This is a genomic window from Stutzerimonas zhaodongensis (genome assembly GCF_003696365.1).
GTDB lineage: Bacteria > Pseudomonadota > Gammaproteobacteria > Pseudomonadales > Pseudomonadaceae > Stutzerimonas > Stutzerimonas zhaodongensis.
On sequence record NZ_RFFM01000002.1, the window covers coordinates 510,942 to 568,130 of the forward strand.

Sequence of the window (57,189 nt, forward strand, 5' to 3'; positions counted from 1 at the left end):
CGCCAGCCTTCGCCAGCCTCACGACGGGTGAAATGGGACTCTTCCGTCGGCAGCATCTCACCGCCGCCGCTTTCGACCACACACTTGCACTGAGCGCAGGTGCCACCGCCGCCGCAAGCTGACGACAGGAAGATGTTATTTGCAGCCAGCGTTTGCAGAAGCTTGCCGCCGGCGGGGACAGTAATAGTGCGTTCGCCGTTGATCTCGATGTTCACGTCACCGCTGGAAACCAGCTTGGCGCGCGCCGCGAGGATGATCACCACCAGTGCAAGCACGATGGCAGTGAACATGCCGATGGCGAGGAATATTTCGTAACTCATCAGTTCATCCCGTCCTTACAGCTGTACGCCAGAGAAAGACATGAAGCCCAGCGACATCAGTCCGATGGTGATGAAGGTGATCCCCAGGCCCTGGAGGCCATCCGGCACGTCGCTGTACTTGAGCTTTTCGCGAATACCGGCCAGCAGAGCAATGGCAAGCGCCCAGGACAGACCCGAGCCAACGCCATACACCGTGCTTTCCGCCAAGTTGTAATCACGCTCGACCATGAACAGCGTACCGCCCATGATGGCGCAGTTAACCGTGATCAACGGCAGAAAAACACCCAGCGCGTTGTAGAGGCTTGGCACGTACTTATCGAGCGTCATCTCGAGGATCTGCACGATTGCCGCGATTACGCCGATGTAGCTGAGCAGACCCAGAAAGCTCAGGTCCACTTCTGGCAAACCGGCCCAGGACAGAGCTCCCGCCTTCAGCAGATAGGTGTAGATCAGGTTGTTGGCCGGGACGGTAATGGTCTGCACCACGATAACCGCGATACCCAGGCCTATCGCCGTTTCCACCTTCTTTGAAATGGCAATGAAGGTACACATGCCGAGGAAGAACGCCAGCGCCATGTTCTCGATGAACACGGCCCGGACGAACAGGCTGATGTAATGCTCCATTAGTAAGCCTCCTTGTTAGAGACTTGCGGCGCCATCTTGAACGAAGGCTTCTCGACCTGCTCCTTCTTCCAGGCGCGGATGCCCCAGATGAACAAGCCGATCAAAAAGAATGCGGAAGGCGGAAGCAGCATCATGCCGTTCGGCAGATACCAGCCACCATCATTGACCACCGGGAAGATGGTGTAGCCCATCAGCTTCCCTGCACCAAACAGCTCGCGAATGATGCCGAGCGCGATCAGCATGGCGCTGTAGCCGAGCCCGTTACCCAGTCCGTCGAAGAACGACAGCATTGGTGGGTTCTGCATGGCGAAGGCTTCGGCGCGCCCCATCACGATACAGTTGGTGATAATCAAACCGACGAATACCGAGAGTTGCTTGGACAGCGAAAACGCGTACGCCTTGAGCACCTGATCGACCAGGATTACCAATGAGGCAATGATCACCATCTGCACAATCATGCGGATCGAGCCAGGGATCTGACTGCGGATCATCGAAATGAACAGGTTGGAGAATGCAACCACCAGCGTCAGCGCGACGGACATCACCAGCGCTGTCTTGAGGTTGGAGGTTACCGCCAACGCCGAACAGATCCCGAGAATCTGCAAACCGATGGGGTTGTTGTTGAAGACCGGATTTAACAGGACTTCCTTGATAGTAGGTTGCGACATGATCAAGCCTCCCCAGCGCGCAGGTTAGCGATAAATGGACCGAAGCCGTTTCCGCCCAGCCAGAAGTGCAACAGGTTGTTGACACCGTTACTGGTAAGGGTTGCACCGGCGAGAGCGTCGACCTGATGGTCGGCGCGCGGACTTTGCGGATCGACGCCGCCCTTGACCACCTGAATGGACAGCTTGCCGTCGTTGAATAGCTCCTTGCCCTGCCACTGGCTGCGCCATTTCGGATTATCGACTTCCCCGCCCAGACCTGGGGTTTCGCCGTGCTGATAAAAGCCCAGGCCCGCAACAGTATTAAGGTCACCTTGAACGGCCATGAAGCCATACAGAGTGGACCACAAGCCGTAGCCACGGACCGGCATGATCAGCTTATCGAGCTCGCCATTCTCTTCGACGATGTAAACGACGCTATAGCGCTCGCGGCGTTTGATCGAAGCAATATCTTCACTTCCGGGCAGCGCCTTGGACAGTTCTGGGTCCTTGGCAGCGACCAGCGGATCGAAGGTATTGGCATCGAACTCATCGCTGTAAGCGCCGGTTTCCAGGTTGACCAATTTGGCCACGATGCGCTCTTTGTAAAGCGCCTTGACCTGGTTGGCCGACATTCCGGCCTCACCCAGCCCTGCGATTGCCAGAATGCTGCGCTGCTTGTCGAGCTGACGGTTTTCCAATTGCGTGGGACGCAACGCAACTGCCGCCCCCGCAACGAACACCGAACACACCAGGCAGACCAGCAAGGCCACGACTAGCGTGCGGGCGGTGGATTCTTTTTGACTAGACATTACGTGCCAGCCTCCGCTTGATATTGGCCTGAATGACGAAGTGGTCAATCAACGGTGCACAAAGGTTGGCAAACAGAATCGCCAGCATCATGCCTTCAGGGAACGCCGGATTGACTACACGGATCAACACCACCATCACACCGATGAAGATGCCGAAGATCCACTTGCCGGTATTGGTCATGGATGCAGATACAGGGTCGGTCGCCATGTAGATCATGCCGAAGGCGAAGCCGCCAACCACCATGTGCCAGTACCAGGGCATGGCAAACATGGGATTGCTATCCGAGCCGATCAGATTGAACAAGAAGCTCAGGCCGATCATGCCGATCATCACGCCCGAAACGATGCGTATCGAGGCAATCTTGGTCATCAGCAACACCGCACCGCCGATGAAGATGGCCAGCGTACTGGTCTCACCCAGCGAGCCGTGAATCGTCCCGACGAACGCGTCCATCCAGGTGATGCCGCTGGCGATCACGTTTTCCATCCCGCCAGCGAAGCTGAGGCTGAGTGCGGTTGCGCCGGCAAACCCATCCACTGCGGTCCAGACTTCATCACCCGACATCTGTGCCGGATAGGCAAAGAACAGGAACGCGCGGCCTGTAAGGGCAGGGTTGAGGAAGTTCTTGCCGGTGCCACCGAAGATCTCTTTGCCGATCACGATACCGAAGCTGATACCCAGCGCGACCTGCCATAGCGGAATGCTAGGCGGCAGCGTTAGAGCGAACAGAACGGACGTAACGAAGAAACCCTCGTTGACTTCGTGCTTGCGAATCGAGGCGAAGAGGACTTCCCAGAAACCGCCAACAATGAAGGTCACCGCATACACAGGGATGAAATAGGCTGCCCCCTGAATGAAGTTATCCCACAGACTGTTGGGATCGAAGCCAGCCAACGCACTGATCAGCATCATTCGCCAGCCTTCCTGGTCCGCCAGCAGATCAGGGCTCTGTGCGTAAATCAGGTTGGCCTGGTAGCCAGTGTTCCACATGCCGAAGAACATCGCCGGGAAGGTGCAGAGCCAAACCGTGATCATCATGCGCTTGAGGTCAATGCCGTCACGCACGTGAGCAGTGGTCTTGGTTACGCTGCCTGGGCGATAGAGAAAGGTGTCCGCGGCTTCGTAGAGTGCATACCACTTCTCATACTTACCGCCTTTCTCGAAGTTGTGCTCGATCTTGTCGAGGAATTCGCGAATGCCCATTCCTTACCCCTCCTTCTCGATGCGAGTCAGATTGTCCCGGAGGATCGGGCCGTATTCGTACTTGCCGGCACAGACATAGGTGCACAGCGCCAAGTCTTCTTCATCCAGCTCAAGGCAGCCGAGCTTCTGTGCAACCTCGGTGTCCCCGACGATCAAGGACCGCAGCAACTGGGTCGGCAACATATCCAACGGCATGATTTCCTCGTAGTTCCCAATCGGGACCATTGCGCGAGGACTGCCATTGGTAGAGGTGGAAAAGGCAAATTTCTTGCCGCTCATCAACTTGGAGATATAAATATTGAGGATCGAGTGCTTGTCGGCACCGGCACGCAGGTAGTGCAGCATCTCGCGTTCCTTGCCCTCACGCAGACAGGAAACCTGCTGGTGATAGCGACCGAGGTAGGCAAATGCACCGTGTGCAGTACGGCCGCCCAGCACCGAGCCGGAGACCACGCGATTCGCACCGGGCTGAAGCTCGCCAGCTGTCAGCTCGTCGAGGTTTGCACCCAGGCGAGCACGCACCAGGCGTGGCTTTTCGACGACAGGCCCAGCCAGGGAAACCACGCGTTCAACGGACAACTTGCCTGAGGTGAACAGCGCGCCGATGGCTATGACTTCCTGGTAACCGATGGTCCAAACGCTTTTGCTTGCACTGACCGGATCCAGGAAATGGATATGGGTACCAGCAAGACCGGCGGGATGTGGGCCTGAGAAACTTTCCGTTCGAACCTGGGCGAGCTGCTCGCCCGGTAGGGATGCGCCCTCGGCCTTGCAAAGGAAAAGCTTGCCCAGATTCCCGAGCACCTTCAGGCCCGCTTCAAAATCAGCGGCGCGCTCGGTAATGATGATCGTAGGATCGGCGGCTAATGGATGCGTGTCGATCGCAGTCACGAAGATCGAGTTCGGCACAGCATCGACAGCAGGCACCTTGCTGTACGGGCGAGTGCGCAATGCAGTCCAGAGACCGGATTGCTGCAGATTCTCGCGGACCTTCTCGTCACCGAGCCCTTCCAGCAGCTCAGTACCGTACTGGGCGAACGTGACCTCTTCAGCGCCTTCCAGATCGATGACAACTGATTGCAACACACGCTTTTCGCCACGATGAACCGCGCTGACCACACCTGCTCCAGGTGCCGTGAACTGAACGCCGGGCGACTTCTTGTCGGAAAAGAGCACCTGTCCCAGTTTGACGCGATCACCGACCTGAACTTCCATCGTCGGCTTCATGCCAGGGTAGTCAAACCCTATTACGGCGACGCTTCGTACAGGCCTTCCGGCCTCGATACGCTGCGCCGGCGCACCTGCAATGGGCAAATCTAGCCCACGTTTTATATTGATCATCGGTTCGCCTAACCACTGATTTTGAATGCTTTTTTTAAGAGCCCAGCGATTTAGCTAAAAGTCGAATTGCACGACGCGCGCTGAACATATATCAGCGCGACGCTATGCCGCGGGCCCAGGTAGAAATCCGCCCGATTATAGAGGCCGCGACCCGTGACTGACCACCCAAGGTCTTCCAATTTTTTGACTGAAGACAAGCGGTCATCAACAACCGACTATTGACGCTCTGGCGCTTGAGGCGGTTGAGTCAGTCAATTCGCGACATTCTTGCTAACAAAAAACGGGAGCCTAAGCTCCCGTTTTCATCTACCCGTGTTGATCAGCGGGGGAATGCAGGCGGGTTGACCCCGGCCATGTCTTCCATCACGCGAACCACCTGACAGCTGTAACCGAACTCGTTGTCATACCAGACGTACAATACGACCCGATTATCGCTGCAGATAGTGGCCTCAGCGTCGACAACACCCGCATGGCGGGAACCAACGAAATCGGTGGAAACCACTTCCTGCGAGTTGACGAAATCGATCTGCTTCTGCAAATCCGAGTGCATGGCCATCTGGCGCAGGTACTCGTTGATCTCTTCGCGCGTCGTGGCCTTTTCGAGGTTCAGGTTGAGGATCGCCATGGAGACGTTCGGCGTCGGAACGCGGATGGCATTACCGGTCAGCTTGCCCTTGAGTACCGGCAGCGCCTTGGCTGCGGCGGTGGCAGCGCCTGTCTCGGTGATAACCATGTTCAGTGCGGCACTGCGACCACGACGACTGCCTTTATGGAAGTTGTCGATCAAGTTCTGGTCGTTGGTGTAGGAGTGCACTGTCTCGACGTGACCATTGACGATGCCGTATTGGTCGTTCACTGCCTTGAGCACCGGCACGATGGCGTTAGTGGTGCAGGATGCAGCCGAAACGATCTTGTCGTCGTCAGTGATCTCGCCATGGTTGATACCGTGAACGATGTTCTTCAGCTCACCCTTGCCCGGGGCGGTCAGCACCACGCGAGCAACGCCCGGACACTTGAGGTGCTGGCTAAGGCCTTCGGCGTCACGCCATTTGCCGGTGTTGTCGACCAGCAGCGCATTCTCGATGCCGTACTGGGTGTAATCCACCGAGGCCGGGTCGTTCGAGTAGATCACCTGAATCAGGTTGCCGTTGGCAGTGATGGTGTTGTTTTCAGCATCGATGTGAATGGTGCCGTCGAACGGACCATGAACCGAGTCGCGGCGCAGCAGGCTGGCGCGCTTGACCAGGTCGTTGTCGGCGCCCCTGCGTACTACGATTGCGCGCAAGCGCAGGCCATCGCCACCACCGGTTTTTTCAATGAGGATACGCGCCAGCAGACGACCGATACGTCCAAAGCCGTAGAGCACGACGTCGGTGCCTTTGTGTACGCCAGTGGTGTTGCGCTTACCTGCTACTTCAGCCAGCTCGTCACGTACGAACTGGTCAAGCGTACGACCGTTGCCTTCAGCCTTGAATTTGGCAACGACCTTACCCAAATCAACAGACGCAGCACCCAGATCCATATCGCTCATCGTCGTGAGGATCTGATGTGTTTCGTGTACGGCGAGTTCGGCTTCATCAGCCTGGCGATGGCGTGCAAAACGATGGGCCTTGAGTAGCGCGATCACCGAGCGGTTGATCAGGCCACGGCCGTAGATGGAAGTCACCACGTTGTTGTTACGATACAGCTGACCAATCAGCGGAATCATCGCTTCGGCGAGGGCTTCTCGATCAATCCATTCACCAAGACACTGGTCGGGCTTCTGAGTCACGGGCAGTTCCTTCCAACATGTAGGGGCTGAGAAAAAGGGCTACATTATGACGGCGCACCCTAGCGCCGGCAATCTGTGCAGCGGAAACACTGACAGCGTCCCGCGCGGATAGTTACAATCCGGGCGGTCCATTTTTTCGACCGGAGTCACGCCCACTCGTGTCCGTATTGCGCCTTCCGCCCATGCCTGCCGCCAGCGGCAAGCAAACCTGGGGCAACCTTCCTGGAGCCGCGCTGAGCCTGGCCATTGCCGAAGCAGCCAGCAACGCAAAACAATTCACCCTCCTTCTGACAGCCGATAGCCAAAGCGCCGAACGCCTACAAGAGGAACTCGCCTTCTTCGCGCCAGGACTTCCCGTCCTGCATTTCCCAGATTGGGAAACGCTGCCTTATGACGTTTTTTCCCCACATCAAGACATCATTTCGCAGCGTATCGCCGCGCTCTACGAGCTTCCGGCCCTGACTCATGGCGTGTTGGTAGTTCCTATTACTACTGCGCTACACAGACTCGCGCCAAAGCGTTTCCTGCTCGGATCAAGCCTGGTGCTTGATGTCGGCCAGAAGCTCGATGTCGACCAAATGCGCACGCGACTTGAAGCGGCCGGCTACCGCTGCGTCGACACCGTATACGAACATGGCGAATTCGCCGTGCGCGGAGCGCTGATCGATCTGTTTCCCATGGGCAGCGCCCTGCCCTATCGCATCGACCTGTTCGACGATGAGATCGAGACGTTGCGCACCTTCGATCCGGAAAACCAGCGCTCGATCGACAAGGTCGAATCGATTCGCCTGTTGCCGGCGCGCGAGTTTCCGCTGAAGAAGGAATCGGTCACCGGTTTCCGTGCGCGATTCCGTGAACGCTTCGATGTCGACTTCCGCCGTTGCCCGGTCTACCAGGACCTGTCCACCGGGATAACCCCTGCGGGGATCGAGTACTACCTGCCGTTATTCTTCGACGAGACGTCCACGCTTTTCGACTATCTCCCTGAGGACACCCAGGTGTTTTCGCTCCCGGGTATCGAACAGGCGGCCGAACATTTCTGGAAGGACGTCCGTAACCGTTACGAAGAGCGTCGCGTCGATCCCGAGCGTCCGTTGTTGCCGCCTGCAGAGCTGTTCATGCCGGTGGAAGACTGCTTTGCCCACCTGAAGTCATGGCCGCGTGTGGTGGTCAGCCACGATGATGTGGAGACGGGAATCGGCCGCGAGCGCTTCCCTGCCAGCAGTTTTCCGGAGCTGGCGATCGATGCCAAAGCCAGCGAGCCGCTGGGCGCGTTGCGCCGCTTCCTCGAAGAGTTTTCCGGACGAGTGCTGTTCACAGCGGAATCCGCCGGTCGCCGTGAAGTGCTGCTTGAGTTGCTGGCACGCCTGAAACTGCGTCCACAGGAAGTCGCCGGCTGGCCGCAGTTCGTGGAAAGCAAAGATCGACTCGCGATCACCATCGCACCGCTGGACGACGGGCTTCTGCTGCAAGACCCCGCATTGGCGCTGATTGCTGAAAGCCCGCTGTTCGGCCAGCGAATCATGCAGCGCCGGCGTCGCGAGAAGGGACGCGACGCCGGCGAGAATGTCATCAAGAATCTCACGGAGTTGCGCGAAGGCGCACCGGTGGTACACATCGATCATGGTGTGGGCCGTTATCACGGTTTGGTCACCCTGGAGATCGAGGGTCAGGCCGCCGAATTCCTGATGTTGCAATACGCAGAAGAGGCAAAGCTGTACGTGCCGGTGTCCAGCCTGCACCTGATAGCTCGCTACACCGGCAGCGACGATGCACTGGCTCCGTTGCACCGGCTAGGCTCGGAGACCTGGCAGAAGGCCAAGCGCAAAGCAGCCGAGCAGGTCCGAGATGTCGCTGCTGAATTGCTCGACATCTATGCACGCCGCGCAGCACGTGAAGGCTACGCCTTCGAAGATCCGCAGCTCGACTACGAAACCTTCAGCGCCGGCTTCCCGTTCGAGGAAACGCCGGACCAGCAGGCCGCCATCGAGGCAGTGCGCAACGACATGCTCGCGCCCAAACCTATGGATCGCCTTATTTGCGGCGACGTGGGTTTCGGCAAGACCGAGGTGGCCATGCGCGCGGCATTCATCGCCGTGCACAGCGGCCGGCAGGTTGCAGTGCTGGTGCCGACTACTCTACTTGCCCAGCAGCACTACAACAGCTTCCGCGACCGTTTTGCCGATTGGCCGGTACGCGTTGAGGTCATGAGCCGCTTCAAATCGGCCAAGGAAATCCAGGGAGCGGTGCAGCAGCTGGCCGAAGGCAAAGTGGACATCCTCATCGGGACCCACAAACTGCTACAGGATGATGTGAAGTTCACCAACCTGGGCCTGGTCATCATCGACGAGGAGCATCGCTTCGGTGTGCGTCAGAAGGAGCAGCTCAAGGCACTGCGCAGCGAAGTGGACATCCTGACCCTGACCGCGACGCCAATCCCGCGCACGCTGAACATGGCGGTGGCAGGCATGCGCGACCTGTCCATCATTGCCACGCCGCCGGCACGACGGCTTTCGGTACGCACCTTCGTCATGGAGCAGCAAAACTCCGTCATCAAAGAGGCGCTGCTCCGAGAGCTGCTGCGTGGCGGCCAGGTCTATTACCTGCACAACGATGTAAAGACCATCGAGAAATGCGCGGCCGACCTCGCGGCATTGGTGCCGGAAGCGCGCATCGGTGTCGGCCATGGCCAGATGCGTGAGCGAGAGCTCGAACAGGTGATGGGGGACTTCTACCACAAGCGCTTCAACGTCCTGATCGCCTCGACCATCATCGAGACAGGCATCGACGTGCCAAGCGCCAACACCATCATCATCGAACGCGCCGATAAATTCGGCCTTGCCCAGTTGCACCAGCTGCGCGGTCGCGTCGGGCGCAGCCACCACCAGGCTTACGCCTATCTGCTGACGCCTCCGCGCAAAGCAATGACGCCTGATGCGGAAAAGCGCTTGGAAGCCATCGCCAATGCGCAGGACCTGGGTGCAGGCTTCGTTCTCGCCACCCACGACCTGGAAATACGTGGCGCCGGCGAATTGCTCGGCGATGGCCAGAGCGGACAGATCCAGGCAGTAGGCTTCACGCTCTACATGGAAATGCTCGAGCGGGCTGTCAAATCCATTCAGAAGGGCGAACAGCCCAATCTTGACCAACCATTGGGCGGTGGCCCCGAAATCAATCTGCGTGTGCCGGCGCTCATACCGGAGGATTACCTGCCGGATGTTCACGCTCGACTCATCCTTTACAAGCGCATTGCCAACGCCGCTGATGAAAACGGGCTGCGAGACTTGCAGGTGGAGATGATCGACCGCTTCGGCCTGCTACCCGAGCCGGCCAAGCACCTGGTCAGATTGACCTTGCTCAAGCTGCAGGCCGCCAGCCTCGGCATCACCAAGATAGACGCCGGGCCGCAAGGGGGGCGTATCGAGTTCGCTGCCGACACCAGCGTCGATCCGATGGTGCTGATCAAGTTGATCCAGAGCCAGCCGAATCGTTACAAGTTCGAAGGCGCGACGATGTTCAAATTCCAGGTTCCCATGGAGCGAGCGGAAGAGCGCTTCAATACCCTGGAAGCGCTCCTCGAACGTCTGTCAGCGGGCAAACCTTGACGATGACATCGGCGTTTTTGCGTAGGACGCGGCTCCAAGATGCAGGGTGACTTCCTGCCTCATCTCCCGCCTGCTTGGCGTTTGCCGTTTTCGGAAAACGCACTCGCCAGAGGGCGGCAGTACGCCCTGGAGAATCGGGTCACGATCGTGCGTGAGGACGCACGGTTCTTGGAAGCGACCTGCCGAGGCTCGGGAGGTAATCTGTATCGGCAGTCGCTCCAGCTGTCGCGCGAAGGCAGGCTCAGTTGTATTTGCAATTGCCCGGTCGGGCTCAACTGCAAGCACAGCGTTGCCCTCATCCTCACCCTTGAAAAGCAGAACGATCAGCTGCCGGCAAACCGTAGCGAGCACACCAGCGAGCGCTTCCCGGACAGGCTTGAGCAGTGGCTGTCCCAGCTTCCCCAAGCGCTGAATGATGACCTGCAGATCAGCCAGCAAGGATGCATCCAGTATCTGATAAGACCGGACATTAGGATCGAGGTCTATCGGGTGCGTCAGCACAAGGACGGCACCTGGGGGGAGCGGCAAACCTATTACGGATTCCGCGAGGCCAGCTTCCGCCAGCCGGGATTCATGCAGCCGATGGATCTGCGGATTTCCGCGCTGGTTGCGCTCAGCCGAACCGACGGTCTGGGCTTTGTGCTGCGCGGTGAAAATGGCGCAGAGACGCTTCGCCTGGTACTCGAAACAGGCCGCGCTTTTCTCAGCTGGGATAAGGCACCGTTAAAGCCGGGGTGCTCTCGGCAGGCGCGCTTCAACTGGAGCCAGCAGCCCGACGGCAGCTTTCAGCCGGAACTGAGCATGGCAGAGGACCATGGCGAGCTGCTCACCGCTGTAGACCCGCTGTACTACATCGACACCGCGAATAACGAGCTTGGTCTGGTCGATCACGGCCTGCCTGCACCACTGGCTCGACACCTGCTTGACGCACCTTCGGTGCCATCAGCTCAAGCGGCACTGTTCAGCCTGACATTACATGAGATAGCGCCACAGCTGCCGGCCCCGGCCAGACCCGAGGAGCACGAGGTCGACGACATACTTCCCGTGCCGCACCTGGCCCTGGGGAGTCATCACTCGGTCAACTACCAACCAGGCAGTGGGCGCATGGTGGGTGAATACCAGCACCGTGCCGGGTTGAGCTTCGTCTACGGCAAGACTCGGGTTCACGGCAAGGCCAAGCCTAATCAGCGGGTGCGACACACCGACGATGCTCGCGTCTTGAGCATCGGTCGTCGTCCGGACGCCGAGCAAGCGCTGCGCCAGCAGATGAAGCTGCTGGGCTTTCGCCCGGCGCTACGACAGAGCCTGGCGCTGCCCAACGATTCGGCTGAAATGTTCGAGCTATCCAATGAAGCCGCTTGGCAGCACTTCACACAGACTCATCTGCCAGGCCTGCTTGAACAAGGTTGGCGGATCGATATGCAGCCAGGCTTCGCCTATGACCTGACGCCGGTAGAAGCCTGGTATGCGGAGGTCGACGAACCGCCTGAGCACAGCTGGTTCGATCTGGAGCTAGGCATCATTGTCGATGGCGAGCGCATCAGCCTGCTCCCGGTTCTGCTGGGTTTGATCCGGCGTAACCCGGCGCTCCTCTCGGCCCAGGCGCTGGCTCAGCGCGACGACAGCGAAACCCTCCGTGTACAGCTCGAAAAACGCCGTGACGGCAGCAATCAACCGTTGCAAGTGCTGCTGCCCTTCGGCCGACTCAAACCTATCCTCGCGACGCTTTCCGAGCTCTACATGCGTGAACAGCCGGTTGGCGAAAACTTGCGGCTTGGCCGCGCCGACGCGGCACGCCTGGCGCAGCTCGACTCGCTGGATCTGCAATGGCATGGCGGCGAGGATTTGCGTGGTTTTGCTCAGCGATTACGCGACTACCCTCAACAAGCGGTAAGTGCACCGGTTGGCCTGAATGCTGAACTGCGGCCCTATCAGCTAGACGGGCTTCGCTGGATGCAGACGTTGCGAACCCTGGGCATCGGCGGCGTACTTGGTGACGACATGGGCCTGGGCAAGACGCTGCAAACCCTTGCGCACCTGCTACTGGAGAAAGAGCTGGGACGCCTGGACCGCCCCTCGCTGGTGGTAATGCCGACCAGCCTGATACCCAACTGGCAGGATGAAACCGCTCGCTTCGCGCCGGGATTGAGAGTCGCGACGCTGCACGGCACAGCGCGTCAGCAGTACTACGAACATCTGAACGAGTACGACTTGCTGTTCACCACTTACGCGCTGCTGCCCAGAGATATCGACCGCCTCGCTGATCTACCTCTGCACATATTGGTGCTCGATGAAGCGCAGAACATCAAGAACGCCAGCAGCAAAGCTGCCCAAGCCGCAGGCCGGTTGAGTGCGCGTCAGCGCTTGTGCCTCACCGGCACACCGCTTGAAAACCACCTGGGCGAGCTATGGTCGCTGTTTCACTTCCTCATGCCAGGCTGGCTCGGCGATTCCAAGCGGTTCAACCGCGACTACCGCAGCCCCATCGAAAAAAATGGTGAGGCGGAGCGTCTGCAGCACCTGACCTCCCGCATCAAGCCGTTCCTGCTCCGGCGGCGCAAGGAGCAAGTCGCCCATGAGCTACCGGCCAAGACCGAGATCTTGCATTGGGTAGAGCTGAGTCCGGCGCAACGGGACCTTTACGAGACCGTACGCCTGGCAATGGACAGCAAGGTCCGCGCAGAGATCGACAGCAAAGGGCTGGCGCGAAGCCAGATCGTGATTCTCGACGCGTTGCTGAAGCTTCGTCAGGTGTGTTGCGATCTGCGGCTGGTCAAGGGTGACTTGGCGAAGCCCGCTCGCGGTGGTACTTCAGCCAAGCTCGATAGCCTGATGGAGATGCTTGTCGAGCAGCTGGCTGAGGGGCGCCGCATTCTGCTGTTCTCGCAATTCACCTCGATGCTGGCTCTCATCGAAGATGAACTACGTAGCCGAGCCATCGACTATGTACAGATCACCGGCGAAACCAAGGATAGGCGCACACCGGTCAGGCGGTTTCAGGACGGAGAAGTGCCGCTTTTTCTGATCAGCCTCAAAGCCGGTGGAACCGGCCTGAACCTGACAGCCGCGGATACCGTGATTCATTACGACCCCTGGTGGAACCCGGCCGCGGAAAATCAGGCCACCGATCGGGCGCATCGCATCGGCCAGGTCAAGCCCGTTTTCGTCTACAAGTTGATCGCCCGGGCAACAGTGGAGGAAAAGATTCAGCAACTGCAGCGACGCAAGGCCGATCTGGCGGCAGGCGTACTGGACATCAGCAATCCAGGCGACTGGCAACTTGAGCCTGACGACATCGAGGCGCTGTTCGCGCCGTTACCCTAGGAGGATTGCGTGCGCAGACTGGTTACCCCCGCCGATTTCGATCGCATCTTCGAAATCTATATGCACGAAACCGTCGTGCCTTTTCTTGGGTTCGACCCAATGCCACGTGACGCCTTTGGCAAGGTCTTCCAGCCGTTATTCGAGAGCGGCTGCTTCTACGTCTACGAGATCGACGCCAAGGTGATGGGCTTCTATAAGGCGCAACGGCATGTGGGACGCGCTGCCCATGTCGCCTACCTCGGCACGTTCGCCGTCGCGCCGGAGGCTCATGGCCAAGGTATTGCCGTTGCGATGATGCAGGATGCCATCGCTCGATTACGCAATGCCGGTATCACACGCGTCGAGCTGACTGTCGAAGCGGACAATCCTCGCGCTATCGCATTTTATGAGCGCCTGGGCTTCGTCCATGAAGGGACGCAGCGAGCCGCATATAAACGCGCCACGGACGAGGGCTATGTGGATGAGTTGATGTATGGGTTGCTGCTAAGCCGGTGAGCGGCCTGAAATCTACGCGACGCCGGACAAGCTCAGCGGCCCGGCGTCGCGTTACCGGCGTCAGCCTTTTAGCTTGACCGTGGTCTGAGCCACCAGCTCGCCCTGGTAACGGGCAATGGTGAGCTCCTTGTTGGAGGGTTGACGGGAGCCGTCACCGCCGGCGATGGTCGATGCGCCATATGGCGTGCCGCCATTTACTTCGGAAATATCGAAGAACTCGCCGATACCGTACCCAGTAGGCACGATGATCATTCCGTGGTGCGCGAGGGTGGTCCAGGTCGAGGTGATCGTCATTTCCTGCCCCCCGCCCGTACCGGTAGAGGTAAACACGCTGGCGACCTTGCCGTGCAACGCGCCCTTGGCCCAAAGACCGCCGGTCTGGTCGAGGAAGGTGCGCATCTGGCTGGACATATTGCCGAAGCGGGTCGGAGTGCCAAAGATGATCGCGTCGTAATCGGCTAGCTCGGCCGGGCTTGCCACAGGCGCCTGTTGATCGACCTTGCCGCCAGCATTCTTGAACGCCTCTTCCGGCATAGTCTCAGGTACACGCTTGATCGTTACTTCAGCGCCATCGACTCGACGGGCTCCTTCGGCGACGGCGTTTGCCATTGTTTCGACATGGCCATACATCGAGTGATACAGCACGAGAATCTTCGCCATTTGCAGTTCCTCTTCTTGGGTTGTTTGTGTTGAAGCTATCGGGCGCGCACTCAGCGCACGTCCACCAGTACGACTTCGCTATCATCCAGCGCCTTGATGGCGAGCCGTGTTTCATCACGCACCGCCACGCCGTCACCGGCGCTCGCAGTCTGTTCGCCGATTTCGATGCGCCCGCTTGCGGGCACTAGGTAGACCTTACGGCCGGCGCCAATCTCGTATTCGGCAACCTGTCCGGCAGAAAGTGTCGCCGCGACCAAGCGCGCATCTGCACGAATTTGCAGGGCGTCATCATCTTCGGCCATGCCGCTGGCCAGCGTGACGAAACTGCCGGCGCGCTCGCCAACCGGGAACGGTCGTGTGCCCCAGCTTGGTGGCAGCCCTGATCGGTCCGGGAAAATCCAGATCTGGAAGATCTCGGTGGCCTCATCCTCCCGGTTGTATTCACTATGAGCGATGCCGGTCCCGGCACTCATTACCTGCACGTCCCCCGCTACCGTCCGGCCACGATTTCCCAAGCTATCCTCGTGGGTAATCGCCCCCTTGCGCACATAGGTGATGATTTCCATGTCGCGATGAGGATGGGTCGGAAAGCCCGAATGCGGTGCAATGCTGTCGTCATTCCATACCCGCAGATGCCCCCAATGCATACGCAAAGGATCGTGATACTCCCCAAAAGAGAAATGATGGCGGCTGTCCAGCCAACCATGCTGGGCGCGACCGAGGTCAGCGCGGGGGCGGATTTCAATCATCGATAGCCTCTGGGTCTGGCTCGGCGCTTCGGCGCGCTGAGCATCGGAATGAGGCCATCTTCAATTGGACAGTTGATTAAATGGTTGGATTATTCCGCACAAACTAATCGACAAATTCGATACATAGAAATCAGCCGAGAAAGCCGAACACTTCATCAAGCAGCGCCTCGGGCACTTCTTCAGGTAGGTAATGACCGGCGGCCAGCGCCTTGCCTTGCACGTTCCGAGCTACGGCGCGCCATTCCTCCAAGGGATCGAAACAGCGCTCGACGATGCCGCTGGCACCCCACAAGACCAGCAACGGCGCTTCGATCATGCGGCCTGCTGCACGGTCCTCACGATCGTGGTCGAGGTCGATACTCGCGCTGGCGCGATAGTCCTCGCAGAAGGCATGGACGGTTCCCGGTAGTTTCATGCACCGTAGATATTCGGCGTAGGCCGCTTCGCTGAAAGGGTGCACATGGTCGGCGCGGGTCGCTACAGCGGTACGCAATATCAGTTCGGGGTCGGCCTCGAGCAGGGTTTCCGGAAGCGGCGCCGGGCGGATCAGGAAGAACCAGTGCCAATAGGCGCGGGCGAAGGTTTCGTCGGTCTGGCTGTACATCGCCAGGGTCGGCGCGATGTCCAGCAAGACCAGACGCCGAACCGTCTGTGGATGATCCATCGCCAGACGGTGGCTGACTCGAGCGCCGCGGTCATGGGCGAGGATGTCGAAACGCTCGAAGCCCAGACTGCGCATCAGCTCGACCTGATCGAGCGCCATTTCGCGCTTGCTGTAGGCGATGTGGGTTTCGCCCCCGTCCGGCTTGCTGCTGTCGCCGTAACCGCGCAGGTCAGCGGCAATCACGGTGAAACGCTCGGCGAGCTGATCGGCGACCTTATGCCAGATCACATGGGTCTGCGGGTAGCCGTGTAGCAAGAGCAGAGGCGGCCCAGAGCCACCCTTTCGATAATTGATCCGAACACCGTTGACCTCGCACTCGTCACGCTGAAAGCTCTCGAACATGGGCGGCTCCTTTGGATGAGTCATAAGCCTAGGCGCAGATGGCCTGATCGCAACCGCTCGGCAGACAACATCAGGCCGAACGCGGCCGCTCAGCCCAGCGCCAGAGGCAGGAACAGCGCGATCAGGATGCCCAGCAAGCTCATTCCCAGCGCGGCGAAGGCGCCGCATTCGTCACCCTCCTCCAGCGCTCGCGCAGTACCGATGGCGTGGGCATTGATGCCATAGCTCAGACCCCGCGCGGCGGGATGATCGACACCTGCCCAGCCCAGCAGCAGCGGGCCGAGCGCCGTACCTATCACACCGGTAAGCATCACGAACACCGCAGCCAGCGAAGCCAGGCCGCCCAGTTGCTCGGCGACCAGCATGGCGATCGGCATGGTCGCAGCCTTCGGCGAAAGGCTCATCAGTACGGACAGGTCCGCGCCGAGCGCACCAGCGATAGTCAATGTCAGCACAACGCCCAAAACACCGCCGCTTACCAGTGTGATCAGGATCGGCCAGAACAGTTGCTGGATACGTCTGATATGGCGGTACAGCGGCACCGCCAGGGCTACGGTCGCGGGCCCGACCAGCACGGCGATCATCGAGGCACCTTCCCGGTAACTCGCGTAGTCGATACCCAACAGATAGAGCGTGGCGACTACCAGCGACATGCCGACCATGACAGGCTGCAACACCAGCCAACCGCTGCGTCGGTAAAGTGCCAGGGCCAGCTGAAAGGCGATAAGGGTCAGCGCAACTGAGAATAGCGGGTGATCAAGCGTCATACCCCAGACGCTACGCCAGTCTACGCCGCTCATGGCTGGTCCTCGCGCCGGCGATCCATTCGACGGATCAGCACCTGCATCAACCAGCCACAGAACGGCACGGTCACTATCAGCGACAGGACCAGCCCGGCCGCAATAGCGGGCAGATCAGCAAGCAAGGCATCGCTGCTGGTCATGATCCCCGCCGCAGGGACAATCAGCAGCAGCGGCAGATACTGCAGGAGCAGTGCGGCTGTTTTCTCCAGCGGCTCGGGAATGCCCCGACGCAGCAAGAGCAGGACGAACAGCAGCACCATGCCAATGATCGGCCCCGGCAACGCCGGTAACAGCGAAAGATGAATGACACTGCCCAGCAGCTGCAGCACGACCAGCCAGGTCAGGCCTTTGAGAATCATCGAGGAGTCCTTAATGCAGCGGAACGAACGCGTAATCATGCAGGGAATAGCCGGTAACGGCACGCCTTCGTGACAAGCGAAGCACTATCGCCCGAGCCGGCTGCCATGAAACAGGTGCAGATAGCCTTGAAAAAAACGGATCAGTCATGGCGCAGCGACTGTGACCTGACGCCGCAGGGCTCGGCGACCGGGTGTGTTATGCCAACCCTGATAGGCGCTCAGCTGACCAGCAATGGCACGTCGTCTGGCTAGCTCGACTCTTGGGAGGCTAGGCAATCGTGAAACCCGGGCTATCTGATCCGTATATTTCTGGCTTACCTGAGCCTGTTATGTAACAAGACTCAACCCTGATTATCAGCACCGCCTGATTAGCCTGATAGGGGCGCTGCAATGACCGAACGCATTCCTGCCGCGATCATCGAAACCGTTGACCCGCGCAAACCCATTCGCCTCACACCAGCTCAAGCCGGCGGGCCAATCCATACCCGAAGTTTCACCGGTGTTTTTCGCAATCTGCGCCTACTGGGTGCCGGTCTCCTGTTTCTGCTCTACTTCGGCACCCAATGGCTGAACTGGGGTGATCGCCAGGCGGTGCTCTGGGATCTTGGGAAACAGCAATTTCACATCTTCGGCACTACGTTCTGGCCACAGGATTTCATCCTGCTCTCAGCGCTGCTGATCATTGCTGCGTTCGGGTTGTTCTTCATTACCGTGCTGGCCGGTCGGGTCTGGTGTGGTTATGCCTGCCCGCAAAGTACATGGACGTGGGTGTTCATGTGGGCTGAGAAAGTCACCGAGGGCGATCGCGGCCAACGCATAAAGCTGGACGCGGCACCCTGGTCACCTGCCAAGTTGCTGCGCCGCGGCGCCAAGCACGCGATCTGGCTGGCCGTGAGCCTTGCAACGGCAATCGCCTTTGTCGGCTACTTCACCCCGGTCCGGGAACTGGTGATCGAGCTGTTCACCTTACAGCTCAACCCGACCGCCAGCTTCTGGCTGTTTTTCTTCACCACCGCCACCTACCTCAATGCTGGCTGGCTGCGGGAAAAGGTCTGCGTGCACATGTGTCCATACTCGCGCTTCCAGAGCGTGATGTTCGACGCCGACACCCTTACCGTTTCGTACGATGCCAACCGCGGTGAGCGCCGCGGCGCTCGGCGCAAGGACAGTGATCCGCGCGCGCAGGGCCTGGGTGACTGCATCGACTGCACCCTGTGCGTGCAGGTCTGCCCTACCGGCATCGACATTCGCAATGGGCTGCAACTCGACTGCATCAGCTGTGGTGCCTGCATCGACGCCTGCGATAGCGTAATGGACAAGATGGGCTACGCCCGCGGGCTGGTTCGTTATACGTCAGAACGTGTGCTGGAAGGCGGCAAGTCGCAGCTGCTACGACCACGACTGGTGGGCTACGCTGCGGCGTTGCTGTTCATGGTTGGCGCCTTTGTATGGGCGCTGGATACGCGACCGATGCTATCGCTGGACGTGACCAAGGACCGTACGCTCTACCGCGAGAATGTGCAGGGTCAGATCGAGAACATGTACAGCCTCAAGGTCATCAACAAGACCCAACAACGACGTGACTATCTGATCAGTCTCGGCGAGGGCCCTTTCGAATTGCAAGGCACTCTCGAAATCACTCTGGCTCCCGGTGAAATCTCTAACCTGCCGGTCAGTGTGGCACTGCTCGATGAACAAGACGCCGGCAACCATGAACTGCGTTTTGCGGTAACGGACTTGAGCGACCCGGCAAGTCAGGTGAGTTCGCCAAGCACCTTCATCTCGCCGAGGGTTCGTTGAAGTGGCGTTGACGAGCGGGCGTCAGCGACTGGGATTGCCTGTACGCTGCGCTTTATTTGCATGCTCCGGGGCCCGGGCGCATGGCTCGGCAACATACGCCACTATGCTCAGCGAAACTGGCAGATACGTACTTCGATGAAACGTTACGAGAAATTTGCAGACGAAATTGCCGAGCTGATTCGCAGCGGGATGCTGACGCCTGGAGAAAAGGTGCCCTCGGTGCGTCACGCCAGTCGTACCTATGGCGTCAGCCCTTCCACGGTCTTCCAGGCGTATTACCTGCTCGAAGATAGAGGGCTGATTCAGGCGCGCCCGCGCTCCGGCTATTTCGTTCGTGAACATGCCAAGCGCCCGTTGCATGAGCCGGAGATCAGTCCCCGGCTGAGCGAGACCACGGATGTCGATGTGAGTGAGCTGGTTTTCTCGGTCCTCGCTTCCCTGCGTGATCCAGCCACCGTGCCTTTCGGCTCAGCCTTCCCCAGCCCCGATCTCTTTCCTCTGCCGCGCCTGGCACGTTCCATGGCGCAGACCGTACGCGAGATGCCCGCGCGCGAAGTGGTCGCAGAAATGACCAGCGGCCACCCTGACCTGCGGCGACAGATTGCCCTGCGCTACATGGTCAGCGGGGTGATGCTGCCGATGGAAGAGCTGGTAATCACGACCGGGGCCATGGAAGCGCTGAACCTGTGCCTGCAGGTCGTCACCGAGCCGGGTGATCTGGTTGCCATCGAAGCGCCGGCTTTTTACGCGACCCTACAAGTGCTGGAGCGGCTCAAGCTCAAGGCGGTCGAAATCCCGGTCCATCCCCGCGAAGGCATCGACCTGGACGCGCTGGCAAGCAGCCTCGCTACCCTGCCGATTAAGGCATGCTGGTTCATGAGCAGCTTGCAGAACCCCATCGGCGCGAGCATGGGGGAAGACAAGAAAGAGCGCCTCTATGCCCTCTTGAAGCACCACCAGGTGCCACTTATCGAAGATGACGTATACGCCGAGCTGTACTTCACCCGAGAGCCTCCCAAACCGGTGAAAAGCCACGACCGTGACGGCTTGGTGATGCACTGCGGCTCATTCTCCAAAAGCCTGGCGCCGGGATATCGGGTCGGCTGGGTCGCTGGCGGCCGTTATGCCGAGCAGATCAGTCGGCTGAAACTGATGACCACCATTTCTCCTTCAGTGCCAGCCCAGGCCGCCATCGCCGACTACCTGCAACATGGCGGCTATGACCGTCACCTGCGCAAGTTACGCCACGCCCTTGAGCGCCAGCAGGGGGAAATGCTGGCCTCCGCCGCACGGCATTTCCCTTCTGGCACTCGAGTCACGCGGCCCTGTGGCGGTTATTTCCTCTGGTTCGAATTTGCCGAGCAGGTCGATTCGTTGCAGTTGCTGCAATTGGCACTTGCCCAGGGCATCAGCCTTGCGCCGGGGCCCATATTCTCAGCAACACGACGCTTCACTAACTGCGCACGGCTCAATCACGGCCACCCTTGGGATGAGCGCAGCGAGGACGCCATGGCGCTGCTCGGACGTATGATCAAGTCCTTCTGAACTCGTCTGCCCCTATATTTCGATGGTGCCCTGCAGATATCGCACCGCATGACCTGCGATGAATACCCGCTCGCCCTCGACACGGCAATACAGCAATCCACTGCGACGCGAGGCCTGCAGTGCGAGCAGGGATACTTTACCGAGGCGCTCTGCCCAGTACGGTGCAAGCCCCGCGTGAATCGAGCCGGTGACCGGATCTTCGTCTCCACCATTGGCCGGCCAGAAGTAGCGTGAGACGAAATCCTGCTCACGACCCGGTGCGGTGACCACCACATCCAGCGGAGCGAGCGATTTGAGCAGCACGAGATCGGGTGAAAGTTGCCGGACCTGCTCTTCGTGCTCAAACACCGCAAACCAGGCCTGGCGGCTTTTCAGCACGGCCTGAGGCAATACGCCGAGGCCGTTGAACAGCTCGACAGGCGGATTATCGACCGGCTCAGGCGCACGACTGGGGAAATCCATCTCAAGTCGGCCATCGTCAAGCTGAGCAACGCTGATATCCCCGACCGCGGCTGCGCGGAAAGTCAGCGGCGCGGTCGCCATTTGCTGATCGAGCAGAACGAAAGCGCTGGCCAGAGTGGCGTGGCCGCAGAAATCGATTTCGGTGAGTGGCGAGAACCAGCGGATGTGAAAGGCACCGTCGGGCTCACGAACCAGAAAGGCGGTCTCCGACAGATTGTTTTCCACCGCGATAGCCTGCATCTGCGCATCACTCAGCCACTCGTCCAGTGGCACTACGGCAGCGGAGTTGCCTTTGAAGCGCTCATGGGTAAAGGCGTCGATCTGGTAGATCGGTAGTTTCATGCTGGACGCTCCGTGCACGGCGCCCCATCATCGGTACGCCTGGCGAGCAGTCTGGCCAACCGGGCGGAAACGGGCAATGACGTCATGCAGCGGATGCCGGCGACCTGGGGGTCGCCGGGGCTTCAGCGCTTCGAAGCCATGCTGGCTGTAAGCGTCGGTTGCGCGGGTTCGGCATGCGGCTCGCACTGGGTCTGCGCGCCGACTCGCAGGTACGGTTGCAGGATAGGCGCCATTCCCTTGAGCACCTGAACCGGCAGCGCCGAGGTAAAACGGAAGCTGTCCGCACCGCGGCCCGGGACGTAAGCGGTCAAGGTGCCGAAATGGTTCGGGCCGAGATAGAAGACGAATGTGGCAGTTCGATTGAGCGCCAGGGAACTGATAAGCCGTCCGCCGGAGCCAATGGTCTGGATGCGGTTGTCACCCGTACCGGTCTTGCCACCCACGCGCAATGGTTCTCCATCGACCTGCTGGAAGCTGCCACGCAGACGCCTGGCAGTACCACCCTCTACCACGCTGCCAAGGGCCTCTCGCAATGCGGCTGCAACTTCGCTGTGCAACACCCGTACGCCAGTTTCAGGCTTGATGCCCAACCGTGTCTCATATGGCGTATCGCTGGCAAAATGCAGGCTATCAATGCGCACGCTTGGCAGGCGCACACCGTCATTGACGATGATTCCCATCAGCTCGGCAAGCGCTGCCGGCCTGTCGCCGGAGCTGCCCAGCGCAGTAGCCAGCGAAGGCACCAGATGGTCGAAGGGATAGCCCACCCGCTGCCAACGGCGATGAATATCGGTAAAGGCCTCCACTTCGAGCATGATGCGAATGCGACTGTCGCGCGCGCTCTTATGGCGGCTGCGGAACAGCCAGCCGTAAACCTCCTGACGCTCTGCGGTGCTGGCATTGATGACTTCCGTAATGCCTGCATCGGGGTGCTTGATGAGATAACCCAGCAACCACAGGTCCAGCGGATGCACGCGCGCAATGTAGCCCTGATCCGGCAGGCTGTAAGCGCCCGGCGCATAGCGGGTGTACAACGAGTCGAGTGTCTTTTCGCTTAGCTCAGTGGTCGGCAGGCTCTTCTTGAGGAAGCGATCGAAGTCTGCGCGGTCGGCCTCGGGCATCAGATAACGATGCACTGCAGCAAGCCTAGGCGCCGTCGGACGCATCCCGTCGAGCAGCACTTCAATGCGCTCCTCGGCCGTCTTGCCGCGGTATTTCTTCCAGAAGCGTTGTAGGAACACCGAGCCTTCTCGATCAGCAAAGCGCTGAAGATATTCACGCCGCTCCGGATTATCGTCCCGCTGCAACAACTCGGCGCCGTTGGAAGTCTGATAGGTGCTGTAGCTCACCAGATCTCGCATCAAACGCACAAACGGCAGGTTGATCGATTCCTGCAAGGCTTCACGCATGGTTGGCAGTCGTCCGTCATCTTCACGTCGGAAGTTGCCGAAACGGTGCATGCCTGCGCCGGTGAAGAAACGCTCTGCCGGGCTAGCCGAATACCTGCGCTCCAGCGCTGCGTCGAGCATGGCCGGAAGATTGCGATCCTCATTCTGAATCAGGTAGCCGAGCGCCCAGCGAGTCAGCGGATCGACCGCCTCGGCTTTGCGCAGTTCACCAACACTGCTCTGCGCATAACGGTCGTGCAGCTCAGCAATGACTTCGAGATAGGTGGTGAGCACACGCAGCTTGGCCGTCGAGCCCAATTCGAGTTTGCTGCCTTCGTTGATATCGAAAGGCTGATTGGTGTTATCGGTCTGCACCCGTACGCGGAAGCCCTGCTCTCCACGTTCGAACAGTGTGAAGCTGTAGCGGACATCAGCGGTGCGCTCCGGCGACAGCATGCGTTCGCCGAACAAACCAATCTCGCCGGCGAAGACCGGCTCAGCCAAGCGGTGCAAGTACTCGCTAACCTGAGTCTGCAATTGGCCATGCAATGGCGTGGTGGCCGCAAGGTCGAGGCGATCGAGCTCATAGAGCGATACACCGAGCAGACTGCTCAGACGCATGCGGGCGGCAGTGATGCCCTTGCTGGAGGGCACTTCACGGATACCCGAATCAACTTTCAGGTCTCGGAAAACGACCTTCTGCTGCAAGGCCGCATTACGCAGCCGAGTACTGATCACCCCTCCGTTTGCCAGCAGACGAATATGACTGTCGGTGAGCTCGGCCATGTCATCCCGACCCGCGCCGAGGTAGTAGGAAGGCCGCCGTTGAGCGATCAACAATGAAAGCACCTGACGCAACGCCAGGCCCTGCGCCTCATATGGCGCATCTGCATTGCGGCGGGAATCGAGCAGCCGATTGACCTCGGCAAAGTCCGCACCGAACCAAAGCCGAAGCCCGTCAGCGATACCATGTACCTCACCGTGGCCATAAGCCGCCGACAGCGGCACGCTGTTGAGGTAGTCGCGGACGATGCGCTTGCGAGTCGCCAGGGTTTCCTGGCCTTCGCGATAGGTGCGCACGCTGGCCGATACCATCTGCCGGATCTTCTCTTCGGCGCTTCCGGTACGGCCTTCAGGCGAATGGCGGTACTTCTCCACCTGTGTGGCAAGGGTACTGCCCCCGGCAGCCTGGACCGGCAGCCCAAGTTGCTTCTCCACCTGACTGATCGCAGCCATGGTAAAGCGCGGCCAGTCGACTGCCGGATTGGCCTGAGGGCGACCGGCATTGAGCAACCCGCGATCCTCGATGAACAGCAAGCTCATCGCGATGATAGGCGGCACATCATCGAAGCTCTCATAGTACTGATGAGGATAGCTGGTGGCGTACAGCGGCTCGCCGCGGCAATCGTCGACTGTCAACCCCGCCTGGGACTTTTCCGCATAGGGCACGAAGAAGCCGTGGTTAACGTAGCGCAGAAGCGCCGGAGAAAAACGCACCTGTTCCTCGATATCGAAGCCACGCTCGGTGAGTCGTTCAAGAAAGGTCGGCAAGGCCGCGTAGCCCAGACGACGGTCGAACGGCCCCGCTTCCGGGAAGCGGATGCTGCCACTTGCGCCGGGCTCGATCTGATAATCGAGCTTTTCAGCGTAACGGCTTAACCAGAGCGCCTGCAGTTTCGAGGTCTGCATTTCATGCCAGGCGGCATAGCCACCGCCTGCCAATAATGAAACGCCCAGCAACATGCCTACGCGGCGCGCCAGCCGGCTACCGTGCGGAGGTTTCTTGCCGGGTTTCTTGATCGATGGCACACGTGTGCTGCCACCCTCCCGGGATGTATTGGTTCGCCATACTGCGCCCATCTTTTCTGGCCTGGCTTCCTAAAGAAATCACAGACTTAAGCTTAGCGGGTGGCGCTTCGTTCAGCGTGTCCAAGCAGACGAACGGAGAAGCCTAAAAGTCCCCGCGCTAACGCTAAGCGATCGGCGGCTGCAGGCGGTTGATCAACGGTTCCATGTCGGGTAGAAGCCTAGTCCCTCCTGCACAGGGGCTTTGTGTATCTGCATGACATCGACCGGCAGTTGGATAGGGCTTGGCTCAGCCTCGGCTGCGTCGCCACGAAAGAAAAAGCGTCGACCGTCCTTCAGTGTAAGGAACAAACCCAGCGCGCCGTGGCCCGCTCGATTAATACCAATGCTTGAGGCGCCGCTATATTCGGGACGCGCGAGCCACCGAATCAAGCCCTTCTGGCAAAGGTATCCGCTCGACAATTACTCACGGCCGCCGGCATCTAGTTAGATGCCGGGCGATTGAGTTAGGCCTGCTGTTCTTCCTTGACCCGGAACCAGGCCGCATACAGCGCTGGCAGGAATAGCAGCGTCAGTGCCGTTGCAACGATCAACCCGCCCATGATCGCCACCGCCATCGGCCCGAAGAACACGCTGCGCGACAGTGGAATCATCGCCAATACCGACGCGAGCGCCGTCAGCACTATTGGACGGAAGCGGCGCACGGTCGCATCGATGATCGCGTTGAAGCGATCCTGCCCGGCGCCGATGTCCTGCTCGATCTGGTCCACAAGGATCACTGAGTTGCGCATGATCATTCCCGACAGCGCAATAGTGCCGAGCATCGCCACGAAACCGAACGGCTTGCCGAACAGCAGCAGAAACAACGCAACGCCTATCAACCCCAGCGGCGCGGTAAGGAACACCATGGCCGAGCGCGAAAAGCTCTTGAGCTGGAGCATCAGCAAGCTGACAACGACGATGACGAACAGGGGCATGCCGGCGTTCACGGAAGCCTGGCCCCGGCTCGAATCCTCCACCGTCCCGCCAACTTCCAGCAGATAGCCGCCGGGCAGTGCCTCGCGGACCTCGGCCAGAGACGGCTCGATCTGCTGGACCAGTGAAGCTGGCTGCTGATCGCCATAGATGTCGGCACGCACCGTCACCGTTGGGAGGCGATTGCGGTGCCAGATCACACCTTCCTCGAAGCCGTATTCAAGCGTGGCGACCTGTGCCAAAGGCACGCTGCGACCGTTGGCGGTAGGAATTGCCAGACTCGGCAACATCGACAGCTTCTCGCGCTCACGCGCGGTGCCGCGAAGCTGGATCTCGATCAGTTCATTGTCCTCCCGGAACTGCCCGGCTGTGGTGCCGGTAAAGGTACGCCGCAAAAAGTCCGACAGCTCCAAGGTACTCACGCCAAGGGCACGAGCCCGGTCCTGATCCACGTTCAGCAAGACCACCTTGCTCGGCTCCTGCCAATCGAGGTGCACATTGGCGACATAGGGGTTCTCACGCACCTTGCCGGCCACCTGGCGCGCCAGTTTGCGCACCACGTCGATATGTTCGCCGGTGACGCGGAACTGCACCGGGTAACCAACGGGCGGACCGTTCTCCAGACGACTCACGCGCCCACGCAGGCTCGGAAAGTCGTTACTCAACCGTTCGATCAACCAGCTGCGCAAGGCTTCGCGCTGCTCGATGCTTTCGGCAAGCACGACGATCTGAGCGAAGCTGGTGGCTGGCAGCTGCTGATCAAGCGGCAGGTAAAAGCGCGGCGAGCCGTTGCCGACGTAAGCGACATAGTTATCGATCCCTGCGCGCTCCTTGAGCATCTCTTCGAGACGATGCACTTCGGCCTCGGTCGCTTTGAGCGAAGCGCCCTCGGCTAGCTTCAGGTCGACCATCAGCTCCAGCCGTCCAGACGCAGGGAAGAATTGCTGAGGAACTATACGGAACAGACCGATCGCCCCGACGAACAGCAGCAACGTCAGCACGATCACCGACTTGCGTCGTTGCACACAGAACCGGATCACTCGTCGAACACGCTGATAGAACGGCGTCGAGTACGGGTCATGTCCCTGTTCGCTACCGCCGTGTTTCTGGGCGTGCCGCTTGGCCAGGTCCGGCAGTAGTTTCGCGCCTAATAGCGGCACGAACACGACTGCGGCTATCCATGAAGCGATCAGCGCGATGGTCACGACCTGGAAAATCGAGCGGGTGTATTCACCGGTGCTCGATTGTGCCGTGGCGATTGGCAAAAAGCCCGCAGCGGTAATCAAGGTTCCGGTGAGCATCGGAAAGGCCGTGCTGGTCCAGGCGTAACTCGCAGCCTTGAGGCGGTCGTAGCCCTGCTCCATCTTGATCGCCATCATCTCGACGGCAATGATCGCGTCGTCCACCATGAGCCCCAACGCCAGCACCAGCGCACCCAGGGAGATCTTGTGCAGGCCGATGTCCAGGTAATGCATGCTCGCGAACGTCATCGCCAGTACCAGCGGAATCGACAGCGCGACCACCAGGCCCGTGCGCACCCCAAGCGAGAAGAAGCTCACCAGCAAAACGATCACCAGCGCCTCGATCAGCACCTGCACGAATTCACCAACGCTGGTCTTCACGGCGGCTGGCTGATCGGACACCTTGCGCAGCTCCATGCCGGCCGGCAGTTCCTGCTGCAGCTTGGCGAACTCACCTTGCAAGGCATCGCCAAGCACCAGTATGTCTCCGCCTGCCTTCATCGAGACCGCAAGGCCGATCGCCGGCTCGCCCATGAAGCGCATGCGTGGTGCCGGCGGGTCGTTGAAGCCGCGGTATACCTCAGCCACATCACCAATGCGGAAGGTGCTGCCCGCAACTCGAATGGGGAAGTCGCGAATCTCTTTCACCGTCTCGAAACTGCCGGTGACTCGCAGTTGCACACGATCACTCACTGTTTCGACGAAGCCCGCCGACATGACCGTGTTCTGCGCTTCCAACGCCTGCTTGACGGCTTCCAACGGCACCCCGAGCGTAGCCAGCTTGACGTTGGAAAGCTCTATCCAGATCTTCTCGTCCTGCAAGCCGATCAATTCGACCTTTCCGACGTTCTTCACCCGTTGCAGCTGGAGCTGAATGCGATCTGCGTAATCCTTGAGAACGGCGTAGTCGAACCCTTGGCCGGTCAGCGCGTAGATGTTGCCGAACGTCGTGCCGAACTCGTCATTGAAGAAGGGCCCTTGCACACCGGCCGGAAGGGTATGGCGGATGTCGCCGATCTTCTTGCGGATCTGGTACCAAAGATCGGGAATCTGCTCGGACCGCATCGAATCGCGCGCCATGAAGGTCACGTTGGATTCGCCGGGGCGGGAGAAGGAGACAATGCGCTCGTATTCTCCAGTCTCCATGAGCTTCTTCTCGATACGCTCGGTGACCTGCCTGGACATCTCCTCTGCAGTTGCACCCGGCCATTGGGTCTGGATCACCATCGCCTTGAAGGTAAAAGGCGGATCTTCGCTCTGACCGAGCTTGCTGTACGACAGCGCGCCGACTATGGCCATCAGCAGCATCAGATAGATGACAATCTGCCGGTTCCCCAGGGCCCATGCGGAGAGATTGAAGCGCATGCGAACTACTCCTGCGCTGCCAGTTCGACCGGACGGTTGTCCCGATCGACCGCCCTCACCGGCTGACCTTCGTGGAGCATCTGCACGCCCGCCATCACGATCCAGTCATTGGCGCCCAGGCCGCTGAATATTGGCACCAGGGTTTCGCCAAAGGCACCGGCCTGTACAGCGACCCGCTCAAGCGTGGCGTCATCCTTCACGCGCCAGACATAGGCCTGCCCCTGTTCGGCTGTGACCGCAGACAGCGGCAGGGCCAGCGGCACTTCAGCATTGTTGCGTATCGATACCAGGGCACTCTGTCCCAACTCGGCAGACACCTCGGCCGTGGTGAATGCGACGCGAGCGGAATAGGTGCGTGATTGAGGGTCGGCCGCAGGTGACAACTCGCGAATCTGCCCGGGGTACTGCTTGTCCTTCTGAGACCAGATTTCCACTGTAACCGCCTGACCGACCGAGTATCGATCCAGCGCCTGTTCAGGCAGATTGATCGCGACCTCGCGCTCGCCGTCAGCGGCGAGGATGAATGCGGTCTGGCCTGCTGCAACCACCTGCCCGACCTCTATCCGGCGCTGGGCAACGACGCCATCGTGGGTCGCACGCAGCACGGCGTAATCGACCTGGTTATGGGCGACATCGAATTCAGCTCGCGCCTGTTGCAAGCGCGCCTGAGCCGAACGAAAGGCATTCTCGGAGGAATCGAATTGTGAGCGACTGACCAGCTGTCGGTTCATCAATGTCTTGTAGCGCTCGTGCTCGGCCTGCGCGACGCGCAGATTGGCTTCCGCCGCTGCGACCTGCGCGCGGATCCCTTCGAGCTGTAATTGCACGTCCTGCGGATCGAGCTTGGCCAGCGGCTGCCCCTTGCTCACCCGATCACCGGCCTCAACCATACGCTCGGCAACTTTGCCGCCAATGCGAAAAGCCAGCTCCGGCTCATAGCGCGCATGCACCTCGCCGGGATAGCTCTCGAACGCCTCACTCGCCGGTTGCGGCTGGGTCACCATGACCGGCCTTACAGCAAGGGGCTCGGGTTCACCGTTGTTGCAACCGGCGAGCAGCGCGAGACCAATGACTCCGATGAAAGGAAGGGCATGTCGAAACACGATAGGTCTCTCTCTGTCGCAAGGCGGGTTCTAATACTTATACTGCGCGGTATAGTAAAAATACCGTACTCACCAGTCTAGTATTAAAAACGCCCATGACAGAAAAGCCGCCCGCCTCCGCTGGCCCAGGTCGCCCGAAGGATCTCGCTAAGCGCGAGGCCATTCTCGAAGCCGCCCAAGTCCTATTTCTCAGCAACGGTTACGAAGGCAGCAGCATGGAAGCCATCGCCGCAGAAGCCGGCGTTTCCAAGCTCACGCTGTACAGTCATTTCAAGGACAAGGAAGCGTTGTTCGGCGAAGCGGTGAAGACCACTTGCGAGACGCGTCTGCCGCGCAAGCTGTTCGTGCTTGCGGAGGGCTGCTCGATCCGGCAGGTGCTGCTGGATATCGGTCATGCGTTTCAGGCTTTGGTGAACAGTCCGGAATCCATCGGGCTGCATCGCGTGATGGTGGCAATGGCGACGCAGAATCCGGCACTGTCACGCATGTTTTTCGATGCCGGTCCGCAGCGCCTGCTGTTGGATCTGGAGCAACTGCTGAGCCAGGCGAAGCAGCGCGGTCTGCTGGACATGGATGAACCCATGCGCGCCGCAGAGCACTTCTGCTCACTGATCAAGGGCGCCGCGCATTTCCGACTATTGATCGGCTACGCGGCGCTGCCTGCTCCGGGCGAAGCGCAAGAGCATGTTGAAGACTGTGTAGCGCTGTTCTTGCGGGCGTACGGTATCGGCGAGTCTTCACCCATAGCCGAGAACAGTGCGCAGCGCTGAATACAGGTGCCCGGGAGAAAGTCCGGGCAATTGAATTCGATTTCAGTCGTGGCTCAGTGCGCCAATACGGTGGATCGACAAGTCAGCGCCGTTGAATTCCTCTTCCTGACTCAGACGAATGCCAACCATGGCTTTAAGCAAACCATAGACAACGAAGCCGCCGACCAGCGCTACCAACACGCCTAGCGCCGTGCCGATCAGTTGGCTGAGCATACTGATACCGCCCAACCCGCCCAGCGCCTGCTGCCCGAAAATACCGCACGCCAAGCCGCCCCATACACCGCACAGGCCGTGCAGCGGCCAAACACCAAGTACGTCGTCGATCTTCCATTTGGCTTGGGCAGCCGTAAATGCCCAGACGAACAAGGCGCCTGCCACAACTCCTGTGGCCAATGCACCAATTGGATGCATCAGATCCGACCCGGCGCAGATCGCTACCAGCCCAGCCAGTGGACCGTTATGGAGAAAGCCTGGGTCGTTACGACCGACTGCCCATGCCGCCGCCGTTCCGCCGACCATCGCCATCAGCGAATTGATCGCGACCAGGCCGCTGACGCCCTCTAATGTCTGAGCACTCATCACGTTGAATCCGAACCAGCCCACGATCAGGATCCAGGAGCCCAGCGCGAGAAACGGAATGTTCGACGGAGCGAAAGCTACCAGCCTCCCCTCACGATAGCGGCCATTGCGACGACCTAGCAGCAGCACTGCGCCGAACGCCAGCCAACCGCCCATTCCGTGCACTACAACCGAGCCGGCGAAGTCATGAAACGGCGCACCGAACTGTGCTTGCAGCCAGTCTTGCAAGCCGAAATTGCCGTTCCACATCAAGCCTTCGTAGAAGGGATAGATGAAGGCAACAATCAACAATGTGGCGCACAGCTGCGGGCCGAACTTAGCGCGCTCGGCGATTCCGCCTGAAATGATTGCCGGGATGGCGGCTGCGAAGGTCAGCAGGAAGAAGAACTTGACCAGTGAATAGCCGTTGTCGGCAATCAGCTGATCCGCCGGCTGGACGAAGGTGACACCGTAGGCCACCCAATAGCCGATGAAAAAATAGGCCAGGGTCGACACGGCGAAATCCGCGATGATTTTCGACAGGGCATTCACTTGGTTCTTCAAGCGAACGGTGCCCACCTCAAGAAAAGCGAACCCGGCATGCATGGCTAGCACCATGACAGCGCCCATCAGAATGAAAAGAGTGTTTGCCCCGTGTACCAGCACCTCTACAGCACTGCTTGGATTTTCCATCGACTGCGTCCTACTGATGAATCGCACCAAAACAGCAACTCAAGCCAGCAAGACGCACCAGAATGCATCAACCACAAGCCATGACTTGCCTACTCTCTTTGCAAAGGCTCATGAGTCGATGCGATTTTCATCCCGCATCGTTACGGCCAGGCCCGCAGAGGCTATTTTGCAAAGGCAACGCATGCTTTTTGCGCCCTTTGAGGGCTTGCGACCAAGAATGCGCACCACGCAAAAGCAATTCTTGTACCAGCGAAACGGTGGGTCGAACCAAAGTGATGCAGGCATGCGGAGCACCAGCGGCACGCACGGCAAAGTGATGTGCGACGTGCGCTGGTTTGGAACTAGAGCGCGGAAAGGGTCCGATACTCGTCCTGGGCCAACTGATCGGTCATCCCGCTGACAAAGTCCTGCAGCATCCTGCAGCGGTAATAGAACTCCCATAACGAACGGTCGGAGCTGCCCTCAGGGAGTCTCTTTGTAGCCTCGTCGTAGGCCTTGATCAGCTGACTGGGTAGCCGACGCGCCAGCATTTGCAAATGCGGCTCGCTGCGACAAACGCCCTCGGTCAACGCCTGAAAGGTAGCCGGCGCGACGGTGAGCAGCGGCGCGTAGGTGTCCAGCAACCCTTGCAGGATGCGGTAACCCTGCAGTTGTAGAGTTTCCACTTCGCGATGGCAGAACACACGGTCCATCGCGACATCCTTGAATGTCTGCACAATGGCGTTGGGCAAACTGTCGTCCTCGAGCAGCGCACGATCCAATGTGCCGTGGTAGACGGCGTCTATATGCTCGATGAATTGATGAGCCGCATGTTGCACCAGCGGGTGAACCATGTTCACCCGTAGCCAGATGAAGAACTCACCAACCTTGTTGATTGGCTCCTTGTTCGCACGCGACAGTGCATAGTCGACCATGCCGCGAAAACTGCGGCCCGTGGGAGCGATTGGGTCGTCCGGCGAGGCGTGCTCAGCAAACTTGGCAACCAGCAGCTGCGCCAGTTGCTCGATGGTGAAGATGCCCTTTTCTACCGAATCCTCGATATCAGCCAGGCAGTAAGCAATGTCATCGGCCGCTTCCATGATGTAGGCAACCGGATGGCGAGTTCCGGGCTGCAGCCCCAACGCGGCTTGAAGGTCGGCCACGAAGGGTTCTTCGGACAGGTAAAAACCCGGTTTCTTCAGCAGGTAGGATCCCGGTGCCCCCTTGACCGGTTTCGGTGCATAGGCTGCACGCACGTACTTGAGCAAGCCGGCCGTCTGCGTGTAGGTGAGATTCAGCCGCAGCAGGCTCACTACCAATCGAATCGCCTGAGCGTTGCCCTCGAACTGCTGCAGATCTTTCAGCATGCGACACCGCAATTGCGTGTCGCCCTGCCCGCCCGGCACTGCCGCATCGAACATCGCTTCCAGATTTCGAGTAAACCACTCGCCAATGGCAAACTCGCCGAAATGCCCGAACGGCGGATTGCCGATGTCGTGCATCAGACAGGTCATCTCGACCAGGCTTTCCAGTGCGCCCTCGAGCCCATCAAGACCATAGCGAGCAGCATTGTCACCGAGCTGCTTGTACAGGGTGCGAACGATGAAACGGCCGGTCTGTTGCACTTCAAGTGAATGCGTTAGGCGACTGCGCACCGCGGCATTGCGCTCCAGAGGAAACACCTGGGTCTTTTGTTGCAGACGGCGTACAGCGGCGGAGTTGATGATTCGCCCGCGATCACTCTCAAGCTGATCGATGACCAGTGACAGATCGCCCTCCGAAGCCTTGAGGCCCTCCTCGGCTCGCCCATAGGGTCGTTGGCGGGAAATCTTGTCCTTGAAGTTCACAGACCCCGGCATGGCTCGCACTCGCATATCCAAAGAAGGGCGAGCCTAGCGCGGCCTGAAGGCTTTACCAAGCGATCAGCTCGGTCGGGTGGTTTAGAATCGCGACTTGGCAATAGGAGCAGAACATGAGCCGGTCAGCTTTTCATCAGCAACATGCCGAGCGGGCGACGGCAGAAGCACAACGTTTGATCGATCAACGATCGGCATTGGGCGCACGCTGGTTGTCCTGGGTAGCCAGTGAGCTGTATCAGCTCACACCTCCGGAATATGCGGCCATGGTTCGCCGAGAGCTGGCCAGGTTGAACGCAGGCTGAGCGAGGCGCGATCATCATTCACTCCCATCCGGATGACCTCATGCAATGGTCGGTTGAAGGCCCCTTCATTCGCGAGCGATTGCTACGGCTACCGGGCACTGACAAAGCCTCTGCCATCGATAAACAGCGGGCTCAGGGCGATGTCTGGCTCGACCTAGACGGTCTGCAAGGCGATCGCGTAGCCGACCGCCGTTTTCATGGTGGGCCTGATCGCAGCCTCTGCCATTATCCGGTCGAACATTACCGGGTCTGGCTGGACCTCTTTCCGCATCTTCAGTCACTTGGCCCGGCCGCCTTCGGCGAGAATCTTTCCACACGTGGGCTCGACGAGCGCCAAGTGTGCATTGGCGATCGCTTTGGTTGGGGCGATGCGTTGATTGAAGTCAGCCAGCCACGCTCGCCTTGCAGCAACCTCGACCGGCGCCATAACGCTCGCGGCCTGGCACGCCAGCTGGCGCGTAGCGGCCGGACCGGTTGGCTGTATCGAACCCTGAAACCTGGCGTTATCACTCCTGGCGCTGAGCTGCAGTTGCTTGAGCGCCCATGCCCCAACGCCAGCGTGCTTCGTGTGTGGCGCAGTTTCGTCGATGATGCCGTCAGCGACGCCGACCTCGGCTGGTTGCAGGAGCTGCAGCCGCTGGCCAGTGAATACCGCTCGCGTTTCAGACAGCGCCTCGATGCGAGACGCCGACTACAGGATCAAGGCGCCCTTTTCTGAAATGGCGAGCGGCGTCGTGCCGCTATTCAGCGGGCGCCGTAGCCAGGACAATGCCCGTATCGAAGCGCCCTCATAGAAGGGTGCCGGCTGCATTGGCAGCGAGCCTTGCGTGTAAATCTTCCTGTCCCTATGCGAGGTTTACATGAGCATCACATCCGCCGACATTTGCCAGGCTGCCGACCGCCTGCAGGGTTTCGTGGGCTTCAACGAGAAAAAGGGCAAACACATCGTCCGTTTCAGCGAGGATTCGTTCGGAATGGATGTCGCCGACGCCAGCATCACACCCGCCAGAGAATTTGTCTGGCAACCGCTGGATGGGCAACTGATGACGCTCAAGCGCGAACTCATTCAGCTGCTGATCGACCAGAACGTGAATGACCGCCTTGGCCTCTGCGAACCCCTCATGGCGTACATGCGGCGTGATGATCTTCCCGAGATTCAGGCACAACGGATCCCGCGCTGATCAACCCCAACATCAGGACCGCCTGCCGAATAGTCACACAAGTCATCAGACAACACCTCAAGGAACAGCAGGTTCAGCCGATGTCGTTCTACGAACCATCGTCATCGGCACCCTGCCCTTCTTGAGGAACAACAATGAAAAATCTCAAGGTCAGCTACAAGCTGGCTCTAGGCTTCGCCGCGGTATTGCTGCTCACCATCTGTGTAGCCGTGATCGGCGTGCTTAGCATGGATGCGCTGATTTCGCGCAGTGACAAGGCGCAGACCGCTGAGAATCTGCTCAACGAAGCCAATCAGATCCGCTACGCCCAGGTGCGATTCGAAGAGCATGGCGATACCAAGTTCGTCGCCCAAGTAAACGAATCGGTAGGCAGGATCGCTGAACTTGTCGAACAACGCAGAGCTACGTTCTCCGAGCCGCAAGACCGCGAATATCTGGAGACCATCGCCAGCGAGGCGCGCAACTACCAGAGCGCGTTCGACAAACTGGTGGCACTGCACGCATTGAAGAAGCAGACCCGCGCCAACTGGGTCGAGACCGGCAACACCACTGATAAATTGATCGCTGACCTGGAGCGCCGTTGGAACGGCGTGTATGGCAATCCGGTTCTGCACCCCACAAGCGATGTAGCCAACATTGCCCTGCTCACTACCGAGCTCTCCAAGCAGAACCGCCTGCTGCGCTTCACGGTTCGGGGCTACCTCATGGAGGAGTCGGAGCCGGCGCTTCAAACGCTGAACCAGCAGTTCGATAACCTGACTGCCGCCATCGCGCCGCTGGAGGATGAGTTGATCGGCCCACAGGCCGCAAGCCTGACGGCGCTGAAGGCCAGCGCCACCGCATACGTCGAGCTGGTCAAGAAGCTGCCACCCATCGTTTCCGCCCAACAGCAGGCGCATCAGGACATGGAGGCGATTTTCGCCAAGTTGTACGAACAGGCGCAGGGCATCATTTCAAGCCAGACGAAGAAACGTGCCGAAGACGCCACCTCCAAAAAGCTACAGGTTGTAGTGATCACACTGCTCGCCATTGTACTTGGCGTACTGATCGGCGGTCTGATCGTCCGGCAGATCACGCAGCCGCTCAACCAGGCGGTACGCATTGCGGAGAAAATCGGTTCCGGGGACATGACCGGGCAAGCACCAGAGCCGCGTAAAGACGAGTTCGGTAAGCTGCTGCAAGCACTGGACAAGACGCGTGGCAGCCTGCAATCACTTATCGGGCAGGTTGGCGGTATCACCACCCAACTGGCAACCGCCTCAGAAGAACTTTCGGCCGTAACTGCACAAACCAGCGCCGGTGTAGCCAGTCAGCGTCAGGAGACCGATCAGGTCGCTACGGCCATGCACGAGATGACCGCCACGGTTCAGGAGGTCGCCCGCAACGCAGAGGAGGCCTCGGGTGCTGCCCTTCGTGCCGACCAGCAGGCGGCCAAAGGCAACACGGTGGTACAGCGCGCGCTGTCTCAGATCGACAAGCTATCGAGCGAGGTCACGCTGTCGGCAGAAGCCATGGCCCAGCTCAATCAGGAAACCGACGGCATCAGCACGGTGCTGACCGTCATCAACGGTATCGCCGAACAGACCAACCTGCTCGCACTGAATGCGGCTATCGAAGCCGCACGCGCCGGTGAAGCCGGTCGGGGGTTTGCCGTTGTGGCTGATGAGGTCCGTGGCCTTGCCCAACGTACCCAGCAGTCCACCGCGCAGATCGAGGCGCTGATTGCCAATCTGCAGAAGGGTGCACGCAATGCTTCCGGCATGATGGACAGCAGCAGCAGTCTGGCTCGAGATACCGTCTCGCTCGCAAGGGATGTGGGCGCAGAGCTGCAAGCCATCACTGAAACCGTCTCGGTCATCCAGGCGATGAACCAGCAGATCGCCACAGCCGCCGAACAACAGAGCTCGGTTGCCGAGGAAATCAATCGGAGCGTGCTTAGCGTACGCGACGTAGCGGATCAATCAGCCGAAGCGGCACAGGAGACCGCATCCGCCACGGCCCGCCTGGCTCAGTTGGGCGGCGAGCTGCAAACGCTGATCGGACGGTTCAAGGTGTAAGTCAACACTCACCGGATTGGCTGGACACGACAGAATTTGTCGCTATCCAATCCGGGTTATCAGGCGTAGGCTCGATCCATACTGTTTACCGATCTTCACGCTCACGCCGAGGTGCGCTGGCCACAGAGCAGACCCCACGCAGGGATGCGCAATCAAGCCATTGATCCGCGAGGCAACACCATGAGCAAAGGTATGGACACAAAGAAGAATGCAAAAAAGAAACCCCTGAAGACCGCGCAGGAAAAACGAGCGGCCAAAAAGGATAAAGCGAACGGCGCAACGCCTCTGCTGGGTAGTCACGCAGCCCGCTGAGTAAGATCGCGTTGCAGCGCCCCGCCCGGCTATCCGAGTGGGGCGTTTTGCTTTCACGCGGCCGGGTTGCCAAGGGCCATGCGTAAACGGCTAGCCACCCAGCCTCCTCCCACGTTGACTGCCAGCCCCAACATGACCAGCACTGCGCCAACCCCTTGCAAAAACCCGAGGTGCTCGTCCAACAACAGCGCTGCGGAAGTCAGCCCCACCACCGGCACCAGCAACGAGAACGGCGCCACGGTATTGGCAGGATAGCGCGACAACAAGCGACTCCAGAGACCGTAACCAAGGATGGTGGCGCCAAACGCCAGGTAAAGCAGCACCAGTGCGGAATCAAGGCTGAAGCCACGCAGTGCCGATTCGATTGCGACCGGGCCTTCCAGCATCCATGACAATGCGAAGAACGGGATCGGCGGGATCAGACTGCCCCAGACGACCAGACCGACCAGGTTCACCTTGCCCACCTTGCGCGTGACGATGTTACCCAGCGCCCACATCGATGCTGCGCAGATCGTCAGCGCGAAGCCCGCCAGCGTCATGCTGCGATCACCTTGCATGCCAATCAGCAGCAACCCACCCGCCGCGATCACCAGCCCGACCAGATTGGTCAACCGAAGTCGCTCACCTAAGAACAGCACCGCAAAGAACAAGGTGAAGAACGCTTGGGACTGCAAGACCAACGACGCCAACCCAGCTGGCATACCAACCTTCATTGCGGAGAAGAGAAAGGCGAATTGCCCCAGCGAAATGGTTGCGCCGTAGGCCAGCAACCAGCGCAGCGGCATCTGCGGACGTTTGATGAACAGGATCGCCGGGAAGGCCGCCAGCATGAAGCGCAGACACCCCAGCAGCATTGGCGGAATGTTATCCAGGCCGACCCTGATCACGACGAAATTCATGCCCCAGACGACGATCACGACCAGCGCCAGCATCAGGTCCTTCGGCGACATGGCAGTTCCTCAGACAAAGACGCATTAAAGCCGTCGGGCCCGACATCGTCGTCATACAGCGAGCAGCCATTTGGGCAATACAGTCCAAGGCCACGGCTCCATACATCCTGCCACGCCACGCAGCCCGTGCCTGCTGCAGCGCCAACGGCTAGAATCGCCCAATCGAGTAGACCTTCCAACTCCAGCAGACGAGAGTAAACATGGGCGCACAGTGGAAAGCGAAACATAAGGAAGCGGCAGCCAACGCCAAGGGGCGCACCTTCGGCAAACTGTCCAAGGAAATCATGATCGCCGCCCGCAGCGGTGCGGACCCGGACATGAATCCCCGCTTGCGCCTTGTCGTGGAGCAGGCGAAAAAGGCTTCGATGCCTCGCGAAACATTGGAGCGCGCCATTAAGAAAGGCGCGGGACTGCTGGGCGAAAGCGTCAACTACGAACGCACCACCTATGAAGGCTTCGCTCCGCACCAGGTCCCTGTGATCGTCGAGTGCCTGACCGATAACGTCAACCGCACCGTTGCCGAGATACGCGTACTGTTCCGCAAGGGCCAACTGGGCGCGTCCGGTTCGGTGGCCTGGGACTTCGACCATTGCGGGCTTATCGAAGCAGCGCCCGCCGGCGATGACGCCGATCCGGAACTGGCCGCCATCGAAGCCGGCGCGCAGGACTTCGAAGCCGCGGATGAAGGCGCCACGCTGTTCATCAGCGACCCTACGGACATGGATGTGGTCTGCCGCGCATTGCCTGAGCAAGGCTTCACGGTGCAATCAGCGCATCTCGGTTATCGCCCGAAGAATCCCGTCACCAGCCTGAGCGACGCGCAGCTCGAGGAAGTCGAAGCCTTTCTCAGCGCCATCGACGCCCATGATGACGTGCAGAACGTCTACGTCGGACTGGCAGGCTGACCGAAAACCAAAGCTTACGCACCGGTAGAGGCATAGCGATGAGTACCAACAAACCCCACACCCCCTATGCCCAACGCGAACAGGGCTATAGGGAAAAAGCACTCAAGATGTACCCCTGGGTCTGCGGACGTTGCGCCCGCGAATTTTCGGGTAAGCGTCTGAGCGAGTTGACGGTCCATCACAAGGACCACAATCACGACAACAACCCTGAGGACGGGTCAAACTGGGAACTGCTCTGCCTGTATTGCCACGACAACGAGCACTCGCGCTATACGGACAATCAGTATCACGCTGAAGCCAAGCCAGGCAGCGATCTGGGTCCGAAGGAAACCTTCAAGGCATTCGCCAACCTGGCAGATCTGCTGAAGAAAAAGCCGGACTGATACAGCCCGGCATTTCGGTTCCGGTTACTTGACCAGCAGGACCGGCACCGAGACCTCGTGAATCACCCGATTGGCCACAGAGCCCATCAGCATGCCCTTGAAACTGCCAAGACCTCGGGTTCCCATCACCACCGTATCGCAGCCAAATCGTTGCACGGCATCACTGACCTGTTCTGCAACGTTGCCCAGGATCGCGTGGGTCTGATAATCGACCCCCGCAGCCTGCAACGCCGAAGCCGCCTCTGCCAGAGTCCGCTGCGATTTATCCAGGAAACTCTGATTGAGCTCTTCAACAGTGCCCGCGGTTACGAACTCACCATAGAGCACCGGCTCCTGTTGCACGTTCAGTACATGGACTACGGGCGGCTTAGATGCATCCTGGGCAAAATCGATGATGTAATGCAGCGCCCGCTTGGCGTTTTCTGACCCGTCGAAAGCTAGAAGGATGTTGCGCATGGCGATTCTCCGTTGACCTATTGACGACAGGATAGACCATCGACAAGTCACGCCAGACCACCAGGAGCCCATCCATTGCCGTGGATCAATCTTCCGCCTTACGTCCCTCCATTCGAGCGCTCACATGAGTGAAGCCGGCCCCCTTCCCTATGGCACCGCCGACACGTCCTTCCTCGCCGCGGGCGGTGAATCCGGCATTACCCGGCTGGTCACCGACTTCTATCGGATCATGGAAGATCACGAGGGAGCCGCTTGCGTGCGCCGCCTCTACCCCGATGACCTGAGGGAGCCAAGTGCACGGCTGGCGGCATTTCTTTGCGGTTGGCTGGGCGGCCCGCGCCGTTACGCGGAGCGCTACGGCGGCATCAACATCCCACACTTCCATACTCGTTGGCCGGTGGGTGAAGCCGAGCGCGATGCATGGCTCGAGTGCATGGCGCTGGCGATCGGCAAGCAAGGCTACACGCATGAATTTTCCAGCTACTTGCTGGCGCAGTTGCAGATACCAGCCGAGCGCATTGTCCGTGCCCAACACGCCTGCCCGCATGGCTCATGACACACGATCGGCTCCATAGGCGAACGCTGGGCACGCGGTTGCGTCATAACCATGTGAGCTATCAGATAACGTCGCCAGGGGACTTGCATGAAGATCCGCTTCGCCTCGGTCAATGACCAGAAAATCCGCGACGCGGAGGAGTTCTTAGGGCAAAGCGGTATCGAGATCATCAAGTTTCCTTTGCGTATCCTTGAAACGCAGACCGAAGACCTCAATCAGCTGGTAAGCGACAAGCTGCTGACCGCCTTCAAGCTGATCGGCAAGCCGGTATTCGTGGAGCATTCCGGCCTGTTCATCAATAGCCTGAACGGATTTCCCGGGGGCCTGACGCAGACCTTTTGGGATCGTCTGCATGCGGTGCGTTTCTCCGATCTGATCGGCAGCCTGAACGACCCCTCTGCGGTGGCGCGCACCCTGATCGGCTATTGCGACGGGCGCAAGCGGCATTTCTTCAAAGGTGAAGTGACCGGCAGGATTTCCCGTACACCCACAGGCAACGAAGGATTTGAGTGGGACAACGTTTTCATCCCAGACGGCTATTCGCGCACGTTCGCTGAACTGGGCGGAATTCAGAGTGATCTGTCGACGCGCCGGCGCGCCCTGGATGCCTTCATCAAGCACCTGCGGGGGATCTGATGCAGAAGTTATTGGAGGCGTATCAGCACAACCGCCTGATCCTGTTCGTTGGCTCCGGCGTATCAGCCAACATAGGCCTGCCGCCTTGGAGAGCACTGATCGACGAGATTGCCGCGCAGCTCGACTACGATCCTGATGTCTTCGATACCTACGGCAACTTCCTCTCGCTCGCGGAGTACTACCGCATCAAGAAGGGAAATATTGGCCCGCTACGCAGCTGGATGGATCGCGAGTGGCACAAGGACATCGACATTCGGGACTCTGAGATACACCGACTGATCGTACAGGGGCGCTTTCCTGCGATCTATACCACTAACTATGACCGCTGGCTGGAAAATGCCCACGATGCACATGGCGTGAGTTATCTGAAAATCGCCAATGCCAGTGACTTGGTAAAGGCTCGCGATGGCGTTCGGCAGATCGTCAAGTTTCATGGCGATTTTGATGACGATGACTCAATCGTCCTTGATGAAACGAGTTACTACGAAAGGCTGCAATTCGAAACACCACTCGACATCAAGTTACGCGCCGACACTTTGAGTAAAGCGGTGCTGTTCATCGGCTACAGTCTCTCGGATACCAATATCAGGCTGCTGTTCTACAAGCTATCGAAGATATGGAATCAACATGAGACGCTGGGCGTGCGTCCAATCTCGTACGTTTTCTCGCACAAGCCGAACCCCGTTCAGGAAGAGATTCTAAGTCAGTGGGGAATTCGCATGATCACTTCAGAAGATGACGAGCCGGGACTGGCGTTGCAGAACTTCCTGAAGGAGTTGGTAGAAGGCTGAAATACTCAGCCTTCACTATGACTTTGCAACTACCTGTATTTAACAAGCGAAGCGGAAGTTAGAGCGCGATGCCTTACAAACATCGCACTCATCGCGCTTAATAGTTGTAGCCGATACCAACGCTGTAGAAGAAGGCGCCGTCATCGTAACGGTCCCGCGCATCGCTCCCGCTCTTGAACAGGAACTGATATTCGGCCATCGCAGTGATGAAGGTCTTGTCCTGCACCCAGTGCTTGATACCGATTTCCGGACCGCCCATGAAAGTTTCGTCGACCTGATCACCATAGATCCCGCCGACACTCACACCTACGAAAGGCCGGGTCTGACCGTTGCCGAAGTGATAGTCGTAGAACACTCGGGTGGAGCCGTCGAACTTGACGCTTTCGCCTTCGGAATCGCGAGCGTTAACCGTTTGACGAACGCCCCACATGGATGCTTCGTCCAGATATGTACCCCAACTACCCTGTACGGAGAACACTGTATCGTCGAAGCTCTTATCGCTGCTGCCCGCGCCACCCAGAGTTACTTCTCGATCACCTGCCACAGGTGCGGCAACTGCAATCACTGGAAGCATGGCGGCGACCAGGAGGGAAGTTTTGAAAAGTTTGTTCATGACAACACCTCTTGTTCTTCATAGCATGACGGATACGCAACTTTCTGATGCGTATGTTAATGACATGAGCACACAGAGACTGTTCACTTTATTTTAGGTATATCGCGTAAGTGCTTGATGATTAATATATTTATTATTTGCCGCTACGCTAGTTAATTGCTCTATATTGCAAACAATTCCTATCTATATAACTAGCGAAGCGGCTTTAGGCACTCATATAAGATCAAATAGGGTTTCGTTGATCGACACCCGTGTCATCCAACATGGGTTCGTCTTCCGGGTCGGAGTCGAAGTCTCGCCCTATGGCAATCCGCAACCAGACCGGAATCAACAACAGGCCGATGGCAATACAAACCCAACTGATCGTTGTGGAGCCGCCTGGCGGTGGGAACATCAACCGGCCCACGCCCACCAGCAGAGAGAAGAGCGATACCGCTGTCACTGCGACCGCAAACAGGCGGGTGCCGAGCGCCTTGATCGAAACCGACGCCGCTACGCCATTGAGCATTGCGGCATTTCGCCAGAAACCGAATGGTCGTACGCGACGGTAGAAGCGCTTGATCGTCGCATCGTCGGTTGCAGGCGTAATGAACGTTACAAGGATGGCTGCGGACGTCGTGGTCAGTGCCATGATTCCGAGTCGGATCCATTCCCGTTCTGGATCGGTGCCAAGGTAGTACAAAAGCAGCGGTGCGGTGATCAGCGACACAGCCATCGCCGTGAGTTCGGAATAAAGATTGATTCTCTCCCACAGCCAGCGCAGCACCAGCACCGAACCCATCCCCGCACCGAACAGCAGTGAGATGAACCAGGCGGTCTGGATGGAACCTAGGTTGGCCATGATGATCATCGCAATTGCCAGGATAAGTACGTTGGACAGCCGGGCAACCAGCACCAGCTCGCGATCCTTGGCTTTGCGCTTGAGTACGTGAGGCGCAAAAACGCCGCCGTAGACGTCATTGCTCCAGTACGACGCGCCCCAATTGAGGTGCGTGTCGACCGTCGAGGCCAATGCCGCCAGCAGACCCACCAGCATGAGTCCGCGCACCCCAGGAGGAAGCAAATCCTCGATACCTTGTACGAACAGAGCTTCACGCCCCGCCGTGAAGCCATCCCCTGCCATTTCCGCCGGAGTAAAGGGATAAAGCACCAGCAGCCCCACTGCAATCGCCATCCAGAACAAGCTGCGCAGAAAAATCTGCAGCCAGGTGAATACCAACCCAGCAATCCTCGCGTCGCGATCCGTGGGACAGGCCATGCTTCGCTGTGCAAGATACCCAGTGCCATCAGAGTTCATTTGAAAGAACCATTGCAGCCCCACAATTACGAGGAACGGCATCAGTGCCTCGCCGGCATTAGCGGGCGGTGAAAATGAAAGCATCTTGCTGGCCTGGTCAACGCCGTACAGCTCCACAATGCGATCCGTGAGCCCCCCAAGGCCGCCAGCGGCGTCAACGACGAACCAGGCATAGAGCAGCGTTCCGACCATTGCCAGGCTGAACTGCATGACATCGGTCTGCACGACCGCTCGCAAACCGCCAGTAATTGAATACATCGCAGTGAATGCGAGAATCAGCAGAATGGAGATGAGGTTGTTCGCACTCATCATTGCAGGATCCAGCCCGGTAATGCTCTCGCCAAGCTGAATACCGGTACTGGCGACGAATCCAACTATGGGCTCGTAGATGCCTGAGGGCAGCCATAGATGCCAAGGAAGAAACACTTCGGCGATTCGAATGGCCGCTACCAGCACCATCGCCAACACGACGCAATTGATCACCGTGCCGTAGTAGATGGCTTTTAGTAAACGTAGCGGAGTGACGCCCCGGCCGCTGTAGCGCACGCGCGTGAGCTCCGCATCGGTCAGCACGCCTGCTCGACGCCAACCCACCGCAAATACAAATGCCATCAGCAGAAAGGCTAGACCGTAGATCCACAGTCGCCATAAAGCGAAAACACCGGCTGTCGCAACCAGGCCCGTCACCAGCAGCGGCGTATCGGCAGCAAACTGCGTCGCCCCCATTGAAAAGCCGGCCTTCCAGCCCTTTATCGTCCTGCCTGCGAGGAAGTACTCATCGAGACTCTTGGATGCCTTACCCCGCGCGCGCAGTCCGGAGCTCAGGCCATAGAGAACGAAAGCCATGACAATCAGAAGATCCAACATATTGTTATGTCCTAGTTGGAGGGCTGGTCATTCTGAGAACATTATTTATGACGAAAAATTGCAGCGTTCGGATGAACGGAGTAATTGCGCCTGTACTCAAGCCCAGCGCGGACTGCAGGCCTCTGGATGCATGCCCGGTGCAAGTCGGAAGGACATTCATGAATCAACTTCCAATACGTAATTTGTTACCCGAACTTCGGCCTCTATTGAACAAATTTTACCGATGGCATCGCAGCCACATGCGCGCCCCAGCCGAGGCGTCCTATTGGGTTGCCGGAGATCCGGATATTGTCGCCGGGCTGTGCCTGACCGATGTAGCCAAGGGCAAATGGCTGACCGGATTACTGGTTGCGCCCGACCACCGCGGCCGCGGTTTGGCTAGATGTCTGGTATCGAGGGCACTTTGTGATTGCGACGGGCCTGTATGGCTGTTTTGTGATCCTCGGCTGGTGCACTTTTATCAGGCGCTGGATTTCAATCCCACCGAATCACTTCCAGAGGCCTTGGCATCCCGCCTCGAACGCTACAACCGTCACAAGACGCTTGTGGCGATGCACCACCACAGAGAAACGATATGAGTATCAATATCCTGAGAGTTGCCACTGCCTGTCTATTGGACGAAGTCGGCAGATTGCTCATCGTGCGTAAGCGCGGCACTCGGTTCTACATGTTGCCGGGTGGCAAGATCGAACAGGGGGAAGGGTCGCTCGATGCCCTCAGGCGAGAGCTTCATGAAGAATTAGGTCTGGATATCGGGGCATCAGCACTTCAACCCCTCGGTCACTTTCGTTCCAGAGCTGCAAACGAGCCGGATCACTGGGTCGAAGCCGATGTATTCATAGGCAACCTAAAAGGCCCAGCAAAGGCTCAAGCTGAAATCGAGACGGTGGCCTGGTTGAAGTTACATGCGCAGCTTGAGGGCGATCTCGCCCCGCTACTGCGCGAACAAGTAATTCCTGCGCTACTGCAACGATTGAACAGAGAACAGTGACAGAGATTACGCGGGTATTATTTACGGAGAGATGGGATCGCTGGCTGGGAAAGTTTCCTCCAGTGCCTCGTCCAGCTGATCTTCGTCAGCCTCGTCTGGATGACGCTTCGCAGGGTCTACATGGTCCTGATCGGACTGGGCGGGTTGATTCGGGTTTGTACCGTTCATTGTGAACTCCTCTGCGTTGAGTACCTGAACATAGGACACTCTGTGCCGAAGTCGTTCGGAATGCAGGACAAGCGACTAAAATTGCAGGCAAAAAAAGGGGCGGGGTTTAACCCCCGCCCGCCTCCTTCCTTGCATCCCTTTATTTCCTGCTCATCATCCTGATGAACCGCTTCCTACGGTTGTTCCTGACCGACATCCTTGCCGGCTGTGCTTGTCCCTGAGCACGGATGCGATATTAAGGTTCTGGACGACAACAGCAACTCGGAAAAATGCATGATGGCCACATAGCCACTAGCCAATTAATTTTCAAACGCCATGTAAATCATGCACTTGCACCACGGCGAATTCGTGATTCGTCATCCACGTGGTTAACTTTGCACGCTTTGCTTACACGTTGTGTAAGCAAATGCCTACATTGAGAGTCACTAATACTGAAAACGAAACGGTAAGGAATTAATCCCAAAAGATCAGAATGCGTTGCGCTCTACCAAGTGGGCTGCGTCAGCTTGCATGAATCACAAGAAGCCGGGGAGGATTCCCCTCACCGGTCAGGCGAGGGGAAAGCCAAAGTCAGCGGAACAAGGACTCGCTGGACAAGCCATTACGCTCAAGTATCTCACGCAGCCGCTTAAGTGCCTCGACCTGGATCTGTCTCACCCGCTCACGGGTCAGCCCGATCTCCTGGCCTACTTCCTCCAGCGTGCAGCTTTCATGACCACGCAGCCCGAATCGGCGGATCACGACTTCACGCTGTTTTTCCGTAAGGTCTGAAAGCCATTGATCAATACTTTCAGACAGATCGTCATCGAGCAGTAACTCACACGGATCGCTGGGGCGATCATCGGTGAGCGTGTCGAGCAAGGTCTTGTCGGTGTCTGGCCCAAGCGATACGTCCACGGACGTCACTCGCTCATTGAGCCCTAGCATTCGCTTGACCTCGGCAACTGGCTTCTCGAGCAGGTTGGCGATTTCTTCCGGGCTCGGTTCATGGTCAAGTTTCTGGGTCAGCTCACGCGCAGCCCGCAGATAGACATTCAGCTCCTTGACCACATGGATCGGCAAACGGATGGTCCGTGTCTGATTCATGATGGCCCGTTCGATGGTTTGCCTGATCCACCAGGTGGCGTAGGTGGAGAACCGGAAGCCACGCTCAGGATCGAACTTCTCGACGGCACGTATCAGTCCCAGGTTGCCTTCCTCGACCAGGTCGAGCAAAGACAGCCCTCGGTTCACATAGCGGCGCGCGATCTTAACCACCAACCGAAGGTTGCTTTCGATCATGCGCTTGCGCCCGGCGGGATCGCCCTTCTGCGCAAGCCGCGCGAAGTGCACTTCCTGTTCGGGGGTCAGCAGAGGGGAGAAACCGATTTCGTTGAGATACAGCTGAGTGGCGTCTAGCGCACGGGTGTAATCGACAAATTTGTGTTGTTTGACCGTTGCGGTCTTGGACTTGGCGCCAGCCGAACCAGCGCGGGGGATATCGGTGATCGAATCCACGTCCGCTGAAGGTTCCATGAGTAGAACGGCATCGTCTACGTCAAACTCCGGCACTTCTTTTTTGAGAGCCATTATTGTTTTTCCTGTTCTGAGTTCGACAACAGGCTCGGGCGGCACACCTCCCTGGTATCGCTCAAGCCCCTCCTAGTGCCAGAACAGGCAGCATCAAATCATCGCTTTGGCAGATATTGCAGCGGATCCACAGGTTTGCCTTGGCGGCGAATCTCAAAATGCAGCTTCACCCGGTCGGTTCCAGTCGATCCCATCTCGGCAATAGTTTGCCCAGCTTTGACTTGTTGACCCTCCTGAACCAGCAGCCTGCGGTTGTGTCCGTAGGCACTTACATAGGTATCGCTGTGCTTGATGATCACAAGTTCGCCGTAACCCCGTAAACCACTGCCGGCGTACACAACAGCCCCATCAGAAGCAGCTAAAACAGGCTGTCCTAATTCCCCGGCGATATCAATTCCTTTATTCAAACTGCCGTTTGAGGAAAAACGACCGATCACCGCCCCTCCTGCAGGCCACGCCCAGCCGCTTGCGGAGCGGGCCACCGGCTGGACGGGAGTGCTCGCCGCGGGCGGCTTGGGCGCCGGTGCGCTGGGGCGCGAAAGAGGCGGCGAAGTCGGTACCGGATTAGTCACTACCGTAGGAGTGCTTGAGGGTGTAGGCGGCGGCGGTGTAACCGGACGAGTGGCAGTTGTGCGAGACGGCTGCCCACTGAAACGGATCGTTTGGCCAGGGTAGATGACGTGCGGGGGCTGAATATTGTTGACACGCGCCAGATCGCGCCAATCCCAACCGAAGCGAAAAGCAATTGACCACAGGGTGTCGCCCCGTCGGACAATGTAATGCCCGCTAGTTACGCGGTCTCGGTTATTACGATCGACGACACTTACGCCACCTGACGGCGAGCTAGCGCACCCGGCCAGTAACGAGCCAGCCAATAAGGCTGCAAGCGCGCAACGGAATGACGAACTGCGTATCCACCGCATGCTGGCTGTGAGCTTCAATGCCCGCTCCCTAAGATCGACAAATCGGTTCAGACGCTTTGCGCGGCTGGCTGGTGACGCCCTGCATACCACTCGAGGCCAAGCACGAGTGCGATCCCTGCAAACGCGAGAAGAAGCGCCAGCAGCAGTTGCGGATCTTGTCCGGTCAAATCACCGAATGCACTTGGAGACAGATTCTGTTCCAGCAGCGGTACGCGCTCACCGTGGGAATTGGTGCGCCACGTCAGCGTTTCTTTCCATGGCCAGACTTTGTTCAGAGAGCCGAGCATCAGTCCGGTCAGAAATGACAGGGTCAGGTCGCGCCAGCGACGCAGCACCCAGCTCAGAACACGCGCGAAGCTGAGCAGCCCAACCAGGCAACCAGCAGCGAAAGTCATCATCACCCCGAGATCCAGCGCTTTCACCGCCCCTAGAATGATTGGATAAAGACCGAGCAGCACCAGAATGAAGCTGCCTGAAATGCCAGGCAGGATCATTGCGCAGATCGCAATGGCACCGGCAAAGAAAAGGCTGATGCTGCTGGCGCTCCACTGCATAGGCGCCGCCACGGTAATCCAGTAGGCAAAGCCGATACCCAGGCACAGGCTTATCAACCGTGACAGGGACCGCCTCTTTACCTCTTTTCCAACCAAATGCACCGAGACCAGAATCAGGCCGAAAAAGAACGACCATACCGGTATCGGATGCTGCTCAAGTAGAAAGGTGATCAGCTTCGCCAAACTGAGCACACTGGTCAGAATTCCAGCGAACAGGACCAGGAGAAAGCTCGCATTAGCGGTGCGCCATGCCTCGGAGAACCGCCCCTTGAGCAGTGGCGCCAGGGCGTTCGGCACTGCGCCGATGGAGCGAAGCAACTCGTCATAAATACCGGTAATGAATGCAACGGTTCCGCCTGACACGCCAGGCACGACATCCGCAGCGCCCATGGCCATGCCTTTGGCGTACAACAACAAAGCGTTCTTCATGCTTCCTTCCGCTGAGATCAAACTACAGGTCCATTGAGCAGCGGCACGAAGCGTACGGTATCCAACAGGTGGCGGGAAAAACCCTCTTCCTCTCGAATGATCAGCATCAGTTGCTGGACTTCACCAACCCCCACCGGGATCACTAACCGCCCCCCGGGGGCGAGTTGATCGAGGAGCGCCTGTGGCACGTCGGCAGCCGCCGCGGTAACGATGATGCCGTTGTATGGAGCCAGTGCAGGCCACCCTTCCCAACCATCACCCCAGCGAAAGACCACGTTGCGCAACTTGAGTTCGACCAGCCGTTCCTTCGCCCTGTCCTGTAATGCCTGAATTCGCTCGACCGAGAAGACGCGTTCGACCAGTTGCGCCAGCACGGCGGTCTGATAGCCGGAACCGGTGCCGATTTCCAACACCTTATCCAGCGGACCATCAGCAAGCAGCAACTCGCTCATGCGCGCCACCATGAACGGCTGGGAAATGGTCTGGTTGTGTCCTATCGGCAGCGCGGTGTCTTCATAGGCCCGGTGGGACAATGCCTCATCCACAAACAGATGCCGCGGCGTACGTCGAATCACTTCGAGCACCCGAGGATCGGAGAGTCCTTCTTCATATAAGCGCTGGATCAGACGATCACGCGTACGTTGTGAAGTCATTCCGGTGCCGTGGCGCAGAAAATCGTCAGGTCCGCGGTTCACAACACGCCCTCCAGCCAACTGTCGAGGCCGTCGAATGCCTCATGAAAGGTTCGATCAAGCTGCAGCGGGGTAATCGAAACGTAGCCCTGCATCACTGCATGGAAATCAGTACCCGGACCGCCGTCTTCCACGTCGCCAGCAACGGAGATCCAGTAACCGTCCTTACCGCGCGGATTAGCCTGTCTGACCGGCGGCTTCGCTCTGCGCCGATGCCCCAGGCGCGTCAACTGAATCCCCCGAATATGATCGAGCGGCAGGTTGGGCACGTTGACGCTCAAGACCGTTCGCGGTGGCAGATCGAGCGATGCCTGCTGCTCGACCAGCTTGCGCGCGACATATGCCGCCGTCGGCAGGTTATCGGTCAACCGAGATACCAGTGAGAAGGCAAACGCAGGCTTACCGGTAAAACGACCTTCGATGGCCGCTGCGACCGTACCCGAATACAGCACGTCATCGCCCAGGTTGGCCCCAAGATTAATCCCCGAAACCACCATGTCCGGTGCATCTTCGAGCAGACCATTGATGCCCAGGTGAACACAATCGGTTGGTGTTCCGTTCACACCGATGAAGCCGTTCGGCATGGTGACAGGATGAAGGGGCCGATCCAGGGTCAGCGCACTGCTCGCGCCACTCATATCCTGGATTGGGGCAACCACAATGCACTCGGCAAAATCCGCCAGCGCGTCGTAAAGCGCGGCGAGCCCAGGTGCATACACCCCGTCGTCGTTGGCGATCAAAATACGCATCAGATGTCCGTCTGCCCTGCCAGGCTGACCAGCTCACGCACCACAGCAGTGGCAAAGCATCCGGTCGGCAGGACGAATTCAAGTTGCAGAATGTCAGGCCCGGGATAATGCCACGACAAGCCGCCAATGGGGAGGCGAAGAATGCGCCGTTCATGCTTCATGCCGGCTTCTGCGAGCCACTTGGCGATTGACGGCTCCGCTTCGCCGATTCTTGACTCCAGCGCGCCAGCTTCGCCGCTTGCAGGCGATTGACCCACACCCCAAAGCGGACCGGTAGGGTGAAGGTCCAGAACGGCCAGACGCGGATCGCTACATTCAGCTTCGCCGGCAGGGAAAAAACTGCGACTGTCAGTGAAGGCCAGCAAGTCGCCAATCTGGGCAGTGTTCCAGCTGCCGTCTGCAACTCGCGTGGCCAACACCTGATTGAACAGATAGCTGCGGCCGGCCGATAACAGCCGCGACCTCAGATTACGCTGTACAGGAAGCTCCTGGCGCTCGGCGTATTCTCGAGCACCGTGAACGTTACTGCCTTCGAACCCGAACCGCTGTTGACCGTAGTAGTTAGGCACTCCGTGCGCTTTGATCTGCTCCAGGCGCGCATCCAGCTCGGCTCGCTCTGCCCGTAGCTCGGTCAGGCGCAGGATGAATCCATTCGCCGAATGCGCACCACGCTGCAGTTTGCGCTGGTGCCGACCTGTCTTGAGAATACTTAGCGTCTCGTCTTCAGCTCTGCTTAATTCCGGATCCGTCTTGCCTGGCAGGTGAAGGCTAAACCATTGACGGGTCAACGCCTGTCGGTCCTTCATCCCTGCGTAGCTGATGTTGCGGATTGGGACGCCAGCCGCTCGGGCGATACGGCGGGCTGCTTCCTCTGTATTGAGATTGCGTTTTTCGACCCACAGCCAGAGATGCTCGCCCGCTCCCGACAATGGAATATCGAGCACTTCGTCGACCTGGAAATCCTCCGCGACTGCCTTGAGCACAGCGGTGCCGCAAGCGGCGCCATGCGCCCGAGGGCCGAGTAACTGCTCTTCGGTCATGCGCGGACCAACAGCGCAACGGCGTGGACGGCTATCCCTTCTTCGCGGCCGACAAAGCCGAGCTTCTCGGTCGTAGTGGCTTTGACGTTGACCTGATCGAGGTCGACTTGAAGATCCTCGGCAATCAAGCTGCGCATCGAGTCGATGTGTGGCGCCATCTTTGGCGCCTGAGCGACGATGGTGGCGTCCACATTGCCCACCTTCCACCCCTTTCCCTGCACCTGCTTAAGAACGTGCCTGAGCAGCACACGGCTATCGGCACCTTTGAAAGCCGGATCAGTGTCGGGAAAATGCTTGCCGATATCACCAAGCGCCGCCGCTCCGAGCAGCGCGTCGCTTAATGCATGCAGCAGCACATCGCCATCCGAATGCGCGAGCAAGCCATGCCTGTGCGGAATTCGAACTCCACCAAGGGTGACGAAATCGCCCTCACCGAAACGGTGGACGTCGTAGCCATGACCAATACGCATACTCGTGGACCCCGAAAAGAACAGCCAGCGATTCTACAGGACAGCGAAAGCCGTTGAACCCGCCTACCGCTGATCGACGCCACCGATAAACACCATCAACCGAATCGATCCCATATCGCCTTATACCGATATATAGTTCGCCCCGTTCCGATATACCAAACGGACGAGGCCATGAAAGACGAGTTCGACGGCATCATCAAGGCGATATCTCATCCGTTGCGCCGGGACATCCTGCGGTGGCTGAAAGAGCCTGGGCGCCACTTCTGCGAGCAACACCACTCGCTGGAGAACGGTGTATGTGCCGGCCAGATCGACCAGCGCGCAGGGCTTTCGCAATCAACCGTATCGGCTCACCTGGCGACCTTGCAGCGGGCAGGTCTGGTCACTAACCGAAAGGTGGGCCAGTGGCACTTCTTCAAACGCAATGAACCGGCTATCGAGGCCTTCGTGGCCCGTCTCGGCCAAGAACTCTGAGCTGTACCGACGCTTAACCCTGTTAAGGAGCTGCATCGCTATGCCTACACTTTTCGACCCGATCAAGATCGGCGATCTCGAACTGGCCAATCGCATAATCATGGCCCCGCTGACGCGCTGCCGTGCCGAGCCTGGCCGCGTGCCAGGAGAGCTCATTGCTGAATACTACGGTCAGCGCGCCGGAGCCGGATTGATCATCAGCGAAGCCACGTCGGTCACGCCTATGGGCGTCGGATACCCTGACACTCCGGGTATCTGGTCGGCCGAGCAGGTTCAAGGCTGGAAAAGGGTTACCGATACCGTGCATGCGAAAGGCGGGAAGATCGTCCTGCAGCTTTGGCACGTAGGAAGGATTTCTGACCCGATTTATCTCGACGGCCAGCTGCCGGTCGCGCCAAGCGCCATCAAACCAGCCGGCCATGTGAGTCTGCTACGGCCGATGAAGGATTACGAAACACCGCGCGCGCTGGAAACTGAAGAAATCGCAGGCATCGTTGAGGCTTACCGTAAGGGTGCGGAGAATGCCCGTGAAGCCGGTTTCGACGGCGTAGAAATCCATGGCGCCAATGGTTATCTGCTCGATCAGTTCCTGCAGAGCAGCACCAACCAGCGCACCGATGAGTACGGCGGCTCACTGGAAAATCGTGCCCGCCTGATGCTGGAAGTCACGGATGCCGCAATCAGCGTCTGGGGTCCCGGCCGTGTAGGCGTGCACTTGTCACCGCGCGCAGACCTTCACGACATGGGCGATACCAATCTGGCCGACACCTTCGGTTATCTCGCGCGTGAACTGGGCGAGCGTGGCATCGCCTTTATCTGCTCACGCGAAAAAGCCGGCAACGACAGCCTCAGCCCTCAATTGAAAGAAATCTTCGGTGGCGTCTACATCGTCAACGAGAGCTTCACCAAGGAACAGGGCAATGCATGGCTGGCCGAGGGCAAAGCTGACGCCGTGGCATTTGGTGTTCCCTATATCGCCAATCCCGATCTCGTTGAGCGACTACGTCAGGACGCACCACTCAACGAACCACGCCCCGAGCTCTTCTACGCCAAAGGCGTAGAAGGCTTCACCGATTATCCATCGCTCTAGCTCCTTGCGATGGAAGGCCTGACCGGGTAACCGGTCGGGTCTTTTTTGTTTCGGGTATCGGCTACGCGGCACGCAAGTGCGGCTGGGAACGCCAGCTTGGTGCCGATCCACAATCCTCGTGAATCGGAAAGCGCCCCTATACGAACTCAGGCTTTCAACGCACGCGCATGATGACGCAGGTGGTCGTCGATGAAACTGCTGATGAAGTAATAGCTGTGATCGTAGCCAGGCTGGATGCGCAAGGTCAGCGGGTGCTCTGCAGCCTTGGCTGCAGACTCCAGCGCGCCGGGCTTGAGCTGGTTTGCAATGAAGTCATCGCGATCCCCTTGATCGACAAGGATTGGCAGCTTCTCCTGAGCTTTCCCTATCAGAGAACAGGCATCCCATTCGCGCCAGCGCGAACGATCAGTGCCCAGGTAACCCGTGAATGCCTTCTCGCCCCAAGGGCAGTCAACCGGATTGGCGATCGGTGCAAACGCTGATACCGACTGATAACGACCCGGGTTTTTCAGTGCACAGACCAGCGCGCCATGGCCACCCATGGAGTGACCGCTGATACCGCGCTTATCTGATACTGGAAAGTTCGCCTCAATCAACTCTGGCAACTCACTCACCACATAGTCATACATGCGGTAATGCCGCGACCATGGTTGCTGGGTAGCATTTAGGTAAAAACCTGCACCCAACCCAAAGTCGTAAGCTTTGTCGGGATCATCCGGCACATCCGCGCCCCGAGGGCTGGTATCCGGAGCGACGATGATGAGCCCAAGCTCCGCAGCGAGCCTGTGCGCCCCTGCCTTCTGCATGAAATTTTCGTCGGTACAGGTCAGCCCAGAAAGCCAGTACAGCACTGGCAGCTTCTCGCCGCCTTCAGCCTGCGGCGGCAGGTACACGGCAAACACCATGTCGCAGTTCAAACTGGTCGAACGATGGCGGTAGCGCTTATGCCAGCCGCCGAAGCTCTTCTGGCAGGAAATATTCTCAAGGCTCATGTGCCCTCCGGTCGCGCCGTAGCGTTCGGCATCAACTGATAACGAAGCGCCGCGGCGGTGCGCTGATCAGAAGTGAATGACGGTCCGGATGCTCTTACCTTCGTGCATCAGGTCGAACGCTTCATTGATCTCGTCCAATCCCATGTTATGGGTGATGAAGGTATCGAGGGGAATTTCGCCGGTTTGCGCTTTTTCCACATACCCTGGCAATTCCGTACGCCCCTTCACGCCACCGAACGCGCTGCCACGCCAGACACGGCCTGTCACCAGCTGAAACGGTCGAGTGCTGATCTCCTGACCTGCTCCAGCCACACCGATAATCACCGACTCGCCCCAGCCTTTGTGAGCACACTCCAGCGCGGCGCGCATCAGTTGGACATTACCAACGCACTCGAAGGAGTAGTCCACGCCGCCATCAGTCATCTCAACGATGACTTCCTGGATCGGCTTGTCGTGATCCTTTGGATTGACGAAGTCAGTAGCGCCCAACTCTTCGGCAATGGCGAACTTGGACGGGTTGATATCGATGGCAATGATGCGACTTGCCTTGGCCATCTTCGCGCCGATGATCGCCGCCAGCCCGATCCCGCCAAGGCCGAAGATCGCGACCGTCGCGCCCTCCTCCACCTTGGCCGTGTTGAGCACTGCACCGATGCCGGTGGTTACGCCGCAGCCGAGCAGGCAGACCTTGTCCAGCGGCGCCTCTTTTGGAATCTTCGCGACCGACACCTCGGGGAGCACGGTGTATTCGGAAAAGGTCGAGGTGCCCATGTAGTGATAGATCGGCTCACCCTTGTAGGAGAACCGCGTGGTGCCATCGGGCATCAGGCCTTTACCTTGAGTAGCGCGCACTGAGCTGCACAGGTTGGTCTTGCCCGATTTGCAGAACTTGCACTGGCGGCACTCAGCGGTATACAGCGGAATCACATGATCGCCGACCTGTACCGAGGTAACGCCTTCCCCAACTGCCTCGACGATACCGCCACCCTCGTGACCAAGAATGCAGGGGAACACCCCTTCGGAATCCTCACCGGAAAGCGTGTACGCGTCGGTATGGCAGACGCCTGTGGCAACGACACGCACGAGCACTTCGCCTGCCTTGGGCGGTTCGACGTCCACTTCTACGATCTGCAATGGTTGATTTGAAGCGAAAGCGACCGCGGCGCGGGATTTGATAGTCATCTGAGCAGCCCTGTTGGGGATTGTTGGGGATTGTTGGGGCCAGTGTAGTTTGTAAATCGCTCAGGGTTAATCGGCTGATTGTGGAAACATTATTGCCACAGAGGGACAATCGATTCTTGGTACTAACATCTGAATGCAGCACGCGGAGAGATGATGAAACGCTGGGAAGGGTTGGATGAGTTTGTCGCTGTAGCCGAGTACGGAAGCTTCATGCGCGCAGCAGAGCAGCTGCGCGTTTCGTCCTCGCACGTCAGCCGACAGGTGGCCCGTCTTGAGGAGCGCCTGCAGGCGCGGCTGCTCTACCGCACCACTCGCCGCGTATCACTGACAGAGGCCGGGCATACCTTCCTCGCCCGCTGCCAGCGACTGATTGAGGAACGCGACGAGGCCTTCAATGCTATCAGCGACCTTCACGCTGCTCCGACGGGGCTGCTGCGCATGACGGCTGCCGTGGCCTATGGCGAACGCTTCATCGTCCCGTTGGTAAACGACTTCATGGCACAACATCCGCAGCTGCGGGTCGATATCGAGTTATCGAACCGCACCCTCGATCTGGTTCAGGAAGGTTATGATCTCGCGATACGACTAGGCCGGCTCAGCGAGTCGCGGCTGGTCGCGACCCGCATCGCCCCCCGCGCCATGTACCTGTGCGCTGCCCCTAGCTACCTCGAGCGCTACGGGCGACCGCACACACTGTCAGAACTTTCTCGACATAATTGTCTGGTTGGCACGAGCGACACCTGGATGCTGCAGATCGACGGTCGAGAACAGCCGTTCAAACCTGCCGGTAACTGGCGCTGCAACAGCGGGCAGGCAGTGCTGGACGCAGCGCTCCGTGGCTTCGGCCTGTGCCAGCTGCCTGACTATTACGTTCTGGAGCCGCTGCGCCGTGGTGATCTGGTGTCACTGCTGGAAGACAACCAGCCGCCAAACACCGCGGTTTGGGCTGTCTACCCA

At 58.8% G+C, this 57,189-nt stretch carries 53 protein-coding genes and 1 pseudogene (2 of these 54 running past the window's edge); 21 read left to right on the top strand and 33 right to left on the bottom strand.

Annotated elements, in window-relative coordinates:
- The 7 genes from nqrF to EA797_RS10800 all read right to left on the bottom strand — a co-directional run.
- On the bottom strand, window positions 1-323 hold the 5' portion of the coding sequence (gene nqrF / locus EA797_RS10770; RefSeq protein ID WP_208644448.1) for an NADH:ubiquinone reductase (Na(+)-transporting) subunit F. The gene continues 904 nt to the left of window position 1, outside the view; 323 of the gene's 1,227 nt are visible here — the first part of the coding sequence; its start codon is at window positions 321-323; its stop codon lies beyond the left edge, outside the window.
- Between the two features lie 12 nt (window positions 324-335).
- Window positions 336-944: an NADH:ubiquinone reductase (Na(+)-transporting) subunit E gene (gene nqrE, locus EA797_RS10775; protein WP_122165194.1), complete on the bottom strand. Its 609-nt coding sequence runs from the start codon at window positions 942-944 to the stop codon at window positions 336-338.
- On the bottom strand, window positions 944-1,618 hold the full coding sequence (locus tag EA797_RS10780; protein WP_208644434.1) for an NADH:ubiquinone reductase (Na(+)-transporting) subunit D: 675 nt from the start codon (window positions 1,616-1,618) through the stop codon (window positions 944-946). Before EA797_RS10780 ends, nqrE begins: the two co-directional genes overlap by 1 nt.
- The gene (locus EA797_RS10785) at window positions 1,615-2,400 is read right to left on the bottom strand and encodes a Na(+)-translocating NADH-quinone reductase subunit C (RefSeq protein WP_122165196.1); all 786 of its coding nucleotides are present in this window, start codon (window positions 2,398-2,400) and stop codon (window positions 1,615-1,617) included. Before EA797_RS10785 ends, EA797_RS10780 begins: the two co-directional genes overlap by 4 nt.
- Window positions 2,393-3,604 (bottom strand): NADH:ubiquinone reductase (Na(+)-transporting) subunit B, encoded by a 1,212-nt coding sequence (locus EA797_RS10790; protein WP_122165197.1) that lies wholly within the window; start codon window positions 3,602-3,604, stop codon window positions 2,393-2,395. The genes EA797_RS10785 and EA797_RS10790 overlap by 8 nt, the downstream gene beginning before the upstream one ends.
- 3 nt (window positions 3,605-3,607) lie before the next feature.
- A complete protein-coding gene (locus EA797_RS10795; RefSeq protein ID WP_122165198.1) occupies window positions 3,608-4,945 on the bottom strand; it encodes a Na(+)-translocating NADH-quinone reductase subunit A in 1,338 nt (445 codons plus the stop codon).
- A gap of 319 nt (window positions 4,946-5,264) precedes the next feature.
- On the bottom strand, window positions 5,265-6,716 hold the full coding sequence (locus EA797_RS10800; RefSeq protein ID WP_122165199.1) for a glyceraldehyde-3-phosphate dehydrogenase: 1,452 nt from the start codon (window positions 6,714-6,716) through the stop codon (window positions 5,265-5,267).
- A 158-nt stretch (window positions 6,717-6,874) separates the two neighbouring features.
- Here EA797_RS10800 and mfd point away from each other — a divergent pair, with 158 nt between their 5' ends.
- The 3 genes from mfd to EA797_RS10815 all read left to right on the top strand — a co-directional run bounded on the left by mfd (window position 6,875) and on the right by EA797_RS10815 (window position 14,140).
- Window positions 6,875-10,321 carry a transcription-repair coupling factor gene (mfd, locus tag EA797_RS10805; protein ID WP_122165200.1) on the top strand — a complete coding sequence of 1,149 codons (3,447 nt, stop codon included), beginning with the start codon at window positions 6,875-6,877 and terminating at the stop codon, window positions 10,319-10,321.
- A 981-nt stretch (window positions 10,322-11,302) separates the two neighbouring features.
- Window positions 11,303-13,645 carry a DEAD/DEAH box helicase gene (locus EA797_RS10810; protein WP_122166248.1) on the top strand — a complete coding sequence of 781 codons (2,343 nt, stop codon included), beginning with the start codon at window positions 11,303-11,305 and terminating at the stop codon, window positions 13,643-13,645.
- Between the two features lie 9 nt (window positions 13,646-13,654).
- A complete protein-coding gene (locus tag EA797_RS10815) occupies window positions 13,655-14,140 on the top strand; it encodes a GNAT family N-acetyltransferase (protein WP_122165201.1) in 486 nt (161 codons plus the stop codon).
- 60 nt (window positions 14,141-14,200) lie between these two features.
- On the opposite strand, the gene wrbA is transcribed toward EA797_RS10815, so the two are convergent.
- From wrbA to EA797_RS10840, 5 genes are all read right to left on the bottom strand, one after another.
- Window positions 14,201-14,800, bottom strand: coding sequence for an NAD(P)H:quinone oxidoreductase (gene wrbA, locus EA797_RS10820; protein ID WP_122165202.1), 600 nt, complete (start codon window positions 14,798-14,800; stop codon window positions 14,201-14,203).
- Between the two features lie 50 nt (window positions 14,801-14,850).
- Entirely contained in the window at window positions 14,851-15,549 is a 699-nt protein-coding gene (locus tag EA797_RS10825; protein WP_122165203.1) for a pirin family protein, read from the bottom strand.
- Window positions 15,550-15,679: 130 nt separating this feature from the next.
- Entirely contained in the window at window positions 15,680-16,555 is an 876-nt protein-coding gene (locus EA797_RS10830; RefSeq protein WP_122165204.1) for an alpha/beta fold hydrolase, read from the bottom strand.
- Window positions 16,556-16,644: 89 nt separating this feature from the next.
- The gene (locus EA797_RS10835; RefSeq protein ID WP_122165205.1) at window positions 16,645-17,355 is read right to left on the bottom strand and encodes an LrgB family protein; all 711 of its coding nucleotides are present in this window, start codon (window positions 17,353-17,355) and stop codon (window positions 16,645-16,647) included.
- Window positions 17,352-17,717: a CidA/LrgA family protein gene (locus EA797_RS10840; protein ID WP_122165206.1), complete on the bottom strand. Its 366-nt coding sequence runs from the start codon at window positions 17,715-17,717 to the stop codon at window positions 17,352-17,354. Before EA797_RS10840 ends, EA797_RS10835 begins: the two co-directional genes overlap by 4 nt.
- 390 nt (window positions 17,718-18,107) lie before the next feature.
- On the opposite strand from EA797_RS10840, the gene ccoG reads away from it, so the two are divergent.
- Both ccoG and mapR read left to right on the top strand, forming a co-directional pair.
- On the top strand, window positions 18,108-19,517 hold the full coding sequence (ccoG, locus tag EA797_RS10845) for a cytochrome c oxidase accessory protein CcoG (protein WP_122165207.1): 1,410 nt from the start codon (window positions 18,108-18,110) through the stop codon (window positions 19,515-19,517).
- Between the two features lie 135 nt (window positions 19,518-19,652).
- Window positions 19,653-21,062, top strand: a complete 1,410-nt coding sequence (gene mapR, locus EA797_RS10850; protein WP_122165208.1) for a GntR family transcriptional regulator MpaR — start codon at window positions 19,653-19,655, stop codon at window positions 21,060-21,062.
- Between the two features lie 12 nt (window positions 21,063-21,074).
- Here the strand turns inward: mapR and EA797_RS10855 are convergent, their stop codons facing one another.
- The 5 genes and pseudogenes from EA797_RS10855 to EA797_RS10875 form a co-directional block, all read right to left on the bottom strand.
- Window positions 21,075-21,854, bottom strand: coding sequence for a PhzF family phenazine biosynthesis protein (locus EA797_RS10855; protein ID WP_208644449.1), 780 nt, complete (start codon window positions 21,852-21,854; stop codon window positions 21,075-21,077).
- A 134-nt stretch (window positions 21,855-21,988) separates the two neighbouring features.
- Window positions 21,989-25,114, bottom strand: coding sequence for a transglycosylase domain-containing protein (locus EA797_RS10860; protein ID WP_122165210.1), 3,126 nt, complete (start codon window positions 25,112-25,114; stop codon window positions 21,989-21,991).
- Between the two features lie 239 nt (window positions 25,115-25,353).
- Window positions 25,354-25,432, bottom strand: a pseudogene (locus EA797_RS22185) (Zn-dependent hydrolase); the annotation flags it as partial.
- A gap of 134 nt (window positions 25,433-25,566) precedes the next feature.
- Window positions 25,567-28,641, bottom strand: a complete 3,075-nt coding sequence (locus EA797_RS10870; protein WP_122165212.1) for an efflux RND transporter permease subunit — start codon at window positions 28,639-28,641, stop codon at window positions 25,567-25,569.
- A gap of 5 nt (window positions 28,642-28,646) precedes the next feature.
- Window positions 28,647-29,744 carry an efflux RND transporter periplasmic adaptor subunit gene (locus EA797_RS10875; protein ID WP_122165213.1) on the bottom strand — a complete coding sequence of 366 codons (1,098 nt, stop codon included), beginning with the start codon at window positions 29,742-29,744 and terminating at the stop codon, window positions 28,647-28,649.
- Between the two features lie 95 nt (window positions 29,745-29,839).
- On the opposite strand from EA797_RS10875, the gene EA797_RS10880 reads away from it, so the two are divergent.
- Window positions 29,840-30,514 (top strand): TetR/AcrR family transcriptional regulator, encoded by a 675-nt coding sequence (locus EA797_RS10880; RefSeq protein ID WP_122165214.1) that lies wholly within the window; start codon window positions 29,840-29,842, stop codon window positions 30,512-30,514.
- 42 nt (window positions 30,515-30,556) lie between these two features.
- Here the strand turns inward: EA797_RS10880 and EA797_RS10885 are convergent, their stop codons facing one another.
- Both EA797_RS10885 and dgt read right to left on the bottom strand, forming a co-directional pair.
- Window positions 30,557-31,765 (bottom strand): ammonium transporter, encoded by a 1,209-nt coding sequence (locus tag EA797_RS10885; protein ID WP_122165215.1) that lies wholly within the window; start codon window positions 31,763-31,765, stop codon window positions 30,557-30,559.
- A gap of 341 nt (window positions 31,766-32,106) precedes the next feature.
- Window positions 32,107-33,603, bottom strand: a complete 1,497-nt coding sequence (gene dgt / locus EA797_RS10890; protein ID WP_122165216.1) for a dGTPase — start codon at window positions 33,601-33,603, stop codon at window positions 32,107-32,109.
- 113 nt (window positions 33,604-33,716) lie between these two features.
- Between dgt and EA797_RS10895 the strand changes: the two genes are divergently transcribed.
- From EA797_RS10895 to EA797_RS22125, 5 genes are all read left to right on the top strand, one after another.
- Window positions 33,717-33,905, top strand: coding sequence for a hypothetical protein (locus EA797_RS10895; protein WP_122165217.1), 189 nt, complete (start codon window positions 33,717-33,719; stop codon window positions 33,903-33,905).
- Between the two features lie 40 nt (window positions 33,906-33,945).
- Window positions 33,946-34,623: an MOSC domain-containing protein gene (locus EA797_RS10900; RefSeq protein ID WP_122165218.1), complete on the top strand. Its 678-nt coding sequence runs from the start codon at window positions 33,946-33,948 to the stop codon at window positions 34,621-34,623.
- Between the two features lie 142 nt (window positions 34,624-34,765).
- Window positions 34,766-35,086: a DUF2025 family protein gene (locus EA797_RS10905; RefSeq protein WP_122165219.1), complete on the top strand. Its 321-nt coding sequence runs from the start codon at window positions 34,766-34,768 to the stop codon at window positions 35,084-35,086.
- Window positions 35,087-35,220: 134 nt separating this feature from the next.
- Window positions 35,221-37,143, top strand: a complete 1,923-nt coding sequence (locus tag EA797_RS10910; protein WP_122165220.1) for a HAMP domain-containing methyl-accepting chemotaxis protein — start codon at window positions 35,221-35,223, stop codon at window positions 37,141-37,143.
- Between the two features lie 180 nt (window positions 37,144-37,323).
- The gene (locus EA797_RS22125; protein WP_255830001.1) at window positions 37,324-37,455 is read left to right on the top strand and encodes a hypothetical protein; all 132 of its coding nucleotides are present in this window, start codon (window positions 37,324-37,326) and stop codon (window positions 37,453-37,455) included.
- Between the two features lie 53 nt (window positions 37,456-37,508).
- Here the strand turns inward: EA797_RS22125 and EA797_RS10915 are convergent, their stop codons facing one another.
- The gene (locus EA797_RS10915; protein WP_122165221.1) at window positions 37,509-38,405 is read right to left on the bottom strand and encodes an EamA family transporter; all 897 of its coding nucleotides are present in this window, start codon (window positions 38,403-38,405) and stop codon (window positions 37,509-37,511) included.
- Window positions 38,406-38,605: 200 nt separating this feature from the next.
- Here EA797_RS10915 and EA797_RS10920 point away from each other — a divergent pair, with 200 nt between their 5' ends.
- Window positions 38,606-39,310, top strand: coding sequence for a YebC/PmpR family DNA-binding transcriptional regulator (locus EA797_RS10920; protein ID WP_122165222.1), 705 nt, complete (start codon window positions 38,606-38,608; stop codon window positions 39,308-39,310).
- Between the two features lie 38 nt (window positions 39,311-39,348).
- A complete protein-coding gene (locus EA797_RS10925; RefSeq protein ID WP_122165223.1) occupies window positions 39,349-39,693 on the top strand; it encodes a YajD family HNH nuclease in 345 nt (114 codons plus the stop codon).
- Between the two features lie 24 nt (window positions 39,694-39,717).
- On the opposite strand, the gene EA797_RS10930 is transcribed toward EA797_RS10925, so the two are convergent.
- Complete coding sequence (locus EA797_RS10930; RefSeq protein ID WP_122165224.1) at window positions 39,718-40,149, bottom strand: universal stress protein; 432 nt, start codon at window positions 40,147-40,149, stop codon at window positions 39,718-39,720.
- 124 nt (window positions 40,150-40,273) lie between these two features.
- Here EA797_RS10930 and EA797_RS10935 point away from each other — a divergent pair, with 124 nt between their 5' ends.
- The 3 genes from EA797_RS10935 to EA797_RS10945 all read left to right on the top strand — a co-directional run bounded on the left by EA797_RS10935 (window position 40,274) and on the right by EA797_RS10945 (window position 42,132).
- Window positions 40,274-40,705 (top strand): globin domain-containing protein, encoded by a 432-nt coding sequence (locus tag EA797_RS10935; protein WP_122165225.1) that lies wholly within the window; start codon window positions 40,274-40,276, stop codon window positions 40,703-40,705.
- An 87-nt stretch (window positions 40,706-40,792) separates the two neighbouring features.
- Window positions 40,793-41,341 carry a non-canonical purine NTP pyrophosphatase gene (locus EA797_RS10940; RefSeq protein WP_122165226.1) on the top strand — a complete coding sequence of 183 codons (549 nt, stop codon included), beginning with the start codon at window positions 40,793-40,795 and terminating at the stop codon, window positions 41,339-41,341.
- Window positions 41,341-42,132 (top strand): SIR2 family protein, encoded by a 792-nt coding sequence (locus EA797_RS10945; protein ID WP_122165227.1) that lies wholly within the window; start codon window positions 41,341-41,343, stop codon window positions 42,130-42,132. The genes EA797_RS10940 and EA797_RS10945 overlap by 1 nt, the downstream gene beginning before the upstream one ends.
- A 97-nt stretch (window positions 42,133-42,229) precedes the next feature.
- On the opposite strand, the gene EA797_RS10950 is transcribed toward EA797_RS10945, so the two are convergent.
- Entirely contained in the window at window positions 42,230-42,745 is a 516-nt protein-coding gene (locus EA797_RS10950) for a hypothetical protein (RefSeq protein WP_208644435.1), read from the bottom strand.
- Window positions 42,746-42,968: 223 nt separating this feature from the next.
- Window positions 42,969-44,909, bottom strand: coding sequence for a sodium:solute symporter family protein (locus EA797_RS10955; RefSeq protein ID WP_122165228.1), 1,941 nt, complete (start codon window positions 44,907-44,909; stop codon window positions 42,969-42,971).
- 239 nt (window positions 44,910-45,148) lie between these two features.
- On the opposite strand from EA797_RS10955, the gene EA797_RS10960 reads away from it, so the two are divergent.
- Together EA797_RS10960 and EA797_RS10965 are read left to right on the top strand one after the other, a co-directional pair.
- The gene (locus tag EA797_RS10960) at window positions 45,149-45,487 is read left to right on the top strand and encodes a GNAT family N-acetyltransferase (protein WP_341866921.1); all 339 of its coding nucleotides are present in this window, start codon (window positions 45,149-45,151) and stop codon (window positions 45,485-45,487) included.
- Window positions 45,484-45,900 carry an NUDIX hydrolase gene (locus tag EA797_RS10965; protein ID WP_122165230.1) on the top strand — a complete coding sequence of 139 codons (417 nt, stop codon included), beginning with the start codon at window positions 45,484-45,486 and terminating at the stop codon, window positions 45,898-45,900. Before EA797_RS10960 ends, EA797_RS10965 begins: the two co-directional genes overlap by 4 nt.
- 21 nt (window positions 45,901-45,921) lie before the next feature.
- Here EA797_RS10965 and EA797_RS21825 read toward each other — a convergent pair whose 3' ends face one another.
- The 8 genes from EA797_RS21825 to ispF all read right to left on the bottom strand — a co-directional run bounded on the left by EA797_RS21825 (window position 45,922) and on the right by ispF (window position 52,494).
- Complete coding sequence (locus EA797_RS21825; protein WP_167468803.1) at window positions 45,922-46,068, bottom strand: hypothetical protein; 147 nt, start codon at window positions 46,066-46,068, stop codon at window positions 45,922-45,924.
- 570 nt (window positions 46,069-46,638) lie between these two features.
- The gene (gene rpoS, locus EA797_RS10970) at window positions 46,639-47,637 is read right to left on the bottom strand and encodes an RNA polymerase sigma factor RpoS (protein WP_122165231.1); all 999 of its coding nucleotides are present in this window, start codon (window positions 47,635-47,637) and stop codon (window positions 46,639-46,641) included.
- A 98-nt stretch (window positions 47,638-47,735) separates the two neighbouring features.
- Window positions 47,736-48,560 carry a peptidoglycan DD-metalloendopeptidase family protein gene (locus EA797_RS10975; RefSeq protein WP_122166252.1) on the bottom strand — a complete coding sequence of 275 codons (825 nt, stop codon included), beginning with the start codon at window positions 48,558-48,560 and terminating at the stop codon, window positions 47,736-47,738.
- Window positions 48,561-48,607: 47 nt separating this feature from the next.
- A complete protein-coding gene (locus EA797_RS10980; RefSeq protein ID WP_122165232.1) occupies window positions 48,608-49,543 on the bottom strand; it encodes a polyprenyl-phosphate transporter in 936 nt (311 codons plus the stop codon).
- Window positions 49,544-49,560: 17 nt separating this feature from the next.
- On the bottom strand, window positions 49,561-50,196 hold the full coding sequence (locus EA797_RS10985; RefSeq protein ID WP_122166254.1) for a protein-L-isoaspartate(D-aspartate) O-methyltransferase: 636 nt from the start codon (window positions 50,194-50,196) through the stop codon (window positions 49,561-49,563).
- A 38-nt stretch (window positions 50,197-50,234) separates the two neighbouring features.
- Complete coding sequence (surE, locus tag EA797_RS10990) at window positions 50,235-50,984, bottom strand: 5'/3'-nucleotidase SurE (RefSeq protein WP_122165233.1); 750 nt, start codon at window positions 50,982-50,984, stop codon at window positions 50,235-50,237.
- Window positions 50,984-52,024, bottom strand: a complete 1,041-nt coding sequence (truD, locus tag EA797_RS10995; protein WP_122165234.1) for a tRNA pseudouridine(13) synthase TruD — start codon at window positions 52,022-52,024, stop codon at window positions 50,984-50,986. Before truD ends, surE begins: the two co-directional genes overlap by 1 nt.
- Window positions 52,021-52,494 carry a 2-C-methyl-D-erythritol 2,4-cyclodiphosphate synthase gene (gene ispF, locus EA797_RS11000; protein WP_122165235.1) on the bottom strand — a complete coding sequence of 158 codons (474 nt, stop codon included), beginning with the start codon at window positions 52,492-52,494 and terminating at the stop codon, window positions 52,021-52,023. Before ispF ends, truD begins: the two co-directional genes overlap by 4 nt.
- Window positions 52,495-52,665: 171 nt before the next feature.
- Here ispF and EA797_RS11005 point away from each other — a divergent pair, with 171 nt between their 5' ends.
- Both EA797_RS11005 and EA797_RS11010 read left to right on the top strand, forming a co-directional pair.
- The gene (locus tag EA797_RS11005; protein WP_122165236.1) at window positions 52,666-52,968 is read left to right on the top strand and encodes an ArsR/SmtB family transcription factor; all 303 of its coding nucleotides are present in this window, start codon (window positions 52,666-52,668) and stop codon (window positions 52,966-52,968) included.
- A gap of 40 nt (window positions 52,969-53,008) precedes the next feature.
- Entirely contained in the window at window positions 53,009-54,058 is a 1,050-nt protein-coding gene (locus tag EA797_RS11010) for an alkene reductase (RefSeq protein WP_122165237.1), read from the top strand.
- Window positions 54,059-54,204: 146 nt separating this feature from the next.
- On the opposite strand, the gene fghA is transcribed toward EA797_RS11010, so the two are convergent.
- On the bottom strand, window positions 54,205-55,050 hold the full coding sequence (fghA, locus tag EA797_RS11015; RefSeq protein WP_122165238.1) for an S-formylglutathione hydrolase: 846 nt from the start codon (window positions 55,048-55,050) through the stop codon (window positions 54,205-54,207).
- Between the two features lie 66 nt (window positions 55,051-55,116).
- Window positions 55,117-56,232, bottom strand: a complete 1,116-nt coding sequence (locus EA797_RS11020; protein ID WP_122165239.1) for an S-(hydroxymethyl)glutathione dehydrogenase/class III alcohol dehydrogenase — start codon at window positions 56,230-56,232, stop codon at window positions 55,117-55,119.
- A gap of 153 nt (window positions 56,233-56,385) precedes the next feature.
- Between EA797_RS11020 and EA797_RS11025 the strand changes: the two genes are divergently transcribed.
- Window positions 56,386-57,189, top strand: the 5' portion of a protein-coding gene (locus tag EA797_RS11025; protein ID WP_122165240.1) for a LysR family transcriptional regulator. Its footprint extends 87 nt past the window's final position; 804 of the gene's 891 nt are visible here — the first part of the coding sequence; its start codon is at window positions 56,386-56,388; the stop codon falls past the right edge of the window.

Coding starts and splice junctions, on each gene's coding strand:
- nqrE (WP_122165194.1), bottom strand. CDS start 944: ATGGAGCATTACATCAGCCTGTTCGTCCGGGCCGTGTTCATCGAGAAC.
- EA797_RS10785 (WP_122165196.1), bottom strand. CDS start 2,400: ATGTCTAGTCAAAAAGAATCCACCGCCCGCACGCTAGTCGTGGCCTTG.
- EA797_RS10790 (WP_122165197.1), bottom strand. CDS start 3,604: ATGGGCATTCGCGAATTCCTCGACAAGATCGAGCACAACTTCGAGAAA.
- EA797_RS10795 (WP_122165198.1), bottom strand. CDS start 4,945: ATGATCAATATAAAACGTGGGCTAGATTTGCCCATTGCAGGTGCGCCG.
- wrbA (WP_122165202.1), bottom strand. CDS start 14,800: ATGGCGAAGATTCTCGTGCTGTATCACTCGATGTATGGCCATGTCGAA.
- EA797_RS10825 (WP_122165203.1), bottom strand. CDS start 15,549: ATGATTGAAATCCGCCCCCGCGCTGACCTCGGTCGCGCCCAGCATGGT.
- EA797_RS10830 (WP_122165204.1), bottom strand. CDS start 16,555: ATGTTCGAGAGCTTTCAGCGTGACGAGTGCGAGGTCAACGGTGTTCGG.
- EA797_RS10835 (WP_122165205.1), bottom strand. CDS start 17,355: ATGAGCGGCGTAGACTGGCGTAGCGTCTGGGGTATGACGCTTGATCAC.
- EA797_RS10840 (WP_122165206.1), bottom strand. CDS start 17,717: ATGATTCTCAAAGGCCTGACCTGGCTGGTCGTGCTGCAGCTGCTGGGC.
- ccoG (WP_122165207.1), top strand. CDS start 18,108: ATGACCGAACGCATTCCTGCCGCGATCATCGAAACCGTTGACCCGCGC.
- mapR (WP_122165208.1), top strand. CDS start 19,653: ATGAAACGTTACGAGAAATTTGCAGACGAAATTGCCGAGCTGATTCGC.
- EA797_RS10860 (WP_122165210.1), bottom strand. CDS start 25,114: ATGGGCGCAGTATGGCGAACCAATACATCCCGGGAGGGTGGCAGCACA.
- EA797_RS10870 (WP_122165212.1), bottom strand. CDS start 28,641: ATGCGCTTCAATCTCTCCGCATGGGCCCTGGGGAACCGGCAGATTGTC.
- EA797_RS10880 (WP_122165214.1), top strand. CDS start 29,840: ATGACAGAAAAGCCGCCCGCCTCCGCTGGCCCAGGTCGCCCGAAGGAT.
- EA797_RS10885 (WP_122165215.1), bottom strand. CDS start 31,765: ATGGAAAATCCAAGCAGTGCTGTAGAGGTGCTGGTACACGGGGCAAAC.
- dgt (WP_122165216.1), bottom strand. CDS start 33,603: ATGCCGGGGTCTGTGAACTTCAAGGACAAGATTTCCCGCCAACGACCC.
- EA797_RS10895 (WP_122165217.1), top strand. CDS start 33,717: ATGAGCCGGTCAGCTTTTCATCAGCAACATGCCGAGCGGGCGACGGCA.
- EA797_RS10900 (WP_122165218.1), top strand. CDS start 33,946: ATGCAATGGTCGGTTGAAGGCCCCTTCATTCGCGAGCGATTGCTACGG.
- EA797_RS10905 (WP_122165219.1), top strand. CDS start 34,766: ATGAGCATCACATCCGCCGACATTTGCCAGGCTGCCGACCGCCTGCAG.
- EA797_RS10910 (WP_122165220.1), top strand. CDS start 35,221: ATGAAAAATCTCAAGGTCAGCTACAAGCTGGCTCTAGGCTTCGCCGCG.
- EA797_RS22125 (WP_255830001.1), top strand. CDS start 37,324: ATGAGCAAAGGTATGGACACAAAGAAGAATGCAAAAAAGAAACCCCTG.
- EA797_RS10915 (WP_122165221.1), bottom strand. CDS start 38,405: ATGTCGCCGAAGGACCTGATGCTGGCGCTGGTCGTGATCGTCGTCTGG.
- EA797_RS10920 (WP_122165222.1), top strand. CDS start 38,606: ATGGGCGCACAGTGGAAAGCGAAACATAAGGAAGCGGCAGCCAACGCC.
- EA797_RS10925 (WP_122165223.1), top strand. CDS start 39,349: ATGAGTACCAACAAACCCCACACCCCCTATGCCCAACGCGAACAGGGC.
- EA797_RS10930 (WP_122165224.1), bottom strand. CDS start 40,149: ATGCGCAACATCCTTCTAGCTTTCGACGGGTCAGAAAACGCCAAGCGG.
- EA797_RS10935 (WP_122165225.1), top strand. CDS start 40,274: ATGAGTGAAGCCGGCCCCCTTCCCTATGGCACCGCCGACACGTCCTTC.
- EA797_RS10940 (WP_122165226.1), top strand. CDS start 40,793: ATGAAGATCCGCTTCGCCTCGGTCAATGACCAGAAAATCCGCGACGCG.
- EA797_RS10945 (WP_122165227.1), top strand. CDS start 41,341: ATGCAGAAGTTATTGGAGGCGTATCAGCACAACCGCCTGATCCTGTTC.
- EA797_RS10950 (WP_208644435.1), bottom strand. CDS start 42,745: ATGAACAAACTTTTCAAAACTTCCCTCCTGGTCGCCGCCATGCTTCCA.
- EA797_RS10955 (WP_122165228.1), bottom strand. CDS start 44,909: ATGTTGGATCTTCTGATTGTCATGGCTTTCGTTCTCTATGGCCTGAGC.
- EA797_RS10960 (WP_341866921.1), top strand. CDS start 45,149: ATGCGCGCCCCAGCCGAGGCGTCCTATTGGGTTGCCGGAGATCCGGAT.
- EA797_RS10965 (WP_122165230.1), top strand. CDS start 45,484: ATGAGTATCAATATCCTGAGAGTTGCCACTGCCTGTCTATTGGACGAA.
- EA797_RS21825 (WP_167468803.1), bottom strand. CDS start 46,068: ATGAACGGTACAAACCCGAATCAACCCGCCCAGTCCGATCAGGACCAT.
- rpoS (WP_122165231.1), bottom strand. CDS start 47,637: ATGGCTCTCAAAAAAGAAGTGCCGGAGTTTGACGTAGACGATGCCGTT.
- EA797_RS10975 (WP_122166252.1), bottom strand. CDS start 48,560: ATGCGGTGGATACGCAGTTCGTCATTCCGTTGCGCGCTTGCAGCCTTA.
- EA797_RS10980 (WP_122165232.1), bottom strand. CDS start 49,543: ATGAAGAACGCTTTGTTGTTGTACGCCAAAGGCATGGCCATGGGCGCT.
- EA797_RS10985 (WP_122166254.1), bottom strand. CDS start 50,196: ATGACTTCACAACGTACGCGTGATCGTCTGATCCAGCGCTTATATGAA.
- surE (WP_122165233.1), bottom strand. CDS start 50,984: ATGCGTATTTTGATCGCCAACGACGACGGGGTGTATGCACCTGGGCTC.
- truD (WP_122165234.1), bottom strand. CDS start 52,024: ATGACCGAAGAGCAGTTACTCGGCCCTCGGGCGCATGGCGCCGCTTGC.
- ispF (WP_122165235.1), bottom strand. CDS start 52,494: ATGCGTATTGGTCATGGCTACGACGTCCACCGTTTCGGTGAGGGCGAT.
- EA797_RS11005 (WP_122165236.1), top strand. CDS start 52,666: ATGAAAGACGAGTTCGACGGCATCATCAAGGCGATATCTCATCCGTTG.
- EA797_RS11010 (WP_122165237.1), top strand. CDS start 53,009: ATGCCTACACTTTTCGACCCGATCAAGATCGGCGATCTCGAACTGGCC.
- fghA (WP_122165238.1), bottom strand. CDS start 55,050: ATGAGCCTTGAGAATATTTCCTGCCAGAAGAGCTTCGGCGGCTGGCAT.
- EA797_RS11020 (WP_122165239.1), bottom strand. CDS start 56,232: ATGACTATCAAATCCCGCGCCGCGGTCGCTTTCGCTTCAAATCAACCA.